Source organism: Acinetobacter rudis (assembly GCF_000829675.1).
GTDB lineage: Bacteria > Pseudomonadota > Gammaproteobacteria > Pseudomonadales > Moraxellaceae > Acinetobacter > Acinetobacter rudis.
Window position 1 is genome coordinate 1 of the sequence record NZ_BBRX01000030.1, and the last position, 57671, is coordinate 57671.

Consider the following 57671-nt stretch of genomic DNA (forward strand, 5'->3'; position numbering starts at 1 on the left):
AGTCCGTGCAATATTGAAAGCACCGCCCCAACCGGTATCGATATCAACCAACAAAGGTGTATCAACACGTTCAGTAATACGGCGTACATCTTCAAGCACGTTGTCTAAGCTGGTCATACCAAGGTCTGGTAAGCCATAAGAGTAATTTGCAACACCTGCACCTGAAACATAAATCGCTTTATAGCCAACTTGTTTTGCCATCATGGCTGCATAGGCATTTACAGTTCCAATAATCTGTAATGGCTTTTCGATTTCTAATGCTTGTCTAAATCTTAGACCTGCAGACGCTTGTTCTGTCATAATTCCTTTCCACAGTCTTACTCTATTAATAGAGTTTCGAGTATAGCTATAAAACTATGCACTTTTACAGTTCATTGGCTAAAACTTTAGCATAATGAATCCACTCAATTGACTCATTATCTGATCAAACACAGATGCTTAGATATAAGCCTGAAATTCCTTGACATGTTTGATATAATGCTCTCTATATTTTTATTTTCACTGTGTTATGGCAATTAGTTTAGATCAAATGGTGATTTCGAACTGCGACTTTCCTCTGACTCGTCGCGGTCATGAACGACGCTTGGCGCTATTACTCAGTGCGAATACTTTATTCCTTGAACGCGGTTATGATGCGGTGTCATTAGATGATATCGTCAATCATGCTGGTGGCTCTAAGACCTCGATTTATAAGTACTTTGGTAGTAAAGAAGGTTTATTTATTGCCATTTGTGATTATCGTCGTGCTATGTTCTTTCAAGATATTTGTCCCGCCTTTGAGCAAAGTAAGAATGACCTACGTGATTATTTAATTCAGAATTTAAATAATTTTTATATTCATTTACTTGACCCTGAAAATGCTGCATTTATTCGCTTGATTGTCGAACGAACTCAAGCTACTCCTGAGTTTGCACTCTATATTCACGAACAAGGGCCAAAGCATATTCAAGCGACGATCGCCAAAGTATTAGAAAATGCACATAATCAAAAAATCTTGTATTGCCCCAAACCTTTATTTTCCGCTCAAATATATATTGGAATCATTCGTCATTTAGAATGGAAAACAATTATGGGAATCGAGATTAAAAAAACAGATGCTGAAATAAATGAATATTTTGAATATAGCGTAGACCGTTTTCTCGATGGACACCAAAGAGTTTAAAATTTTGCACAGCAAACATAATCTATAGTATATTGATCGATTATCCTTTTTAACTTCCTACAAACCAACAATAGTGTGTTGGCTTTTTTGTTTTTGGCTGGCACTTATTATTGTGGAGTAACCATGGCTCTCAGACATTTTCTTACTTTAGCTGATTTAAACACTGACGAACTAAATCAAGTTATTCAACGTGCATTAGAATTGAAAAAAATGCAACATCAACACCAAGTTTATCAGCCCTTCGTTGGCAAAGTAATGGGAATGATTTTTGAAAAATCGAGCACACGAACACGTGTTTCATTTGAAGCAGGTATGACCCAATTTGGCGGCAGTGCGATTTTTCTTTCATCACGCGATACTCAACTTGGTCGCGGTGAACCGATTGAAGATTCTGCACGTGTAATTTCGAGTATGTTAGACATTGTCATGATTCGTACTTTCGGACATGAAATCGTTGAGCGTTTCGCCGAAAACTCAAGCGTACCTGTCATCAATGCATTAACCGATGATCACCATCCATGCCAACTACTTGCGGATATTCAAACATTTGTTGAACATCGTGGATCAATCAAAGGCAAAACAGTTGCATGGATTGGTGATGGCAATAATATGTGTAATTCATATATTGAAGCAGCACATATGTGGGGTTTTAAACTTAAAATCGCTTCACCTAAAGGTTATGAGCCGAAAGAGAAATTCTTAGCCCCATTTAGCCACTGTGTTGAATTGGTTGATAGTGCTGAAGCTGCTGCAACTCAAGCTGACCTGATTGTGACCGACGTCTGGGCAAGTATGGGCCAAGAAGAAGAACAAAAAATACGTGAAAAAGCTTTTGCAGACTATCAAGTTAATGAAAAACTTGTTGAATTTGCAAATCCTGACTGTTTGTTTATGCACTGCTTACCTGCGCATCGAGGTGAGGAGATTTCAGAAAACATGCTCACGCATAAGAGTTCAGTAGTATGGGATGAAGCTGAAAACCGATTACATGCACAAAAAGCGTTGGTTGAGTTTTTAATTAATGAAAATTTAAAAGCGAATTAATCTGTAGTTAGAATCAAATCAAGATAAAAGGTTTTGTCATGACAAAGCCTTTTATCATTTTATAAACCTTTTCTATAACCCACTCAAGCATAGTGGTTTATGTAAGACAAATAGATTTAGATGATATTTATCGAATACTCAAGCTATAGCGAAATTCAGAGCACAAAATATAAACACATAGCGTATATATCTAGAAGATAACTTATATTCGCTCTAGTTTAGATATTGTTAATTATATTTTCTAATAAGACGTGTTTTAAATAAAATATTTATCCCATTATATCCAACACGCTTATTTAACGAAGAATATCCAAATAAATAAAATCGCAATAGCCAGAATATTTTCAGCAGCTTTCAATTATATTTAAAGTTACAATAATGCGTGGTGTGGCCCACCTGAATTGCTCAATTACCGTAAGAGAATACCGATGCTTTTAAGCCAATTTCAATATAAACAATGGTCAGATCAACGTATGCTAAATGCAATCCAGCAAATTGATCAGGGTAAATTTGCTGAACAGTATGCATTTATCTGTCAGCAACTCAATCATATGCTTATTATTGAGGATCTATTTCGAGCACGTCTAAAACAACAAAAACAACCCCATCCAAAAACCAATAGTGAAATCGTGCCAGATTTTAAGCAATTAGCACTTCGACTCACCCACTCAGACGAAGATTATCTAGACTATGTACAACAGATCCAATGCCAGCAGTTAGAGCAATTCATTGATTTTACTTTCACTGATCAGCAAAAAGGCTCAATGCAAATTCAAGAGATTTTATTTCATATTATTAATCATGGGAGCTACCACCGTGGATCTATTGCCCGTGCTTTAGACCAAGCTGGTGTCACCCATCCAGCAGATAGCTACACCATGTTTTTACATGTCACACAGCATCAGCGTCGTGAAGGCTTAGCGGGTTAGGCATATTGCTTCGCCCTTCTTCACTAACGTATTAAACCATTGGGCTGTAAAATAATCATTGCGGCCCCAGTCACTACGACCAGCCCCCCGATCAAATCCCAACGGCTTAGGCTTATTTGATCGACATACTTCAACCATAGCAATGCAGTGCATACATATATGCCACCATATGCAGCATAGATTCGTCCAGATGCAGCTGGATGCAATGTTAATAACCACACAAATACCGCAAGACTAAGTATTGTAGGTAACCATAACCAATGGCTACGCCCCTGATTTAAGATTAAATAAGGAAAATAACAACCCAGTATTTCTGCAATAGCCGTCAGAAAAAATAAAACAAAAGTCGTCAATACATTGGACATCAATATTTCCCATATTTCAGTAAACAAAAAATAACCCGTAAATAATTCACGGGTTATCGTCAAACAATTTCACGGGTCATTATGCGGGTTCAGCAGCTTGATCTTCAAAAACCTCAAGTTTCAAACCTACAGATTGCCCATTTTCAGTTTTCACTGAAACTGCAACATTACCACCATGATCAGCCAATTCACCAAACAAAATCATTTCAGCTAATGGCTTTTTCAAATGTTCTTGAATGAGACGCTGCATAGGACGTGCACCCATGTAACGATCGTAGCCATTTTCAGCTAGCCAATCACGAGCAGATTGATCAACATCCAATACCACTTTCTTGTCATCAAGCTGTGCCTGTAATTCAGTTAAGAATTTATCTACCACGGACTCGATCACAGACATTGGCAATGCTTTAAACTGAATAGTTGCATCTAAACGGTTACGGAATTCTGGTGAAAAAGCACGCTTCATCGCTTCTTGGTTATCTTTACTGTTATCTTGCTCTGTAAAGCCAATACTACTGCGTGAAATACTTTCAGCACCAATATTGGTAGTTAATACGATAATGACATTTCTAAAATCAGATTTTCGGCCATTATTATCTGTTAATGAACCATGATCCATTACTTGCAATAACAAGTTAAATACATCTGGATGTGCTTTTTCAATTTCATCAAGTAATAGAACACAGTGCGGATTTTTATGAATCATATCCGTTAACAGGCCACCTTGATCAAAACCTACATAGCCTGGAGGAGCACCAATGAGTCTAGAAACTGCATGGCGTTCCATGTATTCAGACATATCAAAACGTACTAGTTCTACACCAAGTAATTTTGCCAATTGTTTAGTAACTTCAGTTTTACCCACCCCTGTTGGGCCAGCAAAAACAAAGCTCCCCACAGGTTTATCTGGTGCTTTTAAACCAGCACGTGATAACTTAATTGCCGAAGACAACGCCGTAATTGCTTCATCTTGACCGAAGACTACACGTTTTAAATCACGCTCTAAATTGCTTAATACAGTTTTATCATCATTCGATACTGTTTTAGGTGGAATACGTGCAATTTTAGAAACAATATCTTCAATATTTTCAACTGAAATCACACGGTTTTCCGCATCAGTTTTCAAACGACGTTGTGCACCAGCCTCATCAATGACATCAATTGCCTTATCTGGTAAGAAACGATCATTGATAAATTTAGCTGATAATTCAACTGCTGATACCAAAGCCTGATCGTCATATTCCACATGATGAAATTCTTCAAACTTAGATTTCAAACCACGTAAAATATCAATAGTTTCAGAAATCGATGGTTCATTGACATCAATTTTTTGGAAACGACGCGAAAGTGCATGATCTTTTTCAAAAACTTGACGGTATTCTTGGAAAGTCGTTGAACCAATGCAACGTAAGCTACCATTTGCCAAGGCAGGTTTAATCAAATTTGAAGCATCCATCGTACTGCCCATGCTGGAACCAGCACCGATAATCATATGGATTTCATCAATAAATAAAACTGCATCTGGCTTTTTCTTTAAAGTATTTAACAGCTGCTTTAAACGTTTTTCAAAGTCGCCACGATATTTCGTACCTGCAACCAATGCACCAATATCTAAACTATAAATCTCAGTACTCGCGAGCGGTTTTGGTGCTTTACCATTGACAATCAGCCAAGCTAAACCTTCAGCAATCGAAGTTTTACCAACACCAGGATCACCCACCAATAATGGATTGTTTTTACGTCGACGACATAAAATTTGTGCAGCACGTTCTATTTCTTTTTCTCGACCAATTAAAGGGTCTGTTTTGCCTTTTTGTGCTTCATGATTGAGATTTAAAGTATATAACTCTAATGGACCAGCATTTGCTGAGGTACTAATATCCGAGTCCACCTCATCGGCTTCTTCTTCTACTGGAATCTCATCTTTACGGGCACCATGAGATAAGTATTGAGTTAAAGTTAATCGATTGATTTGATGACGTTTTAATAAATATATAGCAAATGAATCACGTTCAGAGTACATCGCAACCAATACATCAGCACCTTCAACAGTACGGTCGCTACCACTCGACTGAACATGGAATATTGCGCGTTGCAAAATTCTATCAAAACTTTCGGTCGGATGTGGTGCTTGCTCACTGTTTTCTGAAAGCTTGGGTGTATGTTGCTCAACATACTCTTCTAGCTCTTTACGAAGACTCACAATCTCAGCACCGCATGCTTTCAATGTATTCACAGCGGAATCATTATCGAGCAATGCTAATAGCAGATGTTCAACGGTGAGAAACTCATGTCGCTTTTGACGAGCCATGCTTACAGCCAAACGCAAAGACACCTCTAATTGACGACTAAGCATGCTAACCCCCTATTCTTTTGGCTCGATCTGACAAAGTAATGGGTAACCTTGGGAACGAGAATAATTATTAACGATATTTGCTTTAGTTTCCGCAATGTCTCGCGGATAAACACCAGCGATACCTTTTCCTTCGTAATGTACTGTTAGCATCACTTGAGTAGCTTGGTCAAGATTTAAAGCAAAGTATTGTTGTAAAATTTCAATTACAAAATCCATTGGCGTATAGTCATCATTAAGTAACACAACCACATAAAGTGGTGGCAACTTTAATTGAGGAGGTGCCGTCTTGACCGCAACATCACCCTCTGACTCGTCAAATTCTGACGGATCATGTGCTACTGGCATGATTTCTGGATGAATATGCCAGTCGACATAACCTGATTGATTAAATGAATTTTTCACTTCACCTAAACAAATTTGACGTTTAATTCCGCTCATATCACTAAAATTCTTTGCTTACTGGACATTGGCTTCTGCTTGCGGAATTTCCGAAGCAAAGCTCGCTAAATTTTCTACTGCTTTACCACGTTGCCAACTAAAGCGTTTAATCACTGATGTTGGGCCACTTAAACGAACTTCAATAAATTGTGGAGTAAATCCTTTAGGCATCGTCCAACGACCTGTTAAACGTGCATAATCATCAAAATTGAAACTTTTATTTTCAAGTGGAATCAATAGCACTTCAGCACCATTGATCAAACGTAGTTCCACACTACCTGTTGCACGGCGATGATTTGGGCTAACTTGTAACAAGTCTAACTGATACTCAAACGCATTTTCTGGAAGCGATTTGATTGCAAGGTTTTGCACAGATAAACTCAACCCACCCCGTTCTCTGAGTACTTCACGATAAATTGATGTTAAACCATCCAACTGAGACTTTTCAGCCTTCAATTTATTCATGCCGGCATAAAGCTCATTGGAGTTTTCCACTGCAACATCACGTTCCTGCACAGCGGTATTCAAATTTTTATTAAGCGCATCTAAATTATTTTTTTGCTTTTGTACCACATCGACCAACTGTTGTGCATCAGCATCATAACCAACCACAGTCAGCCCTTGGCGATGTCCTACTGTATAACCTAAAATCAGACTACCTAGCGACAATACTACAGCTGAAATAATCAAAGGTGTATAACTCTGCTTCAACGATTGCTTAAGCTTACTCGTTGTTTCTGGGACATTATGTTCTTTGTTGTCTTGCATTGTCGTCTCTAGTAATGTTTGGGTTCAAACAGCTTTCTCAGTTTCAATTAAGAAAGCTGTGTCATATCTAAGTTATTTAAGGTAAAAGACCAATACCCTGCAGACCTGCATCTTCAGAGAAATTAAACATTAAATTCATATTCTGTATGGCTTGTCCTGCTGCCCCCTTAACCAAATTATCTTGTGCAACTAAAACAATCAACTTATTTGCTTGAATTTGATGTAAAGCGATACGTAATTGGTTTGCGCCGCGGACACTACGTGTTTCAGGAGAGCTCCCCGCTGGCATAACATCAACAAAATGTTCACCCTGATAAAAATCTTGGTAAAGTTTTTGTAAATCAACCGCTTTAGCATGCTCTGTTAAATCAACATAAATGGTACTGAGCATACCACGAATCATCGGCACCAAATGTGGAACAAAAATTAAGGATTCAAAATTAGCCTGATGTGCAGAAATATGACCAAGTGCTTCGACAATTTCAGGATGGTGGCGATGACCTGCAACCCCATAAGCCTTAAAGTTATCTGCATTTTCAGAGTAGATCATCCCCAAACTCGCTTTACGCCCTGCACCTGAAACACCAGATTTAGCATCGATAATAATACTTTCAGGTTTCAGTAATAATTCACTTGCTTGCAGAAGCGGCGCCAAACCAAGCTGTACAGTTGTTGGATAACAACCAGGGTTACCAATGACCTGTGCTTGTTTGATTTTTTCGCGATTAAGTTCACAAAGCCCATACACTGATTGTTTTAATATCTCTGGGCAAGCATGTTCTAAACCATACCATTTCTCAAACTGTTCAAGATCCTGCAAACGAAAATCAGCTGCAAGATCAATCACTTTTGTACCAGCACTTAATAAATCTGCGGCATGATTCATCGCCACACCATGCGGTGTAGCAAAGAAGACAACATCACACTTCTGCAATGCTTCTATTTTTAAATCAGAAAATTCAAGATCAGTATGACCACGTAGGCTCGGGAACATCTCATCAACACGACGACCCGCTTCAGTTCTAGATGTCAGAATTTTTACATTGACATTAGGGTGACGCAGTAAAAGACGCAATAATTCAACGCCTGTATACCCTGTTCCACCAACGATACCCACTGTAATCACAATGCTAACCCCATTAAAAGTTGAGATAAAATAACGCTGTAGTATGACAGGAACTGAGCATTTGCAAAACAGTTTTGCCGTGAGGTTATGAAATTTTTAACAATAATTTGAGTTACACCGCTTTACTCGTGATGATTTACAATTTTGCCGAATAATGCCACCAATATGGAAGTGCAATAGTTTTTAACATTTTTCGATGTTGTTTGTAATTTATATCAAATTTTTCAACCTCAGACCAAAATGCTGGGCTATGGTCGAAATGACGTGTATGGGCCAACTCATGAATACATACATAACGTACCACTGCTTGAGGATACAGCACCAAAGCAGCATTGAGCATAATATCGTGCTGACTACTACAACTACCCCAACGCGTTTTTGGATGACGAATATTACATTTTGCAAATGGGATTACGTGCTCTTGAGCAAGATGGCTTAAGTATTTTGGTAATTTATGTTTGGCGTAAGACAATATAAAGGTTTTCAGTCCAATTTCTGCCTGCGTTTGATCAACACGTAACATGTTATGTTCAGGCAAATAAATGAACAAATCTTTTTGAGCCACATATTCAATGTCTATGGCGATGTTGTGATCAAAAAGTTGAATCTGCTGTGGCAATGTTTGTGATTGTACTTGTGTAGAGTCATATTGTTTCTGCCAAGTTTCGACCAACCAAGACTCAGACTGTTTTAAAAAATTTTCAATTTGCTGTCGACCACAGCGTAAAGGCACAGTCAATCGGATCGAATCGGTATAAACACGCAAGCGCAAATGTTTTGCCCTTGCATGTCGAACAATTTGTATTTCAGGTAGGTCCTGACAAATGCTCATTGGGTTTGAGTTCTCACTGAATTAGATGGCTACACGCTCTTCAATGCCTTGACTCGTTGCAACAATCGCAATATCGGCTTTATTGATCGCAAAAATCCCATTGGTGACCACACCAGGGATGTCGTTGATATTTCGTTCAAGTTCGAGAGCATTTAAAATATTGAGATTATAAACATCTAATATCACATTTCCGTTATCTGTCACCACTCCTTCACGATAAACAGGGTCACCGCCCATAGCCACTATTTTACGTGCTACCGCAGAGCGTGCCATAGGAATCACTTCAATTGGTAACGGGAAATCATGACCAAGTTGCTCCACCCATTTTGAATCATCAACGATACACACAAATTTCTTAGCAATAGAGGCAACAATTTTTTCACGAGTTAATGCTGCGCCACCACCTTTGATCATATGTAAATGACGGTCGATTTCATCGGCACCATCAACATACGCGTCAAGTCCACCGACATGATTCATATCTACAACTTCAATGCCGAGTTTTTTCAAACGCTGCGCAGTTGCTTCAGAACTTGCAACTGCCGCCTCAAGTTGTAACTGGGGCAAGAGTTCGATTAAAAAATTAACAGTACTCCCCGTACCGACCCCCAAGATTCCCCCTTTAGGTAAGTGTTTCAAAGCAGCCTCAGCAGCTGCTTGTTTCTTTTCATCTTGGGTAGCGTATAGACTCATGACTTTACTCATTAATATTCGTTGATTTTGTGATTTTCGCATAAATTTAAGGCGACAAATCACAAGGGTTTGTTACAATAGCCGCCTATTTTAAACTGTTAGATGGAAAATTAACATGCTGTCTCGTTTGGTTCGACAAATATTACAGGCAACAGTCTATGACGTTGCAATCGAAACCCCACTCGAAGCAGCGCCACGAATTAGTGAAAGACTACACAATGACATTCGTTTTAAACGTGAAGATTTGCAACCGGTCTTTTCCTTCAAGCTACGCGGTGCCTATAACCGTATTAGTCAACTAGAGAAATCACAATTACAACGTGGCGTTATCACTGCTTCAGCTGGTAACCATGCCCAAGGCGTGGCTTTATCGGGTCAAAAACTCGGTATTCGCGCAATTATTGTGATGCCTAAAACAACGCCTGATATTAAAATTCAAGCGGTAAAACGTTTAGGTGGTGAAGTTGTACTCTATGGCGATGCTTTTGATGCTGCAAATAAATATGCAATTCAACGAGCCGAAGAAGAAGGACTCACCTTTATTCCGCCTTATGACGATGAACTGGTCATGGCTGGACAAGGTACTATTGCCAATGAAATTTTACGTCAATGGCGAGATGTCGATTATGTTTTTGTTGCTGTTGGTGGTGGGGGTCTAATTGCTGGTGTCGCAGCTTACCTAGGTGATGTCGCCCCACATGTCAAAATTATTCCAGTTGAATACGATGAGTCTGCCTGCCTCAAAGCAGCATTTGAGCAAAATAAACGCGTCATTTTACCTCAGGTAGGTTTATTTGCTGATGGTACTGCTGTTGCTCAAATCGGTGAAAAACCATTTGAAGTCATTCAACTATTAAAATCAGATCAATCCGGCCCTATCGTCGAACGTGATGTGGTCTTAGTTAATACTGATGAGATTTGTGCTGCAATCAAAGACACCTTCGATGAAAACCGCAGCATTGTTGAGCCATCAGGTGCAATGGCACTTGCTGGCATTAAAAAATATGTAGAACAACATCAGTTAAAAGGCAAGAACATTGTTTCGATTATTTGCGGCGCAAATATGAACTTTGACCGCTTACGTTATATCGCAGAGCGTACAGAGCTTGGTGAACAACGTGAAGCCATTTTTGCTGTCACTATACCTGAGCAAAAAGGTGCATTCTTGGCATTCTGCCGTAGCCTGCAAGGCCGTAATATTACCGAATTCAACTACCGTGCTTCTCCTTCTGAATTGGCGCAGGTATTTGTAGGGATCAGCCTAAAAGGTGGTGAAAAAGAGCGTCATGAAATTCATGAAATACTCAAAGCACAATATGACGTTGACGATCTTTCCGATGACGAAGTTGCGAAGTTACATATACGCTATCTAATTGGTGGACATGCAAATATTGAAAACGAGCGCTTGTTCCGGGTTGAGTTTCCTGAGCGCCCTGGTGCCTTACTGAATTTCTTAGAACACCTTGGACCATCTCACAATATCACTTTGTTCCACTATCGTAATCATGGTGCTGCTGAAGGTCGTGTTTTAGTTGGTGTTGAAGATAATGACACTACAGATGCGCAAGAAAAGAATGACAACATTCCTTATCCGTATGAGGAAATCACCCACAACTTAGGCTATCAGCGCTTCTTAAAATAAGTCGTTAAGTCAAAGTCTAAAGCCAGTGTCTTGCGTAATGCGAACATTGGCTGTTTCATTTTAAGAATGAACTTTAAATAAATTTAATATTTTTTACATCACTTGGCTTAATCCCCATCAGTTTTCTACACGTGCTAGATAAATGTGAAGGGCTATCAAACCCATGCTTCATCGCTGCAGCGGTTATGCTCCCTCCTGAGGCAACTTCAGTTAGCGCCAACATCAGTTGATTAAACAAAAAATATTGTTTAACTGTCCCTCCAGTGGTTTGACTAAACAAGTGAGAAAAGCGGCTAGTGGACAAATTAAGATCAGCATGAATATGTGACCAGTTAATTTTATTGTCCATGAATAATACGTCATGCTTCAACTGCATCAACCGCATAATGCGTTTATCTAAGGGGGGATGTTCGAGCTGACATAAATGGGTAGGTAATGACTGTTTTAAAACCTGCCACAACTTCAAATACTCTGCTTTATTTTCTAAATCTCGACACGCCGTATACAACTGATCAAGTTGTGCTTCATCAAATGATAAACTCAAATATGATGTGGACTGCTGTTTTAAAAATGCATTTATACAAATACCTAAAGTTGACATACGGTTAAGCAATACCAGCCAATACGGTGATTGAATTTTTAGCTCATGTAGACAGTGGCTTTGAATCATCATCGCCTGTACCCCAATACGTTGCCCCTGCACAACAGCTTGTATTGGTGTGTGTTTCTGCAAAGAAATAACAATATGTATGGCGCTATGGCGATGACTTTGAGCAAGTAACTGTGTTCCTATCATCGAGCAGTGTTCTTCAGCTACAAATACTTTTGTTTGAAATGAATCCATTGAACGACTACACCCTTATCTCCTTTGCCATCAAGATTAACGCTTAGCTGAAATTGCAGCAACAATCCGCTGTGCATCATCAGCAACGCCCATAATCAATGCTGAAGCACGATTTCTTTGCCAAGGTCTACCGATATAAAATAAGTTTTTGATATTGGATACACCTTCGTGATGAATAAAGGCACCTTGTTCGGTTAGCGCATGTTTAATCTGCAACCATGACGAATCATCTTGATATCCAATAGTCCAAATCACAGCATTAATTTGATGTTGCTGCTGATCAAGAAATATAGCGGTGCTGTCATGGGCCGCAACTAAACGTGGTACCAACTGTACTCCAAGTTGTTGTAAATCAGATAGACTGCGCTCTCGATTTGGAAAAGGATCACGTTTACGCATCAATCGACCGAGAAATGAAGTGGGAGATGCGCGTAAAAGATGCAGTTTTTTCAACCACCACCAAATTGATTTGCCCAATATCCGCTCTGGAAATAACTTCCTTTTTTTACCCGTTGCCAATAAAACAGCATAATTATTTTGCCGCATAAGGACGGCAATATCTCGCCCAGATGCACCATCACCGACCACCAATACTCGACTATTTTCAGGTAAATGCTGACCAGTCGCGATACTTTCAGCAGTAAAGTGTAATACAGAGTCATTAAATTGTTGGGCAACTTCAGCAATTATAGGCTGCTGAAATGCACCTGTCGCCACAATCACATGGCTTGCTTGAATCTCCTGTTGATCCTTGAACTGCGCAATATAAGCCCCTGACTCTAATTGAGTTAAAGATTGTACTTTACAACCAAGTCTTATAGGAAAGTTCATTTTATTTGCATAAGATTCTAAATAATCTACGAACTGATCTTTGCTCGCATAATCATTGGGACGTCCCGCAAGTGCCAGACCTGGTAGTGCGCTATATTGGTTTGGTGTAAATAGCGTTAAAGATGCATAGCGATTACGCCAACTGTTTCCTATTCGATCAGTCTCATCAACTATCACAAAATTAATATTTTGCTGCTGTAGATAATATGCTGCTGCCAAACCTGCCTGACCTGCGCCAATAATAAGCACAAATGTTGAATTTACCTTGAGCATGGACTCGACCTAAAACTTCCCAAACCAGCATATTAAGCAATTTATTGTTAAAAACTTTCAAAAAAACGCTATTCTTCGAATAATAAATCCAAACTTTTCTACGGATAAAACTCAAATAACTATTTGATTTCATATAAATATAATCTCAGTCATTTGAGAATCATATTGACATTTAACCATCATATTTTCACTGCAAAAACAGTCAATAAAATGCAAAAATTACTCATAAATTTGTATAGTAAACCACTGATCAGCTATACGTTCAGGCACATAATAAGCCTATGAAATTAAATCAATATACTGAATAATAAAGACTATTTTTAATTTTATACAACAATGGCTGCCAAAGCATAACAATCAAGCAGCTAGGATTGCAAAATTCACATTTCACTACACAAATAACCTATAATCGCGGCAGAAATGTTACAGAGCGTAATTTTCATTTTGTGTTTGAATCGTTCTCTAGGAAAAAATTGAGCCTACACAGAATAAACATTACACCCAAACATATTAAGGACGGGTACATGAATCATTTTAACCCCACACTAATTACATTTATTTTCTATATTATTGCCATGGTTGCTATTGGTCTTTATGCCTATAAAGCAACCAATAACTTTTCAGACTATATTTTAGGTGGCCGTAGTTTAGGAAGTGTAGTTACAGCACTTTCAGCTGGCGCCTCAGATATGAGCGGTTGGCTTTTAATGGGTTTACCAGGCGCAATCTATTTAAGTGGTCTCTCTGAGGCTTGGATTGCAATTGGCTTAATCCTCGGCGCTTGGATGAACTGGCTTTTAGTTGCTGGTCGTTTACGCGTACATACTGAATTTCAAAATAATGCCCTCACCTTGCCAGATTACTTTACAGGTCGTTTCTCTGATCGAAGAAAAGTACTGCGTATTATTTCAGCATTGGTGATCCTTGTATTTTTTGCAATCTACTGTGCTTCGGGCATGGTTGCTGGTGCGCGCTTATTTGAAAGCATTTTTGGTTGGTCGTATACCACGGCGTTATGGATTAGTGCTTTAGCCACTATTAGTTATGTTTGTATTGGTGGTTTCTTAGCCATCAGTTGGACAGATACGTTCCAAGCAGGCCTAATGATTTTCGCCTTATTGCTAACGCCCATCTTTGCTTATCTTGCAATTGATACCAATGCACAAAGTTTTACACAGATATTAGAAACAGCACGCCCACATGCCATGAATATGATTTCAGGTGTCAGTGGTGCGGTGATTATCTCATCGCTAGCATGGGGCTTAGGCTATTTTGGTCAACCTCATATTTTAGTGCGTTTTATGGCTGCTGACTCAGTTAAAGTGATTCCTGCTGCACGACGTATTGGAATGACTTGGATGACTTTATGTCTAACTGGTGCAGTTGGTGCTGGTTTTATTGGTATTGCATACTTCCAACAACACCCTGAGCTTGCCAGTATTGTACAGAGCAACCCTGAAACGGTATTTATGGAGCTGACTAAGCTGTTATTTAATCCTTGGATTGTGGGGATTATTCTTGCTGCAATTTTAGCTGCGGTTATGAGTACTTTGAGTTGTCAGCTTTTGGTCTGTTCAACCACACTCACTGAAGACCTATACAAGGGGTTCTTCCGCAAGAATGCGTCACAGCAAGAGCTGGTTTGGGTTGGCCGTATGATGGTTTTAGCCATTGCACTCTTGGCGATTATTTTAGCCAGTAATCCTGAAAGCAAGGTATTAGGTCTGGTCGCTTATGCTTGGGCAGGTTTTGGTGCTGCCTTTGGTCCATTGATCATCATGTCATTATTCTGGCGCCGTATGACACGTAATGGTGCATTAGCAGGTATTATTGTCGGTGCACTGACTGTAATTGTGTGGAAAAATACCATGGCTGACTGGGGAATCTATGAGATTTTACCTGGCTTTGTTCTTTCAATGATCAGTATTGTCGTCGTGAGTTTATTCGGTCGTCAACCAGATCAAGAAACTTTAGATCGTTTCGATCAGGCTGATCAAAGCTACCATGCACAAATTAGAGAAATGAAACAATAATAATCATTGCTTCATTTCACTTAAACACCATCCAAAATAAAAATGATGAGCTAGTATGTAAATACTAGCTTTTTTTTACTTTGCTTTTTAAATCAAGTCGACTGGATTCTTTAATCACTTCCATCACAGGATAACTTCGTGTTTCTCTTATCCCTGGTAATTGCCAAAGAACCTGTCCAGATATTCTTCGAAACTCTTCCATATTTTGACACCGGATTTTCACCAAGAAATCGAAACCACCACTCACCATATGACACTCAATAATCTCAGGATAGGTCAGCACTGCTTTTGAAAACTCATCTAAAGCATTGGGGGTTGTTTTGTCTAATGAGATTTCAACAAAAACTACAAAACTTTTATCCAATAGTTCTGGATTAAGTTTAGCCTCATAACCTAATATATATCCCTCTCGATCTAACTTCTGTACCCTAGAGAGCACAGCTGTCGCTGATAGATTAACTAACTCAGCCAACTTAATATTTGAAATCCGACCATCATTTTGCAATAACTCTAACAGTTTGATATCAATACGATCCAGAGTAATCATCCTTAAACACTCACTTTCACACAATTAATCACTATATAATGTAAAAATTATAGTCTGTTATTCGCTATTTTTTCTGTAATTATTAATAAAAATTTAAACGCACAACAATATCGTATTAAAAGCAGGATGACTAAAGATGGACAGTTTACAATCGCAAGCGCGCTCTAATGATACTCACGGTTATATTTCGACCTTTAGAAATCAAAGCCCTCTACAACTGGCCATTCATCATGCTGGCAGCATCACAGAAAGTGAATGCGTAAAGTACCTGCTGACTCAATATGATATTTGCACTGAAACACGCCAACGAGTCACCGAATTAGCGCTTAAACTCTCACAGCACTTACGCGATAGAGAAAATAGCGCTGCAAAAGTGGATATCATTCAAGGGCTGTTACAGGAGTTTTCTTTATCTTCTGATGAAGGTATTGCGCTCATGTGTTTGGCTGAAGCCTTGTTACGGATACCCGATCAAGCCACTCGAGATGAACTGATCCGTGACAAAATCAATCAAGGCAACTGGAAACAACACCTTGGCAATAGCAAATTAGTCTTTGTCAACGCAGCAGCATGGGGATTGATGCTAACAGGCAAACTCATGCAACCTCGATCCCAGTCCTTATCTGGCCTGCTAACACAAATCATTGAACGCTGTGGACGTGGCATCATTCGTAAAGCTGTTCACACAGCGATTGAAATGATGGGCGAACAATTTGTCATGGGCGAAACGATTGAAGAGGCATTACACAATGCTAAACGACTTGAGCAACAAGGCTTTCGCTATTCTTATGATATGTTGGGTGAGGCGGCTTTAACTGAGCAAGATGCTCAACGATATTATCAAGATTATGTCCATGCAATTCACTGTATTGGTCAAGCCACTCAAGATTTAGACGTTTATGCAGGTGCAGGGATTTCAATTAAGCTCTCCGCCTTACACCCTCGTTATCAACGTGCTCAGGTTGAGCGGGTACAACAAGAACTATATCCTCGGATTTTGGAATTGGCCTGCTTAGCCAAACAATACAATATTGGGCTCAATATTGATGCTGAAGAAACTGAACGCCTCGAAATTTCACTGAACTTACTTGAACGTCTATGTTTTGAACCTGCTTTAGAACAATGGCAAGGTATAGGCTTTGTATTACAAGCTTATCAAAAACGTGGCCATGCTGTGGTTGACTATGTCATTGATCTTGCCAAACGCAGTAAGCGACGTCTAATGATTCGCTTGGTCAAAGGTGCTTATTGGGACAGTGAAGTAAAAAAAGCGCAAATTGATGGTTTATCTGGTTTCCCTGTATTTACTCAAAAAGCGCATACCGATCTGTCCTATATTATTTGTGCAAAAAAACTATTAATGGCAACAGAACACATTTACCCGCAATTTGCCACGCATAACGCCCATACGCTTGCAACAGTTTATACTTTAGCCGCCTCCAATCAACCCTATACACATGGCCAGTATGAACTACAGTGCTTACACGGCATGGGTGAGCCTTTATATGAACAAGTCGTTGGCTCAATTGAACAGAACAAACTGGGGATTCCTTGTCGAATCTATGCTCCTGTAGGCAGCCATAAAACCCTTTTAGCATATTTAGTTAGACGCTTGCTTGAAAATGGAGCCAATACCTCTTTTGTCCATCGCATCAATGACAAAACAATTCAACTCAGTGAGCTCATTACGGATCCACATGACGATATTTTAAATCACACTGAAAAAGGTGCTGATCCTGGGCAAGTCCACCGTAATATTACGCTTCCACCACAGTTATATGGTGCATTACGTGTGAATGCTTTAGGTTTTGACCTAGATGATGAACACAATCTAGCTGAGCTTGATCGAGTGGCGATACAGCTAAAAAACAAAAAATGGCATGCAGGACCCATGGGTGAACAACTTGAAGCTATTCATTGTACACAGCACGTTGAGATCCTTAATCCGGCAAACCATCTAGATTGTGTAGGTACTGTACAACTGGCACATGCTGATCATGTAGAACAAGCCCTCATCAACGCCTGCACAATACAGCACACATGGGCCAACTGGTCTCGCCATGATCGTGGTATGTGTTTGTTACGTGCTGCCGATCTGCTCAGCGATCAGCTCACAGAACTTTTGGTACTCTTGTCACGTGAAAGTGGCAAAACCTATAGCAATGCCCTTGCTGAAGTTAGAGAAGCCATTGATTTCATGCGCTATTATGCAGCGCAAATACAAAATCTCACGACAGATACACAGATCGAGCCACTTGGTCCTGTGCTCTGTATTAGCCCATGGAATTTTCCATTGGCGATTTTCTTAGGTCAAATCAGTGCCTCGTTACTCGCTGGAAATACCGTAATCGCCAAACCTGCTGAGCAAACGCCTTTGGTTGCCGCATTTGCTATCCAGTGTTTATGGCAAGCTGGTGTACCACAGACAGTCATACAAATGTTACCTGGAGCAGGTGAAATCGTTGCAGCCCAACTCAGTGCAGACCCACGTATCCAAGCTATTCTGTTTACAGGTTCAACTGCTGTAGCGAAACTTTTACAACAAACACTAGCACAGCGAGTCAGTCAACATGCTCAACCCGTCACATTAGTCGCGGAAACCGCTGGACAAAATGCGATGATTGTTGACTCTTCAGCACTCAACGAACAAGCGGTGACTGACATTATTCAATCCGCTTTTGACAGTGCTGGGCAACGTTGTTCTGCATTACGTTTACTCTGTGTACAACAAGACAATGCCCATACATTACTAGAAATGCTCAAAGGCGCAATGCAGCAATTAAGTTTAGGTCAACCCTCTCATTTAAATACCGATATCGGTCCAGTTATCGATATTGAAGCACAGCAAAATATTCTCAACCACATTGAAAAGCTGAGAAAAAAAGGCTGCCCTGTCTATCAATGCCCAGAACACCTCTTACAACAACCCGATCACGGTACTTTCGTTGCACCGACCTTGATTGAGCTTTCTACACTAGATGAATTGCAAGAAGAAATTTTTGGCCCTGTCTTACATGTAATTTACTTTAAACAAGGACAAATCAAGAGCTTAGTTGAGGAAATTAATGCCAAAGGTTATGGCCTGACGATGGGGCTGCATAGCCGCCTTGAGCAGCATATCGATTGTGTCAAACAATATGCGAAGGTCGGTAATCTTTATATCAATCGTAACATGGTGGGTGCCGTTGTCGGTGTACAACCCTTTGGCGGTGAAGGCTTATCAGGCACAGGACCTAAGGCAGGTGGGCCACTTTACCTGTATCGCCTCATGCACCACTGTAGTCATAAGCAGTTAAGTCCACCTTTTGCTACCTACAACACACAGCAGCAGGATCACCCTTCATCAGCTGTCATACAATTATATCAACAGTGGGTATCTCAGTACTTCCCTTCGCTTCAGTTAGCTGAACATGCACCGATTGATGCTGCGCAAGTACTGCAACTGATTGGACCTACAGGTGAGTCAAATACATATCAAATGATCGCACGTACACGAATTTTATGTATAGCGAATCAAGAAGAAGATCTCATTCAACAGTTTGCGGTGGTGCTGAACTTAGGCAGTCAAGTCGTGATCAGTGAGCAGCATCAAATGGCTATGCGCTTAACTCAATTGATGCCACCTGCTCTTGCTGCGTATTTCCATAAAATTACGCAACTACAATCAGGTGATTTTGATCTCGCCCTGCATCATGGTAATACGGATGCTTTACTGGTATTACAACAAGATATTGCTCAGCATCAAGGCCCAATGATCAACATCGTTCATCTAAAATCAGGTGATTATGCTATACCTATAGAGCGTTTAATGCTTGAGCGTGTTGTCAGTAACAATACAGCAGCAGCTGGCGGCAATGCCAGTTTAATGAGCATGTCAGATTTCTAATCTATGATTTTCAGTTAAGTGTTTTATTTTTAAATATCCAGATCTGTTCAAACCTTTGGACAGATCTGTTTCGAAACATTCAGGTTGAGTCCATCTGCTGCCATTAAGATTTTACTTTCATCTCTACAAGCCGCTCATTTCTAATCCCTTAATAATTGTTTTCTAAATCTGATTTTTTAAAATAATAATGAACTTTTGCGATGCAAAACGTATGATAGGATGAATTAAACTGCTCGATCTATATTTTGTAGGGATTTTTAATGGCATTATTTGCTGTGATTGGCTTAGGAAGCTTTGGTGCCACTGTTGCACTTGAATTGATTCATCTAAATCATGATGTGATTGGCATTGACAGCATTAAGAAAAATGTGGAGAACATTGCAGATCAGTTAACGCATTCCGTGATTGCTGATGCCACTGATGAACATGTGCTACATGAGCTGAATATTCAAAACTGTGATGCTGTGGTTGTCGCAATTGGTGAAGATTTAGAAGCCAGTATCTTATGCGTACTCCACCTTAAAAATATGGGAGTGAAAAAGATTATGGTCAAAGCCAAGTCAAAATCACACCATATGATTTTGTCACAGCTCGGCATTGATCAAATTGTCCACCCTGAAGAAGACATGGGGATCCGTATTGCCCAATCCCTAAGTTATCCAATGGTTCGACGTTATATGGCACTAAATAATGAGCATTATATTGTTAAAATCGAAATAGCAAAAAACTTACAGGGTACCCAATATCAAAACATTATTGACAATAGTGAAGAAACTGAATTTAAAGTATTGCTGTTACAACGCGGTTCTCATGTGATCTATGACATTGCACCAGGCACGATTTTACAAGAAAAAGATATTTTAATTGTAGAAGGTCCTGTCGAGGTACTGCGCCGATTATCCCAACGTTTCCTTAAATCCTATGAAATTCATAAATAAAAAACGCAAGAGCGTCAACTTAAGCCCACCGAGCCTGCTCGCGTTGGGTTTTTTAAGTTTTATTATTATGGGGACCATCCTACTTCGATTACCCATTTCACATCATGGTCAAATCGGCTGGATTGAAGCATTTTTTACTGCCACCTCTGCTGTCACGATCACAGGTCTATCTGTTGTCACTGTGGGCGATGCATATACCTTATTTGGTAAAGCTGTCGTGATGTTATTAATACAATGTGGTGGTTTAGGTTTTATGACCTTTGCTATTTTGGCGGTCATGAGTTTATCGCCCAAAAGCGGGCTAAAACAGCAGATCATGGCACAAGAAACCATCGGTCAAACCAGTTTATACCGGGTGTCATTCACCATTAAGGGGGTATTTTTATATTCTATCTTTTTTGAATCCATTGGTACGATTATTTTAACCCTCGCTTGGGTTGAAGATTATGGTTTTAAACAAGCCTTGATGCATGCGATGTTTTATAGCGTTTCCGCCTTTAACAATGGTGGTTTCTCATTATTTTCAGATAGTGTAATGAGTTTTTCAGGCCAATATCTGGTGACTTTAACCATTAGTTTGCTTTACATCTTGGGTGGTATTGGCTTCTTGGTCTTAATGGATATTAAACGCGCACAACGCTGGAAGAAGCTGAGTCCCAACAGTAAATTAGTGCTAAGTACAATTGCTGGACTCAATCTATTTGCTTTTATTACCATCTGGATTTTAGAAGCCAATAATCCATTGACTTTAGCGCCAATGCATTTTGGTGATCAAATGGTCAATGCTTGGTTTCATGCAACGGTGCCACGTTCTTCAGGCTTTAATAGCTTAGATGTTGCCAGTATGAGCAACCCTTCTATATTAATTACCATGCTGTTGATGTTTATTGGTGGTGGTTCGTTAAGTACTGCTGGTGGTATTAAGGTCGGGACTTTTATTATCGTCGTACTCAGCGTGATTAGCTTTTTGCGTCGTTCTGATGAACTCACAGTATTTAATTATTCAGTTCCACGGCAGATTGTCTTTAAGGCAATGGCTGTTATTTCAATCAACTGTATGATTATTTTTATTGGTTTTTTTAGCTTGCTGATCTTTGAACCCAAACAACAATTTTTAGATTTACTGTTTGAAAGTATCTCCGCTGGATGTACGGTTGGTTTATCTCGTGGGATTACAGGAGATTTACAGCCCATTAGTTTAGTCATCTTATGTATGCTGATGTTTGCAGGACGTTTGGGCCCTCTCACGCTGGCCTACTTAATCGCAACACCTAAAAAGAGCCGAGTCTCACATCCATCTACAGAAATACAGGTGGGTTAAACAAATAAACCCGCTTTGATTAATGCTCAAAGCGGGTTATTCATTGCAAAAGCAACATTACAATGCCATTGCCATTCATGACTAGGGAAATATCAAGATGGCAGCAATATAATGCATACTATAATGAAAGCAAAAAATTCAATTGTCGCTGTCATTTTCTGCCATTTTCTTATCTTTTCGAGAAAAATTGATTCTTCTGAGTTATAAAAAAATAAATCTAACAACATAGATAATTATGAATCAGCTTTCCAAACATCTTCATAGTCATCTTGATCAATCATAAAACGAAAGCCTTCTTCGAGCGCCAGATATGGCATGACATCTGGAAAAATTTCAAGTAATTGTGTGATGGTCACGATCTCAAATAAGTTTTCTTCGCCTTCGTCAAGTTCACCACCATAGATATACCAAGCTACTTTCGAACCTGCTTCAACTTTTTTACGAATTCCAACAATGGGCTCTCGATCTAAAGTCTGTACAGCTATTGCAACCTCATCGTCAGCATTCACCTTTATATAGGCAGAATCAAACTCTTCACACAATAATTTCTGCTCTTCAATAAATTCTTGCATATTTGTTGCCTTAATCACATTAATCTTAAACCCCAATGGGCCAATTATAGTGTGATTAATCTGACAATGATATTGCAATAAAACATCGAGTTTATCGAGCTCAACCAGATATTTTTACATTGCTAAAACACAAGGTTGAGCACTATGGTCAATTGACTTTATACCGATCATCCCCTCAAATCACTCTACGCTACTGAAAAAGCCAATATACGCACTGTACAACTTTGCAGCTATCTCATGATCTGGCCTGTAAGCAAGAGCATCTGGATATATTCGCTAGAACAACATCTTAAATATTGATTTGGCTGAGCAAACATTTAAACCAGTCAACTCTTGACAGTCACTCACTGTACTGCAAGATCAGCTAAAGGGAAAAAGCATCACAAAAAATCATATAGGTGAAAGTGAGCTTTAAAAATCAACTAATTGTTTTTATTTAGTTTTTAATTAATATTCAGCTAATTTCAACAAATTCAACCCCAGATTATAGCAAGATAAGCCTATACAAAACATAAACCTGTTGGTCAATATACACGCAGCAACTGCTGTAAATTTTCGTTATGCTATATTCGATTTTGATCATGCCTCTAGGCCAATTAGATTGGTATTGCTAAGAAATTGGACAAATCAATTTCAATGCTTCATTGTGATCAATCATGCAAGTTGCACCCCGCCTGTAGTGCATGATTCAAAACCTAGAGCGACAGATTTAAATAAAAAAAATGACCCTTAAAGTTTTTTATTTTTGTCATTTTTTAACATTGCCAATTCCTTGCAAAATTTACAATATAGCGCTGTATGTTGCTGGCTGTTTTCTACAATGATAAGAACAATCTAAATCATCTATGTAGTAAATCATGCCTTAAATCACAAACTTTGCACTGAACGAGCAGAATATTTTGCAACTTTCAACATTGGAGCAGACTAAATGAGTTCAACAATTTTGGTCATACATGGACCAAATTTAAACTTACTCGGAAAGCGCGAACCAGAGGTTTATGGACATTTGACACTTGCTGATATTAACCAGCAACTTGTAGAAAATGCCCAGAGCAAAAATATTCAACTTGACACATTTCAAAGCAATTGGGAAGGCGCAATTGTTGACCGTATACATCAAGCCCAAACGCAGGGTGTACAGTTTATTATCATCAATCCCGCAGCATTTACCCATACTTCTGTCGCGATCCGTGATGCTTTACTCGGTGTAGCGATACCATTTATTGAAGTCCATTTGTCCAATGTACATGCACGCGAGACTTTTAGACATCACTCTTATTTATCTGACAAAGCAATTGGCGTGATTTGTGGCTTAGGTGATCGTGGATATCACTATGCTCTTGATCATGCAATTCAATTTATTCAACCAATTACCCTATCATAATTTAGGAACACGAACCCATGGATATTCGCAAAATCAAAAAACTGATTGATTTGATGATTGAATCTGATCTTCAAGGTATTGAAGTCAAAGAGGGTGACCAATCAATTGCGTTAACTCGTCGTAATCCTGTGGTTGCTGGTGTTGCGGCTGTGCCTGCACCTGTAAGCGAAGCACCTAAAGCAAAAGCAACTGCACGTGGTGCAGTCGAAGAATCACCTATGGTTGGCGTGTTCTATTCAGCACCAAGTCCAGGCGAAGCACCATTTGTAAATGTAGGTCAAACAGTTACTGCGGGTGAAACTTTAGGTATCGTTGAGGCCATGAAAATCATGAACCCAATCGAAGCAACTCAAAGTGGTGTAATTGAAGAAATCTTGGTAAAAAATGGTGATGTTGTTCAGTTTGGACAACCTTTATTCCGCTATCGCGCATAAATCCTCGGGGAATGAACATGTTGCAAAAAGTTCTCATTGCCAACCGAGGTGAAATCGCCTTACGAATTACCCGTGCTTGTAAAACCTTAGGCATCAAAACTGTAGGTATTTACTCAGACGCGGATAAAGACTTAATGCACTTACGCTTCGTTGACGAAGCTGTGTGTATCGGCCCTGGCGCAAGTAGTGAAAGTTATTTAAATATTCCTGCGATTATTACAGCAGCTGAGATTACTGGTGCTGATGCAATTCACCCAGGTTACGGCTTCTTATCTGAAAATGCTGAATTTGCAGAGATCGTAGAAAGTTCAGGCTTTATCTTTATTGGTCCACGCCCAGAACATATCCGTTTAATGGGAAACAAGGTTTCTGCCATTACCGCGATGCGTAAAGCTGGCGTACCGACTGTACCAGGATCTGCGCATGCAGTTACTGTACACAATGCACTCGCCGAAGCCAAAGAAATTGGTTTCCCACTGATTGTCAAAGCTGCATCTGGTGGTGGTGGTCGTGGTATGCGTATTGTTGAACGTGTAGATACCCTACTCGAATCTGTACAGGCAGCACAGCGTGATGCAGAGATGTGGTTTGGTGACGATACCGTTTATATGGAACGTTTCCTTCAAAAACCACGTCATGTTGAAATTCAAGTTTTAGGTGATGGTAATGGCCACGCGATTCATCTTTATGATCGTGACTGCTCATTACAACGTCGTCATCAAAAAGTGCTAGAAGAAGCTCCAGCACCTAATTTACCAGAACAAGCGCGTGCAGACATTTTAGAAGCTTGCGTAAATGCTTGTAAATTAATGCAATATCGCGGTGCGGGTACCTTTGAGTTCTTATTTGAAGATGAAGAGTTTTTCTTTATTGAAATGAACACACGTGTTCAGGTTGAGCACCCAGTGACTGAAATGGTTACAGGTATCGATATTATTGAGCAACAACTGCTTATTGCTGCTGGTTTAGGTTTAAATCTACAACAAGAAGACATTCACGTTCTTGGTCATGCCATTGAGTGCCGTATTAATGCGGAAGACCCAACCACCTTCTTACCTTCTCCAGGTAAAATTGAGCATTTCTATGCACCAGGTGGCGCAGGTATCCGTTTAGACTCGCATATTTATTCGGGCTATTCGATTCCACCTTATTATGACTCAATGATTGCTAAACTGATTGCACATGGTAAAGATCGTAAAACATCTATTGCGCGTATGAAGCAAGCATTAGATGAAATGATCTTAAGCGGTGTTAAAAGTAATATTCCATTGCACAAGGATTTAATCTTAGAAGATCCGCAATTTTGTGAAAAAGCAATGGACATTCACTATCTTGAGAAACACTTGCTACAACAGCTATCAGGTGCAACAGCAGAAGCTTAAGTCTTGTTTTTACTCAGGCCTAGCATTAACCCAGTCCATTTGACTGGGTTTTTTAATTGTAAAATAAAAACTTTTCACTCAAGCGTCTGACAATTGAATTGAAATATAAAGCAGATATCGTATTATTTTGCTAAGTTCTTAATTTATTAAATGACATGCTATTAAATTCAAAAATAATGATCAAACTCTTGCTGACATTAACAGCAGTCTCAATGAGTGCTTGTCAAGTCGTCAACGTCAAGAATCAGGCCTATAATGTCACCATCGCTAATGAACGCGATAGCATTTTGACACGTAATAAAATGAGTGAAGCCAGTCTCAATGTCTTGTCAATGACAGGGGGTGAGGCTAAACAATGTATTAATAATCCAAGTGTGTGCGTAGAAAGTTTAGAAAAAACACCACAGATATTAGATGAGCAATTGCTTTCAGCTGCCAGTGAAATCTACCTGAGTCGAGCCAAAGAACTCGAAGCAACAGTAGATTGTAAAGCCAATATCTCTAAGATTATCAAAGATGAAAAGAAACAAGAGCAAGTCGATGCGCATAACGAATGTCTAGAACAACAATTAAAAATGCTTGATAAAAGTATTCGTTATAGCTATGCCTATTTATTTAAAACCAAACGTATTCCCCAAGAGCGTTTGTTTGACAACCGACAAGTACAGATTCGAGATTTTTACAATCAGGCCTTAGCCAAGATGATTACTGTTTATACCTTACGTTATAAACACGAAAAACTTGGGCATAAAATTAAAATTGCGAATAGTACCTATCATATTAACTATCAGGACTATCCACGATTAGAAAACCAAGAAGTACAGAACTTCTTAGCCAGTTATAATATGAACTTCTCAGGCCTGCGCAGTATTAACCGCCGTGATGGTTTCGGTGCCGAATTTGTGGCCATTTTACCTGAGAAAGAAAAACAACAAGAGGATAAATACATTATTGATCCTCTGAACTATCAATACAAAAATGGTATCAATCCCAATATTCACCACAGTACATATTTACCTGTAACTGTTGCAGCATTACCTAAGACAGCCAATGCAACGCTAGAGCAAGTTGTTCATGATGCTGAGTTTGAAATTAAAGCCTATGATCCTTACAACCTTGATCACTTAAATATCGCAGGCAAAAAATACCCATTGGCTGCTAACTTTTCCGCCCCATATGGTCTTTGGTTAGCGCAGAATAATCTAGGTGCTGCGGCATATCTCAGTTTAATTAACCGTGATAATCACTTAAACATGCCACATATCTATATGTTGGAACCTTACAACCCGAACAAAAAGGTCATCGTTCTGATCCACGGTCTAGCCAGTAGCCCCGAGGGTTGGATTCGCTTAACCAATGATATTATGGGTGATGATGTTTTACGTGAGCACTATCAAGTTTGGCAAGTATTCTATTCGACAAACGCACCTATCTTAGAAAGTCGCTTCCAAATTTCAGCTTTGATTCAACAGACCTTTAATACTTTAGATCCAAACGCTCCTGCCGCGAAAGATGCAGTCTTAATTGGGCATAGTATGGGAGGAATTATTGCACGTTTATTGGTAAGCAATCAGGATGTTACGAAGGAAGCACTGCAAATTTTTAACTTTAATGAGTTAAAGAAATTAAACAGTAACCCTATTTTTGTACAACGTCTGCAATTTAAACCAATTGCCAATATCGATCGTGCAATCTTCTTGGCAAGTCCACATCGAGGTACACCATTTGCCAACCGATGGTTTACTAAACTCGCACGTCGCGTCATCCAGCTTCCTGTCGCTTTTGTTGGTGCGCTTGGTGAAGCATTAGATGGTAAAGATGAAGACTATACTGAACTACTCATGACACAAATCAAAGATGGTGCGCTACAAAATGGCCCAAGTGATTTAAGTCAAAACTCTCGTTTTACCAAACTCACCAAAGATGTGATGCCGATTGCACAAATGAAATATCATTCAATTATTGGTAATAATACCAATAGTACAGATCCCAATGTGATGACTGATGGTGTCGTGCCTTATACAAGTGCGCATTTAGATGGTGCAATTTCAGAAAAAATTATTAAGGGTGGTCACTCGATCCAAGAGACTCCAGAAGCAGTCTTAGAACTTCGCCGTATACTCAGACTGCATCTTGTACAACTAGGAATCTATAAACAACCTTAAGCAAAACACTCATAAAAAAAGCTTAAACCTATTTGGGTTTAAGCTTTTTTTTATGTCCGCATCTCAATCAGATGATTCACTGCTATGCGGGTTATTTTTACGATAAGCAATTGAAGACATCACAGCCCAAGCAATTAAAGCAATACCGATCAATCCTGTTACCACTTCAGGAACATGTGCCCCTGTCCCACTTGCAATCATAATTAAAGCTAATGCACCAATTGCATAATGTGCGCCATGCTCTAAATAAATATAAGCATCCAAAGTCCCCTTATCGACGAGGTAAATAGTCATTGAACGCACAAACATCGCACCAATTGCTAGCCCCAACATAATAATGACAACATCACTGGTAATTGCAAAAGCACCAATAACACCATCAAAACTAAATGATGCATCTAATACTTCTAAATAAATAAATCCACCAATACCTGCTTTAACAACAGTGCCTGTCACATTACCTGATGATTGTTCTTCATCATGTGAACCACCTTCAAGGACATGACCAAGAACTTGTACACCAACGTAAACGACAATCCCCCAAATACCGGCCATGGTCACTGCAAGTCGCGTTTGCTCTTCAACATTGGCTGCCATAATCAATAATGAAATTAACGATATAAAAACAGAAATTGCTGGAATACCTGCCATTTTTGCAAAACGTGCTTCAAGATGCTGGAACCAGTGTGTATCTTTTTCATCATCAAAAATAAAGTTTAAGAAAACCAGAAGTAAGAACATTCCACCAAAGGCAGCAATTTCAGGATGGTGTGCCATCAACTTTTCAGAATATTTAATTGGATCATTTAAAGCGAGTTGTGCAACCTCAATCATGCCCATATCTGCAGTAACAGCAACAATTAACAATGGGAAAATCAAACGCATACCGAACACGGCGACAATAATCCCCACCGTCAAGAACAAGGTACGCCAAAACTTATCCCAATGTTTTAATACCGAAGCATTGACTACAGCATTGTCAAAAGAGAGTGAAATTTCCATGACTGCTAATATTGCTGTAATCGCAAGTGCCTTGAACATTGCTGACAGACCCGCATTGACCCCATGCGTGAGTCCCCAGTAAGCGGACAAGACTAAACAGACAATTGTAAAAAATATCGAAAAACGAAAATGTTTCATAGAGAGCTCGAAGCCTTAATGTTTTATAAATGAATCAATTTCTCCCCAAGTTAAACGGCACCCTGTACCTGAGTACAAGATCTGCTACTTAGTGAAATTTCATACCTGCATATTATCAATCTGCCCTTTAAAGGCATAGTAACAATGACAGAAAGTTTGCCTTACAGATCAAGAAAAATTCAAACAATTAGATTTTAGTCTTATTGGCGATCAATCTCGTATTGAATAAACTCACTTTCAGAGAAACTTGCGATCTATAGATTAGTTTTTATAAACAAATTTTCCAAGTTACAAACATCAACCTAATGACTCTATTTTGAAACAATGTGATATATATCAAATTTACACACTATAAACTTAAGCTTGTGATAGTTTTAAAAAATCTTTTTTAATCATATTGTTAAATTAAACTTTACACATAGAAACATTTTTCTAATTGTTATTATTTTGTAAATATTTTAATTATGCCTTTGATTTTAAAATCATAGGTAAGACATTGAGTAAGTTTTTAAAGTATTTTCTGATCAGCATAGTCGTTATTGCGATTATTGCTCTTCTCTTTTTATTTCGTCCAATCAGTAGTAAAAAAATAAATACCACTGCTGATGAAGCAGTTGTAGATGTAGTGCTCATCGGTGGGGGCATCATGAGTGCTACCCTCGGTACCTACCTAAATGAACTTGAACCTAGCTGGAAAATCCAGATGTTTGAGCGCCTTGACCATGTAGCTCAAGAAAGTTCCAATGGTCTTAACAATGCAGGTACAGGCCATTCTGGTTTTATGGAAATGAACTACACCAGCATTAAAGATGGCAAGATGGACATCAGTAAAGCAGTTAAAACAGCTTCTCAATTTGAAATCACTAAACAATTTTGGGCATACCAAGTTAAGAATGGTGTTTTAGGTCAACCAAGTAGCTTTATTAACCCAGTTCCACATATTGCTTTTGTTTGGGGAGACAACGTTAACTTCCTTAAACAACGTCATCAGGCCATGATACAAAATCCACTATTTAGTGCTATGAAGTATTCTGATAATCCTGAAGAAATTAAACAGTGGGCACCATTAGTCATGGAAGGCCGTGATCCTAAACAGAAAGTTGCTGCGACCCGTATGGAAGTAGGTTCTGACGTTGATTATGGCGCGATTACCACACAATTGGTGGGTCACTTAAGTAAACAACCAGAGTTCAAACTCAATACTTCTTCAGAAGTTACTGGCATCAGTCAAAATGATGATAAAACTTGGACTGTCACTTATAAAAACCTTAAAACCAATGTAGAAAGCCATATCAAAACACGCTTTGTATTTGTTGGTGCTGGTGGTGCAACAATCCGTTTATTACAAATGACTGGTTTGGAAGAAACTAAACAATATGCAGGCTTCCCGATTGGCGGTATCTTCTTGATGACTGATAATCCAGAAGTAACTAAAAAGCATACTGTGAAAGCTTATGGCCGTGCAGAACTTGGCGCACCTCCAATGTCTGTACCACATATTGATACCCGTTATATTGATGGTAAAAAATATGTATTGTTTGGTCCATTTGCAACTTATTCAAATAAGTTCTTAAAAAATGGTTCTCAATTTGATCTGATGGACTCAACCAATAAAAACAATGTCATTCCTATGGCTAAAATTGGTTTAGAGAACATGGACCTCGTTAACTATCTGGTTAAACAAGTCATGATGTCTCCTCAAGATCAATTTAATGAACTTAAAAAGTATTATCCTGATGCTAAGTTTGACGACTGGAAAATTAACCAAGGTGGTCAACGTGTTCAGATTATCAAACAAGAGCCTGGCCAAGCTGCGAAATTACAGTTTGGTACTGAAATCTTTATCTCTAAAGATAAAAGTGTTACAGGTTTGTTAGGTGCTTCACCAGGCGCATCTACTTCACCGTACATTATGTTGGATTTACTTGAAAAAACTTTCCCTGAACAAGTAAAAGGTCAGTGGAATGCTAAACTGCATGAAATTATTAAATCTTACCAACAAGATTTAAGTCAAGATGCTGTACTTCTTGATCAAGTTCGTCAGTACACAAGTACCACTTTAGGTTTGCATTACACCCCTGTAAAAGCTGCAAATGATGCTCAGTTTAAACAACAAGCGGCTCAATAATGCTAACTTGTGTTTAATCTAAAAAACCTGAAACAAAAAAGATGAGCTTAGGCTCATCTTTTTTTATTGGTTACTTGATTTCGTTTATTTCGCTGGAGCTCTACCCCATATGAGTGTCCCAACGACTAATACGCTTAAGTTTAGTAATAGCCCAATTAAACCAATATTCACACTATAAAAATCCCATTGCATAATATATGCACTGATGGAAAATATTTCACCAACCAGAATACCCGCAATGACCAAATCTCGACGTATAGGCCATTGATAGATCGCAATTAATACCCCTAAAAAGAGCTGAGTCACACCATAATAAGCAGTTTTCAACATATCAATCATCAGGCCAGGTGAATATAAGGCCATTAAAATAGACAAAACCAGATATACGACAATAACCAACTTTGCACTAAGTTTCTGCTTGTCTTCTGCCACATTCGGAATAACATTTCGAACAAACATCGGACCTATAGCCAAGCAAATTGCAGCCAACACTACAAGGCCAGCTAAAGATGCACCAGCAGCAATCACCCCCAGCAACCAATCAGGTAATAATAGCTGCGCGACTGCCAAAAATGCCTGATTAGGATGATCTAAAACCAAGTCATGTGCCAAAGCATAATAAGCGACGATAATAATAAATGGATACATCAACATATAAAGTGGCATTGCGATTTGAGATCGTCGTATTGCACTAACACTTTTAGCAGTGAAAAAACTTTGAAAAGCATGAGGAAAGATATAAAAACCCAACGCTTGAAACACGATAGTTGTCATAGTGAAAATTAATTGTGATGAACTCATCTGATGATTAATTTTCTCAATGCTCAAACTAAATAAGTCAGCTACGCCTACATGTACAGTCACAGCTAAACCAGCTAAAACAATCGCCAACAGCATAATGATATCTTTGAGTACAGAGATATAAGCAGAACCGCGAATACCTGAAATACTAATATAAGCAAATGCCAAACCAGCCGAAATCAGTATTAAGACAACAGGATCAAAACTCCAGCCTAAACTTTGCAAAATAACGACCAGACCCGTAAATTGAATCTGACCGACAGGAATTAAAAAAATAATCGTAATTAAAGCGACTAAAACCTCTAAAGTTCGACTCTTAAAATAACCACGGAATACATCTGGCATAGTCATCGCTTGGTAACGTTGCCCTGCCTGCCATATTTTAGGACCAATGATATAACCGATTGGATACGCAAGGAGGATATATCCTAAAAACCAAATACCATAGGTAGGACCATTCGCATAAATTCCACCTGGAAAGCCCATAATCGTGCTGATGGTATACACTTCACCTGCGATTAAGAAAAAAATGAGTTTGGCACCGAATTGGTTGGAAGCTATAACAAAATCACGAGCTGAATCATCTTTTTTCTGCTGTTTAGAGCGAATCGCTAAAAATAAAGAAAAAAGAATGATGCCAAAAAAAACTACACTACCCATCAAACGACTCCTTATGCCTCATCTTCATTGCGGTCAAAAACATACCAGCAAATCCAAAGACATAATGTCGTTAAGATAAACCAGAGAAACATCCACGCATAAATCAAGGGCATCCCCAGTACACTGATGTTTAACTTATTGATGATAGGCAATGCCCCGACAACACCCAGTATTGGAACACCAATTACCAAGAGCAATCTGAGTCCTTGTTTATTTTTCTGAGTCAACGCAAAAGCACTCCATTTTAGACTTAGGCTATTTTAGTCTTTATCAATTAAGAATAAAGCCCAAATTTAAGCTGAAAATACTATTGGAATATGTTTTAATACACGCAGTTTGAGATGAGCCTCATACAGTATGTGCCTCAGATGCACATACGACTAGCCCCTAACCATGGGGCTTTTTATTGTTCTAAATAAGCAGTTTAAAATTAATTGGCGTAATTTTGGCGTAAAAATGAGCCTCTTAACCACTTTGACTAAAATATACGCACCATCTATACCGTGTTATAAGTAAAAATCGCAGGTCATAGAAAAGTTTTTAAATCGGACAGGTGATTCACCGTATATTGAATATCCAGCATAAGATCTGTTTTCAACTGATGGGGATTATACCAACAGGTATCTAATCCATAATTGCCCGCACCTTTCATATCCGCTTCTAGACTATCACCTACAAACAAAATTTCTTGCTTTGCAAAACCACTTCGATTTAAACATGTTTCAAAAAATCGAAAATCAGGCTTCTCAAAACCTATCTCGTTTGAAATAAATAAACCTGAAAATCTAGGCAATAAATGAGCACGTTCTAATCGTGACTTCTGCATTTCAAAAAAGCTATTCGAAGCTGCAAACACACTATATTTACCACTCAAATAATCAATTATTTCCAAAGCACCATCGACTAAGACATGTTCCATCGCTAAATTGTCTTGAAAAGTATTGCTCACATAGTTGTAGTTTTGCTCAATCTGTAATGATGTAAACAGTTGCTTAAAGCGTAAATCGACAACATCCTGAACAGAGATCTCCCCTCTTTTTTGCTGCTCCCATAAAATGTTATTAATTTTTAAAAACAACTCATAGTAAGCTTTGTTTTTTTCTAGATTAAACTGATCCATGGTTTTGTCGAATGCAGACTGACAAGCATGATTAAAATCAAGTAAAGTATCATCAATATCTATGAATATTGCTTTATACATCCATCACCCGTGTTGCAAAACTCGAAGACACAATAATATAGTTGATAAACAACTTTTATTCAAAACGATATGTTTACTTAAAAGATTCAACTGCAACAATAATTCAAGCAACTATAATAAGGTCACCCAAGCATATTTATGCTTACATTATAAGCAACAAAAATTGCCTTGGTTCTATACCTTGACAAAAAATCGAGTGATAGTATTTTAAATTCCAAATAATGAAGTGAAGTCAGCTATGAGTGAAATTTCATCCTTAACGCCAATTATTGGTGTTGGCGTTATGTTATTTGATACATCAGAGAAAATATTGCTTGGCTTACGCGTTAAAGCTGGAGAAGAAACCTCATGGTGTTTTCCAGGAGGAAAGATTGAAGCGAACGAAAGCTTAGAACAATCAGCAGCTCGAGAGTTCCATGAAGAAACAGGTTTAAAATTAAATGCGTCCAATATCAAAGCTTTCACGTTATTGATCGATCAAGCATCACCCCGTATTAATACAACTATAGGCCTATCCACTAAATTATCTGATGACCATTTAAAAGATCATATTAGAGTTACAGAGCCTGAAATTTTTGAAAAATGGGCTTGGTTTGATTTATCAGAATTACCAGCAAACTTATTTCCAGCCTCTGAGGCAATGCTCAATGTCTGGAAAACTGAAAAACTAAGGCATAGTTGGATTTCTTACCCTATTCACAATAAAGAATGAATCTATTTCAACTAGAATTTGACTAAAGCTCAGCTACGATCAAATGATGTTCTTTACATTAATTTTAGACAGCCTAGCGTTATCAAGGATGTCTAAAATTAATGCCCATATGTTTAGGCAACATACTGGCTCATTATCAATGAATGATTGCCTCTGAAGCAACGAAATCAACCAAATCCATTTGACCGAGCTTAATCTCAGTTAAATATTTCTGAATCGTCGCACCCAAGTACTGCTGATCTTCAACTGTTAAAGGCATCAACTGTAATTGCTGCTCCAAGTGTTGTTGTAATTCAATTTCATTATGTTGACCACTCTTTAAAAAATAGAAATACCCCAATACTGCCCCTTTTAATAAGTGAGAAAAACTCAAACCATTATTCAAATTATAAACAACAGATGCAAAAACTCGCTCATTGGCTTGTAACTTGCGTAAGGGATCGCGACCAACACGTTCACATGGGTCTTTATAGGCGGATTGGCACATATTTAAAAAACTTTGCGCTAGACGATCTAACTCTTTTGCACGACTAGGCATTTGTTGAGATAGTCCCAGTTTGACCTCATACACTAATCGATCTACAAATTGTTCAATACGAATATCTCCCATTGCAATACCCATCGTTGCATGTCCCAATAACGCTGCATACCATGCAGCCATCGCATGAATACCATTCCACAAACGATTTTTGATCGTCTGAATATCTTCAATCTGATTCACTAAAACCATCTGGCGCATTTTACGTAATACAGGACTGTTATTTTCCACATAAATTGGCATATCCGTTTCTGCATGAAATAAAATCAAATCCACCTGCTGTAAAGCATGACTAGACAGAAGTTCTCTTTGCATTTCTTCAATATAAGCAGCAGCCTCAACTTCTTGGGCTGAGCTTAATCCTGTTGCATCTTCAAGATTGATATGGGTATTTTCATCAGTTAACTGAGATTTTTTTAAAAAATTATATTTGATTAGAAGTTGACGATATAAGTTTTGATCACTCAATCTTGAGACCATTCGATTGATCACAGTATCGCAGAAATAATTTTGTTCTAAGATTTGATCTACGTTGTCTTTATCTGTTAATTGCATTAGTGCATTGCGAATTTTTTTCAGAAATAAGTGCTTCGCCCCAACCTTATTTAAAATAATCATGATAGTTAAAGGCTCTGCAACCTGTTCACCTTGGGCAATATAGCGTGCATAAAGACCTTGTGCGATGGTTTCTGACTCTGTATCTAGCGCATTTTCAGGTAAGCAAATCGCAAGTAAGGTTGATTCAATGTACATATTTTGCATTTGCTTAATGTTTTCTGAATCAATAATATGAATATTTTCAATACGCTCATCATAAGAAAGTTGGCCATAACGAATACTATATGCTCCGAATGAATTCACAGCAGAACGATATAGAGGGTTACGTGTCGAGGCATAAATTTGTTTTGGACGCGTGTAACCATCCCAATGTGATAATACTTGAGCAATATACCCTCCACCGATCGCACCAAAGCCGTGTATCCCTACACTAAGCTGATTTAGCGTTTGTGGAAAAGCAGATTCAATGCTGGGCATTTCTAAGTCGGCAGTATATGGATCAATCCATTCCAAACAGTCATACATACTTTCAAAATAATAATTCGCATGACTTAACATGCTTTGATTCGGAGTTTTAATATCTTTAAGCAAAATACATATACCACCTGCGTCATATGCAGAACGAATACCATTTTCAGAATCTTCAAACATTAGACAGTCATTTGGTTTTAAATTTATTTTTTTTGCTGCACGAATAAAAATTTCAGGATGAGGCTTGCCTTGTTCAACTTCATCACCACAAACCAGAACGTCAAAAAATTTATAGACATTCGCATTGATTAAATATTCTTCTGCAATGGCACGACGACTAGATGTCGCAACAGCCATACGTAAACCTGACTTACGTAATCGCTCCAAAACCTGCAATAAACCTTTCTTAATCGGTACACCAAACTCACGTACTGTTTCTAATTCCAGTTCATCTGCACGTTTTCGAATCGCACTATAAGGAATATCTTCTGCATATTCTTGTTGTGCCAGCCTATGCGCACTACTTGCACTTAATCCTAAGCATGCCATCAAATATGAGTCTGAAAATTCAATTCCGATCATTTCAAGAGATGCTTGTTTTAGTGTTTGAAACCGAAGTCTTTCAGTATCAAACATCGTCCCATCCATATCAAAAATTGCACCATAAACGATATTATCTTTAAAATTTATCATTAAAAATCCACAAGTTTTGTTTTCTATCAGTCTATACAAAAATATAAAAAGAAAAGGCTTCGTTAACTCATGAAACACAATTGGTCAATTTTTGAACTACAAATAGCTATTTGAGTTATTTTTTGTTTTTTTTAATAATTAAATGTAGAGATTGCGTAAACACAGTTCTGACTTACCTTATTTTAGTTTTCAAATTTAAGTATCAAAGCCAAGAGATTTTAAAAGGTTAAGGCTATCCACAGCGACTTAACCTTTTAGTCATCCCAATAACTCAAGCAATTAGAACTTGTATTTTAGCCCGAGGTTATAGTTACGCCCTTCACCCCATGTATATGTGCTATACCAGCTAAAAATCGTGTAGTATTTTTTATCCAGTAAGTTATTTACATTAAAGCTAAATGAAAGTTGATCATTCAATGTGTAATTTGCCATAGCATCGACTAACCAGTAGTCAGAAACCTCATGCTTAATGTCTTTTGAGTAAAGAGGATTACTCACATCTCCCCATGTTTTATCTTGCCAACGCACACCACCACCAAGAGTTAAACCTTCAATCCATTGATTTGGTTTATAGCTGGTATATAAAGTAAACTCATTTTCAGGATTGAGAGTAGATACTTTTTCTCCCTGATTTTTTGATATACGATGGTTAAATCCAGCATGTAAATTCCAATCTGGTAGAATTTCACCTGTGACCTCAATTTCATAACCTTTGGTTTTAACACCTTGAATTGCTTTATAAGCAACATCACCAGAGGCAGTTTTTTCACCACTTTCTACAGCAAAATTATCTTGCAACAACTGGAAGTAAGCCAAACTGGCATTTAAACGTCCATCATAAAATTCACCTTTAATACCAAGCTCGTAGTTACGACCTTCTTGTGGGTCTAGCGTCTTTTCATTAATATCTTTCGCAGTTTGTGGTTTAAAAATCGTGCTATAACTTGTATATAATGCAAAGTTATCATTTAAATCGTAGGTCATCCCCAAATAAGGCACAAAGATGCCCGATTTATCAACATCAGGTGTTTTATAATTTGCTACACGTCCACCTAAAATCACTTTTAAATCATCTGTTATATTCAATCGAGCAGTTGCATATAGACCATTTTGTTTAGTGACTTCAGTGGTACTTTTCATTGGAGACCACTGTGGCTCTGGAACATTTCCTTGCCAGTGATAATAATCATTTATCGCATCAGGATATCCTGCCTCACTATCATAACTGGTGTTTTTCCATTTACTTTCAGAAATGCTGCTCCCTAAAACCAAATCGTGTGTGCGACCAAACAATTGAAAAGGCCCTGTTGCATATACATCGGCAGCATTACTCACCGTTTTGCCAACATAACGACCCAACCACATTGAAGCACCAGTACCATCATCGGGATTAGGATGACCTCCTGCAACTGAACCCAATGCATTGTCATAACCATTAATTTGATGATTGAGCTGTAGTTTCACTAACCACTCATTGTCAAACTTATGTTCAAGCGTTGAGAAAACTGTACGCGTATATTGCTCCCACTTGCTCCATTGAGCACTATTGTTATAGCCCCGAGGCATTTTATTAAACTCGCCTTTGGCATTATAAATTGGGATTCCTCCCCAAGTAGATCCTTTGGGATTATTATCTTGATAATCTGCACCCACGGTTAATAATGTGCGATCGGTAAGATCAGCTTCTATTACGCCATAAAATGCTGGTGTTTTTCGCTCATAGCGATCCAATTGGGATTCTTTATATTGATACGAAGCAACACCACGTGCACGTATGCTTCCATCCTCATTTAATGCTCCACCAACATCAAGATCTGCACGGTACTTATTCCAAGAGCCTACACCAGCGGAAAAACTTCCTTGAAAGTCCTTGGTCGGTTTTTTACGAATTAAGTTAATGGTTGCCCCCGGATCACCCACTCCTGTCAGTAAACCTGTGGCCCCTTTTAAAATCTCAATTCGATCATAAAACGCCATATCACTTAAAGTATTACCTGCGGCAAATCTTGAATCATAGCTCATAGGTATACCATCATATTGGAAGTTTTGAATCGCAAAACCCCGCGCATAGTATTCAGTTCTCTCACTGTCATATGTAACGATACTCACACCAGGATTATGATTCATTACATCATCAATCGAGGTCAGATTAAAATCATCCATTTCTTGTCGAGTCACAACACTAATCGTCTGTGGTGTTTCTTTGGGTGACAAGACTAAACGCGTTGCTGTCGCAATTTTTCCTGGGGTATAAGAACCTGAATTTTCTGTAATTTCACCTAACTGGTTTGCTGTCATCACAATCGTGGGTAAAACTACTCGATTGGTTTCATCACCCTGCGCTGATTTTACAGTTTCTACTGCTAAATCTTTAACCTCATTTTTCTTAACAACAAACCAAGTACCCTCTGGGTTTTTTAAAATGGTTAAAGATGTATTTTTGAGTAACTCAGCAAAACCCTGTTCAATCCCATATCGACCATTTAAACCATGGCTGCTCAACCCTTGTGTAAGAGCAGGATCAAATGATAATGAAATACCAGACTGTACTGCAAAAGTAGATAATGCTGTTCCCAATGAACCTGCATTTACATGATACTGTTGAGCGTGTTGTTCAGCATGCCCTACAGCACTAGAAGCAATACAGATACCAAACATTACACTGCGAATAGCAAGAACTAAATTCGTTGTTGCATTTCGTTTCAACATTTTTTTCTTGTTCATAGGTGACCCATCAAAGTAGAAAAATTAAATCCTTCATACATAAAGACGGTTCACCTCAGAAAAAGTGTCATATTTTTTTAAACTCATCGGGATAAAATCACAGACTCACTTCACTTCAACTTAAGATTCTGTAATTCTAGATATTGTTCCTTGATGAAATATCAGTTGCCACTCCCCTAATGCATTTAAAATCCAATGTGAAGAACGTAAAGTGGGTATAGGATTTTTGGCCATTTGTGTTTTATAAATTAAAATCACACTACTCTGAGTTACATTCATCAGTTGATAATCATACCCATGATATTCAACGACATCGTCTTCGCTTAACAAAGCAGCTATCACTTCTGATCTACTGACTAAATCTCCCGACTTTGTTATCTCGTGAAAATCTTGATGTAACACTTTATCCAACCAAACAGAATCATTCCTCTGTGCAGAATATGTATGTAAACTCAATTCTAATGCGATGATCCTATCGATGAATTGCATTGTTTCAAATCCTCCTTAAAGTAAAACATGTCTATCTAATTAAAAATATTCACGGTGTTCATCGTTCTAAAAACCACACCAATCTTTCTATTTTTACTACTTATTTGTTGAATTTACTACAATACAATAGCCAACAATGAGAAATTAAATGCGGAGAAAAATAATGTTTGATATGCGTTTAGCTGCAGATCGTGGTGTTGCAAATCATGGTTGGTTAAAATCACACCATACATTTTCATTTGCCAACTACTGGGACCCTAAACAAGTCGGTTTTTCTGATTTGCTGGTAATAAATGATGATACAGTTGCTCCTGCAAAAGGTTTTGGCACACATCCACATCGTAATATGGAAATTATTTCTTATGTATTAGATGGTGCGCTTGAACACAAAGACTCTATGGGAACTGGCTCAGTAATTATTCCAGGTGATATTCAATTAATGAGCGCAGGCAGTGGTATCGCGCACAGTGAATTTAATCACTCCCATCATGAACAAGTCCACTTTCTACAAATTTGGGTTGTACCCAATGAAGTGAATACTGCATCTAGTTATCAGCAAGTCCATATTCACCCTGATGATAAACGGGGCAAACTACACCTGATGATTTCTGCTCAGGGTGGTGAAAAAACATTGGCAATCAAACAAGACATTAATATCTATGCTGGTTTATTTGATGGTGAAGAGACTACAGAATATACCATGCCAGAGCATCGCTATACCTATGTTCATGTTGCTAGGGGCAGTATAGAAATTAATGGAAAAATCTTTCATGCAGGTGATGCTGCACGTATCCGTGAAGCTGGAAAACTCAGTTTAACTCATGCAAGCAATGCTGAAGTTTTGATTTTTGACATGCGCCCAATCGAAACCCCGAGCATGTAACATCACCCTAAAGCCAATATGCCTCAACTGTACTGGTTGAGGCATATTTATTTATCTAGAGGTAAGAATTTTAAAACAATCAATGACTGGCATAATTTTATAGCAATACTTTAAAACTAACCCTTAAAACACGCTATTCAAACATTGCTTTAAGCTTTATGATGAGTACTAGATTTACTCAATTTTTTATATCTAAAACATTGCCACTGAATGGATATCGTATTGCTAAAAAGATTATCCATTTATTTTGTTGGAGCTCGTCCTCAATGTCTGATCGCAGTACCAAACAAACAATATTGATGGTCACTACCTTTACCATTTCCCCATTATTTTCCACGTTTATTGTGGCACTTATCGTAGGTTTATTTAGTTATCAAGCATATAGTTTTAGCGATGTTGCCTATATGATTGTGCGATTTTCGCTATTAGGTCTAACTTTATACTTTTTACCCGCAACGCTGATTGGTATTATTTTTAACAAGCAGTTCATGCCACAAGATAAAAGTCATACTTATAAGATATTTTGGATGAGTGTTATTGGCTTTGTGATTTCTGCGTTATGGGCAACGCTTTTTGCATATTTCTATGTTGCAAACCTAAGCTCTGAGTTTTCGACTTATATCAGCATTATTCTGTTGCTTGGTGCTGTTGGGGGGTTAAGTGCGGGCTTTGTTACAGCGCTCCTGCTTAAATTTTTACTTCATCCAGTCAAATAAAGTGCTGGGTAAATCCACCTTATTTATTCATTTGTCATCGTTGGTGAGTCATTCATATTTGTGCTCACTTCACGATGATCCAGCAATTGATGTTCAAACATCTTAAATAACATTTCTGCTGCAACTGACTTCTCTTGTAGCCATATATCTTCAGGTTTGGTTCTAAACCAAATACTCTCAACTTCTCTAAAACTTAAGTGACAGTACAGATCTTTAGTTGTTCTAAAGTCATAGTTTTGGGTGATCTTGATTTGATCCCGCTCATAAATACATTGATAAGCCAGCTTAATGCCAATATGGGATACATCTGTTAACGTTGAATAATTCGACATATTATCAGCCAAATGACCAATATATATGTTTTTGGTTTTCATAATCACCATAACAGGAAGTTTTTTACTAGAAACGTAGCGCAGCTTATTTAGAAAAACATCACGTTCCATAAAATCAAAAAGCGTATCTAAATCAACTTTTGTTGCAGAAACTATATTTTTACGATTCAGAATCACCTGATATTTAAGATGGTCGCTGTTTTGATCCTTTAAATAATCTGTGGTAATCACAAGTTCCATGGTTTCTTTTTGTCGATAACCGCTATACATCGGACAAAAGATAAACTCAGTTTGACCATATAAAAATCGTTCAAAGATTTTTCGATCAGGATATACGGTGCCTACATAGACTTTTTTATCGTCCATGCTCAACATCACAATTTTATTTTTAAAATCACTTTCAGTAAGAAAAGCTGAATCATTTAACAACTTATCCAATGGCGTAGTTAAGGTCATTGCATAAATTTTATTAATGTTATTGACCCGATCTATTCCACGCAGCAAAATATAATTTTTAAGCCATACAAACAATAAGCAAAAAACTAATGCATGACAAAAACTTAGTACCCATAAGATTTTAAGATCAGGAAAAAAGCTTATATTTTCAATAACATTTATATCTTGATGATATTCAATTAATGAAAATTTAAACAATATGAGGAAAGTAAAAACAAAGCCAATGGAGAAAAAAATAAAGCCTGTAATTGCACTTTTATAATATAAATGATGTGCAGGAATTTCTGATGTTGAATATTTGGTGACTAAATTGCGATTTTGATAAATATAACCAATAACAATGACGCTAAGAGCAAATAATAATCCATTCATTAACTTCAATCATTAGTCATTTGAAGGTTTTCAATTAAACGTGCTTCACGCTTACGTGCTAATTCAAGTTGCACTAAACGCATCGTCTCAGCAACTACTTTTTCGGGATCAGCATCTTCACGGATATATTTACAATTGTCCGTTTGGTCCAACAACTTTTTACGAATCTGACGTTCTGTTGAAAAGAATAGCATCATCGTCTCCAGTCAAAACTAGATGTAGTTGCCTGCATTATACCACTCAAAATCTAAAAACAATGATTTCGCAGTTCTTTTTTACAACTCTTTATAAAAGTGAGCGCTACATCTTACGGTTCACCCTATCTTAAAATAAGTTAAGTGTGAAAATTAAAACAAAAAAATCCTGCTCGAAAGCAGGATTTTTCATACTTTACTCAGACCATCAATTAAGACAATTGAGCAGCAGCGATTTTCTTAGTGTCAACGTCAGCAGCTGCATCAGTATAATCACTCATTTTATCGAAGCTTAAGTATTGATAGATGTCAGCTGACATGCTGTCAATTTGAGCTGCATATTCTTGATATTCAGCAGGTGTTGGTAATTTACCTAACACAGCTGCAACAGATGCAAGCTCAGCAGAAGCTAAGTAAACGTTAGCGCCTTGACCTAAACGGTTCGGGAAGTTACGTGTAGAAGTAGATACACAAGTCGTATTTGGAGCAACACGTGCTTGGTTACCCATGCAAAGTGAACAACCTGGCATTTCAGTACGTGCGCCTGCTTTACCATAGATGTTATAGAAACCTTCTTCCATCAATTGACGCTCATCCATACGTGTTGGTGGAGCCAACCATAGACGAGTAGACAATGAACCACCTGGTACTTTATCAAGTAACTTACCAGCTGCACGGAAGTGACCAATGTTAGTCATACAAGAACCAACGAATACTTCGTCAATTTTCACGCCTTGAACGTCAGAAAGCAATTTAGCATCATCTGGGTCATTCGGGCAGCAAAGAACAGGTTCTTTGATGTCAGCAAGATCGATTTCATACACTTTAGTGTATTCAGCATCAGCATCAGCTTTGAGCAAGCTTGGATCCGCTAACCATTTTTCCATATTCTCAACACGGCGTGCCATAGTACGTGCATCGCCATAACCTTGAGAAATCATCCACTTCAACATTGTGATGTTAGATTGTAGGTATTCAGCAACTTTCTCTTCAGAAAGAGTGATTGAACAACCAGCAGCAGAACGCTCAGCAGAAGCATCAGAAAGTTCAAATGCTTGTTCAACTGTTAGGTCAGTTTCCATTTCAGTCAAGTCGATCTCTAAGATACGACCAGAGAAGATGTTTTTCTTACCTTTTTTCTCAACAGTTAAATCACCAGCTTGGATTGCATAGTAAGGAATAGCATGTACTAGATCACGTAGAGTGATACCAGGCTGCATTTTACCTTTGAATTTCACCAATACTGATTCAGGCATATCAAGTGGCATAACACCAGTTGCAGCAGCAAATGCTACGAGACCAGAACCTGCAGGGAAAGAAATACCAATTGGGAAACGAGTATGTGAGTCACCACCAGTACCAACTGTATCTGGAAGAAGCATACGGTTTAACCAAGAGTGAATAATACCGTCACCTGGACGTAGAGACACACCACCACGGTTCATAATGAAGTCTGGTAGGCTGTGTTGCATTTGTACGTCAACTGGTTTTGGATATGCAGCTGTGTGACAGAAAGATTGCATAACAAGATCAGCAGAGAAACCTAAGCAAGCTAAGTCTTTCAATTCGTCACGAGTCATTGGACCTGTAGTATCTTGCGAACCTACAGTTGTCATTTTAGGTTCACAGTAAGTGCCTGGGCGTACGCCTTGACCTTCTGGAAGACCACATGCACGACCAACCATTTTCTGAGCTTGAGTAAAGCCTTTACCAGAGTTTTCTGGTTGAACTGGTGTACGGAACAATGTAGATGGAGCAAGACCAAGAGTCTCACGCGCTTTAGCTGTTAAACCACGACCAATGATCAAGTTAATACGACCACCAGCACGTACTTCGTCTAGAAGTACTGGAGTTTTCAAGTCAGCTTCAGCAATTTGAGCGCCGTCTTTAAATGCAGTAACTTTTGCAGCAGCATGATCAATTTTAAGAGTAACTTCGTCACCCATGTTCATGTTGTTGACATCGATTTCTACAGGTAAAGCACCCGCATCTTCCATTGTATTAAAGAAGATCGGAGCAATCTTAGAACCTAAGCATACACCGCCATCTTTTTTGTTCGGAATGTGAGCAATTTCGTCACCAAAGAACCAAAGAACTGAGTTAGTTGCAGATTTACGAGAAGAACCTGTACCAACTACATCACCAACGTAAGCAACTTGGTTGCCTTTAGCAACAAGTTCTTTAATTTGGTTTAATGGACCAACTTCACCTGGTTTTTCAGGGTTGATACCATCACGTTCGTTTTTCAACATTGCGTTCGCATGTAACGGAATGTCTGGACGGCTCCATGCATCTTGAGCTGGAGACAAGTCATCAGTATTTGTCTCGCCAGTCACTTTAAATACAGTAAGTTTGATTTCTTCTGGAACGTCTTTACGTGAAGTAAACCATTCAGCGTCAGCCCAAGACTGCATTACTGCTTGTGCATTAGCATTACCCGCTTTTGCTTTTTCAGCAACATCATGGAACGCATCAAATACAAGTAAAGTTTTCTTCAATGCTTCAGCCGCAAGACTAGAAAGCTCTGCATCGTCAAGCAATTCAACCAAAGGAGCGACGTTATAACCACCTAACATCGTACCCAATAAGTAAACTGCACGCTCTTTAGAGATTAAAGGCGAAGTCGCTTGACCTTTTGCAAGCGCAGCTAAGAAAGCAGCTTTTACATATGCAGCTTGGTCAACACCTGCTGGTACACGGTTTTCAAGCAAATCTACCAAGAATGCTTCTTCACCAGCTGGAGGATTTTTTAACAATTCAACGAGGTCAGCAGTTTGAGCATCATCAAGTGGTTTCGGCGGGACTCCGAGTGCGGCACGTTCTTCAACGTGTTGGCGGTAAGCTTGTAGCACGATGTTATTCCTCTTTTTTTAAAAAATTATCCATGAGTTCCTGCTTTGTAAGCTTCATAGATAATATGGACGTGTAAATACTACTAAAAATCAATGCAAAAGTTAATCCAGACAGCGTGTTTATTCGTGATGATCATTATTTCATAAATAAATGGACACCGTGTAACAGCTCACTGCATATCTATAGCTAATTCATTGGATTATATACCCTTTTAGAGTATTTCCTTCACTTAATATGACATCAACAGAAAAAATGGCGTTTTAAAACACCACTTTAGTTTAATATGCTTACAATCTAACTGCCGAATTATTCAACACCGATGCAATTTTTATGATCTAAATAGTGTTGTAGGCGTTCTCGATTACCTTGAAACTTCACTTGCATTTCATCTTCATGCAGCATGATATGAGCTGCACTGAGAAACGAGATTTTCACTTGGTAAATTTGCGCACTCTCGTCTATTAATTGTTGTATATATACTCGATCACCCACACTGAGTACATAGTGGCTGCCAGCAATCACTGCAACGTGGCCCTCCTCCTCAACCAATAAGTCTGCGTTATGTACATAAGCGATGACATCCATGACAACACCTCAGTTTTTTTATTTTGACGATTTATTATTCAATATTTAGATTTGTTTTGCTATATTTTTCATATGTATTATTTAAAACAAAACGGCTGAAACTTTACATTCCAGCCGTCATCTACCGAATAAAATCTAATTATTAGAATGGCTTATAGTCTGGCATTTTATTTGGATCATGTGGTGTGTTAACACAAATCTCATAGGCCTGCTGTTTAAATTGATCACGCACTTTTTCTTTGTCTGCCTTTAGCTGGTCAGCAGGAAAGGCGTATATAGTCTCTACCTGTTGAAGCACAAAACCTTTCGTGGTTTGATCTGTAAGTTTATTTGCGTAATCCAGTGCTTCTTGTTTGGTAATACCATTTTGACGATCTAAAGCGATAGTACGTGCAGCATTACCAATACTAGTACAATAACCTTTCCACTTTTCTTCAGGCGTCGCTGGTTTCTTTTCAGCACAAGCACTTAAACCGAGCGCCACTGTTAAGATCACAAATAACTGTTTCATATAAATCCTCCGCTAGGCGCTATAATACTTAAACTTTACCGTTTTAACAGCTAAATCTTTATCAATGAGAAGACATGAATTTAAACGACTAAAAAACGGTTGAAACCATCATCATTTCATCAATTGATATATTTTTAATTAGATTATTTAACTATTTAAAACTATAAACAGATCATTTTCAGTTGCTTTATACATCCTGAAAAACCACAGTACAAATTCAACAATTAACAAGCAAACAAAATTTCAAATGCTTTGCGCGGCAACAATAAATGCATGTACGAATGGGGAAATTTGATTTTTATCTTTCACAGCCAGTGCTATTGAACGTTTAACATGGGGCGATAGCGGCAATTTAACCACGTGAGGATAATGCTTAAGTAAATGATGGTCCAAAGCTAAATCAGCGACAATAGAAACCCCCATTTGATTATTGACCATATGGATGATACTTAAAATTTGGGAAAAATGCCCTTTGATCTGCGGGTTAATACTTGCCTGCTGAAACAGTGCATGAATATATTGTTGACTACCTGCTGCAGTCATTAAAAAGGGAAATTGTGCTAACTGCTCTAAAGTCACATGTGTTTTTTTAGACAGTACATGGTCCTTGTGAACAAGCGCTACAAAAGTGTCTTCAATAAGCGGGTAATAATCGAAGCGCTCTTCTGGTAAAACCACAAAACCAATATCAATCTTACGCTCAACAATCCACTGTGCTATTTGTTTATCACTTCCCTCTTCAATCATAATCTCTACTGATGGATATTGGCGGCTAAACTTTTCTAAAATCATCGGTAATAAAACATTTGAAGAAGAAGCACCGAATGAGCCAATAATGATTTTTCCAGTTTTAAGATCATGTATATCAGCTATTTTTTGTTTCAACGCAACTGCACTATTTAAAATCTCTTTAGCATAAACTGCGAGTTCATAACCTATAGCTGTGAGTTCAACTTCATTATTATTTCGATAGAACAACTGTACTTGCCACTGCTGCTCTAATACCTTCAAGGCGTGAGAAATTGCTGACTGGGAAACATCCAATTGCTTTGCAGTTAAAGTAAAACTTTTTAATTCAGCTAAACGCGCAAAAACCTCTAATTGAACTAAAGTCATTACTTTTCGCCATGAGTAAATGCTCATTTTATCATGAGTAGCCATGAGCTGTAATATTTAAATATTCTCAATTGATCGCCAATATATATGTTACGCCAACTCAATCGTTATCTCGATTTTACGATTTATTTAAAATTAATCTGCGTCGCCTTACTCTGGGGTGGAACCTTTATCGCAGGGCGAATGATTGCTTCAGAAATTCCAGCACCCATTGCGGCTCTAATTCGCTTTCTAATAGCATCATTACTTTTACTTGGTTTGATGTTTTGCTATGAAGGCTCAATTGCTAAACTCAATCTTTACCAATTAGCAATTACAGCTGTTATGGGATTAACAGGTGTTACGCTTTACAATTTGTCATTCTTTGCGGCACTTGCCCAGATGCCAGCGAGTCGAACTGCGCTATTTGTAAGCCTGACCCCTGTGTTGACGCTAATCGCAGCCCGAATCTTTTTTAAAGAAAAACTCAGCTATTTTAATTATTGTGGTGCCATGCTTGCTTTGTTAGGGACCTTCATTGTGATTACTCAAGGACATTTATTTACTCAAATAGATCAGTCTTTTGGTCAGGGTGAATGGATGATGCTCACCGCTATATTCAGTTGGGTGATTTATACCTTATTTGCAAAATTGGTCCATACAAATTCTGCTCTCACTACCATTACATATTCAACCATATGGGGAACCTTTTTTTTATTCATTTATACCTTAATTCAATTCAAATCCATTCCACAGTTAAACTTTGGTTTAAACATTTGGCTCGCTCTATTTTATTTGGGTAGTCTGGCCACTGTATTGGCTTTCATTTGGTACGCACAAGGAATTGAAAAAATTGGAGCTGCTCGTACAATTATTTTTAATTATCTCGTGCCTTTATTTGCTCTCATACTTTCATACTTCATCTTAGATGAACAAATTAGCACATCAATGTATATGGGTGGAGCATTAAGTTTTATTGGCATCTTAATGACCAATAAGAAAAGAGCACCCAACTAAGACTTAAAGCGTATAAGTATAATTATTTTAAATTCTTGATTGAAACAGCGCTTACTATAGTTGGTGCCTGTTTTACAAGAAATAATAAAATCTCAATCTATAACCTATTCATTTAATAAAATAAAAAAGGAACCGAAGTCCCTTTTACTACAATCTAAAAACTATGATTTATAAAGTTTATTTACTCGCAGGTATTTCCAATTCATCATTTTTAGCCAGTACTACAGAAGTTAAAATAGGTATGGCAAGAATAAATGGAACTGCAAAAATCCACATAACTACTGTACTTTCCCCAGCTGTTGAAAGTTCAATTCCAACCGTTGCGACGATTAGAACCAAAAGTAGTACAGCAGCAAATCGAATAGCAAAACTTTTAGGCATGTTTTTATAACTCCGGTAGGATCTAAATAATACTCTTCATTATTTAATTGAGCATTTTTAGCTGACTGTTACCAAGACAAATATCACGTTGTTATTTGGCTATCAATGCTAAGCTTTAATCAGTAAAGCTTAACGATTGAATTGCTATAACTTCATTGAATCCTCTAAAAATATGTCATATCCAGAAGCAACAGTCAAATGATCAATTTAATTTTAACTCATTAATTTAAATACAACTTATGACAGGCTAAGTCCCAAAGTGCATTAACTTGAATTAATCTGATGAAGAGCTGCTATCACAAGATGAACTGTCACTACTTTGCGTATCACATGATGAGTAACTGTCTTGGCTTGATGAAACATCTTGATCACCATTCATTACATGCCAAGGCATACTATTGTACCGATCCTCCGATGCTGTTGCCTGTTGGTCAATTATCTTTAGACGCTTGGTATAGATCGCTGTAGACAACAAGACAGAGCCAATAATAACCACGCTTCCAAAAAGCACACCAAGTATCCATAAAACCACTTCAAAACCTTCCATTTGTAAATTCACCATTGGCGTAATGCATATCGATTTATTTTTTAATTGGAACTTCAAAGCAATATTTAACCTAATTTCCAAAGCAATTTATGTGCATTATAAGTAAAGTTATATGATGAACTCATTCAAAAGAGCCTCAAATCAGCCTCTGTTTAGACATGAAAAAAGCAGCAGTGAATAAGCGCCTTATCAATTAAAATTTCAATTTTTTTCTAATGATAACTCAGCTTTTTCATACTCATTTTCTGCTATGCTGCAAAGGCTAAGGTGTTGCTTTTTTAAAGTTCGATATAATATTTAAAAAAGTTTTGACTATCACCTTAACTATTTAAATTTATTAGATTTAAATTAGATACTTCGATTTTATGCAATAGCTATCAGGATTAAATACATGCTGCAATGGTTTGAGAAGCGAGTTGATCCCTATCCAAGCAAAGACCTTAACACCCCCTTACCACGAACATTTTTTGCTTTTGTCTGGCAATCAGCAACTGGGGTGAAACCTTATTTGTTGTTATTGGTGTTACTTACCGCTGCTGCTGCCAGCTTTGAAGCACTTTTTTTTGCCAAAATTGGACAATTGGTTGACTGGTTAAGCCAATCTCAACCTGAAACTTTTTTAAGCTCACATCGTGAAAATCTCATCATTCTAGCTGGATTTTTATTGGCGAATATTCTCTTTGCCAGTGCACAATCAATTATTCGTCATCAAATTTTATATAGCAGTTTTCCAATGCGTATTCGTTGGCGATTACACAATTTGCTCTTGTTACAAAGTGTAGAGTTTTTCCATCAAGATTTTGCTGGACGTTTATCTGCCAAGGTCATGCAAACCTCACTTGCTGTGAGAGAGTTTTGGCTTATTTTAGGCGATATGCTGACTTATGTACTGATCTATTTTATTACCATCAGCGTAGTACTCAGCGCTATTTCACCCATCTTATTGTTACCTCTCCTGCTCTGGTTGGTATTATTTATTGCATCAGCTTTATTTTTCATTCCACGCTTAGGTCGTATTTCTGCAAAGCAAGCAGATGCACGTGCTGTTATGACAGGCCGAGTGACTGATGCCTATACCAATATTCAGACCGTCAAACTCTTTGCACATGCTGGACGAGAAAGCCAATATGCGAAAGAGTCTATGCAATTGTTTATGCACACTGTTTATAAACAAATGCGTTTGGGAACATTATTTGAGATCAGCACCAACTTACTTACTATTGTGCTTTTCTTTGGCGTACTGGGTACAGCTGTTTATCTTTGGTTAAATGGTCAGGCTGCTCTTGGTGTGATTGCTGCAACCACTGCAATGATCCTCAAACTCAACAGTATGGCTGAGTTCATCATGTGGCAAACTTCTTCTTTATTTGAAAATATTGGAACAATTCAAGATGGTATGAAAACCATGAGTAAGCCCATTAATATTCAAGATAAAGCAGATGCTAAAGAACTAAATGTAAATCATGGAGCAATCAAATTTGACCAAGTGAGTTTTGCTTACCACGATGGACAAAAAAATATAGTTGACCACCTTAGTCTCGACATCAAAGCTGGTGAGAAAATTGGTATTGTTGGCCGTTCTGGTGCAGGAAAATCCACACTCATCCAATTGTTGTTGCATTTTCATGAGTTAAATCATGGCAGTATCAGTATAGATGGGCAAAATATTGCTGATGTCACTCAAGATAGTTTGCGTAAAAACATCGCATTAGTCACCCAAGATACCTCTTTATTACATCGTTCTGTGGCCGAAAACATCAAATATGGTCGTCCAGAAGCCAGTGATCAAGAGATGTATGAGGCTGCGAAGAAAGCGGAAGCAGATGATTTCATTCATACACTTAGTGACTTACGTGGTAAAACAGGTTATGAAGCCTATGTTGGTGAGCGTGGTGTAAAACTGTCTGGTGGTCAACGCCAACGTATTGCAATTGCTCGTGTTTTCCTTAAAGATGCACCTATCTTAATTTTAGATGAGGCAACTAGCGCACTTGATTCTGAAGTTGAAGCAGCAATCCAATCCAGCTTAAATCAGCTGATGTCAGGTAAAACGGTGATTGCTATTGCACATCGTCTTTCAACCATTGCTGAAATGGATCGCCTGATTATTTTGGATCAGGGCCGAATTGCCGAGCAAGGTACGCATGAAGAGCTACTGGCACAGGATGGTATTTATGCCAAACTATGGAAACGTCAGACAGGTGGCTTTATTGTAGAACAAGATCAGCCAAGTAAAGATTTAGACTAAGCACCTGCTTTCAGGTTGCTTTTTTATGTTGTAAACAGCAAACAAAGGAATTGGACATGTTGTACTTAGAAGACCTCAAAGTGGGTGATCGTTTTCAAAGCCAAAACTATGAAATGACCTTAGAGGAAATTAAAAGTTTTGCAGGAAAATATGACCCACAGGTCTTTCATATGGATGAAGATGCAGCTGAAGAACATCCTATTTTTCAAGGTATTGCTGCTAGTGGTTGGCATACTTCAGCCGTGACAATGCGTCTCTGGACTGAATGTCTACCTATTGCTCATGGTTTAATCGGCTCCGAAACCAGTTTACGTTGGCCAAAACCTACACGCCCTGGTGATTTTATTCATGTCGATGTAGAAATTGTAGCCATTCACCCATCCAAATCTAAAAGTGATCGGGGGATCGTAACTTACATCACACAGGCTAAAAATCAACATGGTGATGTACTGCTCATTTCAACAACAAAGGTTGTAGTATTTAAAAAAGAATTTAAACTCTGTCAGGACAGGACTGTTTGACAATATTTTTAGTTGTGTTTGTCATACTATGACAATATGTAACCCAAGATAAGTCAAATTCAAATCGATCGAGTAAGCAAGGCAGATAAACATGGTGGCAAACCGTCAAGATCAAGGAATACCAGGCGTCTATGGACTGCTCTTATTAGATGTCGTTTCGCGTTGGGGATATAACGCTGAAACTTTATTTGCGCCATTTAATTTTGATAGTGAAACTTTAGCAGATCCGAATTATCGCATCCCTGCACCTATCGCCAATGAACTCATGAAGTATGCATTGAAACTTACGGGTGAAAGTAGTTTAGGCTACCAACTCGGCGCACAAATGCGTATTTCGATTCATGGTTTTATTGGCTATGCGATTATGACGGCAGAAAATATTACAGAAGCTTTAGTTTTAGCGAACCGCTTTATATTGTTGCGCATGCCATTTTTGCAGTTATATTTTTCTACTTTTGAAGAAAATGCCACTTTACAATTACAGTGTGAAATTACACTGGAACCACTGCGCACTGAAATCGTTCTGGCTTTAACCTTTGGGATCGTCACCATGGGCAAGGCACTAACAGGCATGAATGATCTACAATTTAGTATGGACTTTGATTTTCCACAACCACAAGGTTTTGAGAAATATCTTAAAATCATGCCAGATTCTGTTTTGCGCTTTGATCAACCTCACCTAATTTCAAGTTTTGATAAAAAATACTTAGGATTAAAGATGGTCAATGCCGACCCAATCGCCAGTCAAATCGCCATTAACCAATGCGAGGCTGAACTCTCAGCGATGGGAGAACGTCGCCGTTTAGCAATGCGTGTCCGTGATATTTTGACTCACTCAGAACAACACTATTTAAATATTGAAAGCGTTGCTAGCCATTTGCACATGTCTGATCGTACGCTCAAACGCCAATTGGCAGCAGAAGGAACATCTTTTTCCAATTTGGTTGATGAAGTACGTTACCGTCATGCCACTTCACTATTGTCACGAACTGACTATAGCTTGGAACAAATAGCAGATGAACTTGGCTATTCAGATGTCGCAAATTTTAGTCGCGCATTTAAACGCTGGAGTGGTCGTAGTCCAAGCAGTTGGCGTAAAGACCCCTATTTATAAGCTTTTTTTTCATTAAAAATCACTGTATAACTGATGCGCTGTTAAGAACAGCCTCAAAGTTTTACCAGACCACACGGTGTCAAGGAGTCAACAATGAATCACCCTGCAACTTTAAAATATGCAGCTACTCATGAATGGGTCAAAATTGAAAATGATTTAGTCATTACCGGTATTACTGATCATGCACAAGATGCTTTAGGTGATTTAGTTTATGTCGAATTACCGGAAGTTGGCCGTGAAGTTACTGCTGGAGAAGCCGTTGCAGTATTAGAATCCGTCAAAACTGCATCAGACATTCATGCGCCAGTGAGCGGTGTCATTGTTGCTGTAAATGAAGCTTTGGAAGATGATCCAGATTTTATCAATGACGCTCCCTATGACAAGGGCTGGATTTATAAAATTAAAGCCAATGATCTAGCAGATGTTGAAAAACTACTCAGTAATGAAGAATACGAAAAAGGAATTTAATCGATAAATGGCCATGCACAGTTAAATCTTATCTTTTGCTGTGCTTGGAGTACTTCCTGATTTCATTTTTTTGGAAGATATTAGCCATAAAAATGGCATTAACTAATGCAAAGTTGCAAAAGTAAAATCATGTTTTCAATTAATGATCATACCGACATGCGTGCAGGATTTAAAAGTTTAAATATTGACACGACTAAAATTAAATATTCAGTGGGTAATTCTGGTACTGGGCGTGCTTAAAAACAGGAACTCATCATTACTAATTACTGAGTCAGCATGTTTATAGATTTATAAATCTTTATAAATCGGTTTTTAGCGCTTTTGAAGTGATTCAGCATAAATGAATCGTGCTTGATTTAAATAGCGCTAAAATCGCTTTAAATCGGCGGAAGCACTTCCGACTGCTTAAATCATTTTTAATCGATCAATATGATGCAAAATCCACTCAGTATTTTTGCATCATGTCTAAAAAAAATCCCTCTTTTAAAAAGCAAGATTTGTCCGCACTCTAAGCCAATCAAACAGCCGAAGTGACATGGTTAACCAATCAATGGCAAGAACATCCTATAGTGGGTATGACGCCACAGCAGCTGCATCACCTTTTGACGAATTCTGAACTAGGCAACTTGCAGATCCAAGCCGATCTATTTTGTGATATGAAAGAGCGCAATGGTCATATCTTTAGTGAAATGGATAAGCGAAAAAAAGATGTTAATGATCTTTTATGGATGGCCAATCCCCCGAAGAATGCTAATGAGGCTGAACGCAGAATCGCTGAAGAAGTCACTGAGTGGATTGATGAAATCGAAGATCTTGAAATGTTCTTATTCGACTGTATAAACGCCTAGGATACGCAACGAGAAATTTAGGTAATTATCTCGTCGCGCATCTGCTTTATTCATTCAATAATTTAAGTAATGTAAAAAACAATAAACTCTACACTTTACTTGAATAACTATAATTTAAAGAAAAATCTGATGAATTCATAAGCTAGGTAAAACAGCAAATCATTAACTTAATAATGAGTATATTATATTTAATCCAGAGCTACTCTTGGTCACCAATATCAACAATTCATCTTCATATAATTCGTTTGATATTAGAAATTACCTATTTAAAAAGGCCCGCTATTCGGACCTTTCTATGCAACATTTCTTTGACTTAATCAGCAGAAATATCTTCAAATAATACTGAAGATAAATATCGTTCTCCGCTATCTGGTAGAATTACCACAATATTTTTACCTGCATTTTCAGGACGTGCTGCCAATTGAGCAGCGGCTGCTAGTGCAGCTCCACTTGAAATACCGACTAAAATACCTTCTTGTTTGGCGGTGTTACGTGCCCAAGTCAAAGCATCTTCACCAGGAATTGCAATTACTTCATCAACCAAATCCAAGTCTAAGTTTTTAGGAATAAAGTTCGCACCAATTCCTTGGATTTTATGTGGGCCAGGTGTCAAATCTTCACCACGGCGATGTTGAGTAATAATTGCAGACTCTGCTGGTTCTACAGCGACTGAATAAAGTTGTTGCTGTTTTTCTTGCTTAAAGTAACGAGAGATACCACTGATCGTACCACCTGTACCTACACCAGCGACCAAAATATCCACCTTACCACCTGTTGCTTTCCAGATTTCAGGGCCTGTTGTAGCCGCATGAATCGCAGGGTTTGCAGGGTTTTCAAACTGTTGTGGTAAATAGTAGAGTTCTGGTTGCTCATCGACTAAACGCTGAGCCTCATCAATAGCCCCTTTCATACCTTTAGCTGGATCTGTCAAGACGAGATGAGCACCTAAAGCCTTTAACACTTTACGACGTTCAATACTCATACTTGAAGGCATAGTCAACGTAATAGGATAGCCTTTTGCAGCTGCTACAAATGCCAAAGCAATACCGGTATTACCACTCGTTGGCTCAACAATATGCATACCCGCTTTAAGTAAACCCTTTGCCTCTGCATCTGCAACTAATGCTGCACCAACACGGCATTTTACTGAAAAAGCAGGGTTACGACTTTCCACTTTTGCCAATACTGTTGCAGCAGATTGAATTACACGGTTTATACGAATCAGTGGTGTATTACCAATAGCTTCAGCATTGTTACTGTATACAGCGATACCATTATTTTCTGTTTGTGGAAATTGCGGATCAGTTGACATAGTCTTTCCTTGAAACACATATAGAATGCTTTCATCATAGCTTTTTTTCTGCATTAGATCTTAATTTTAATACATAAACTAATATTTATTATTCATATTCATTCAACATGCAAGCCTGAGTTATATAATTTATTTTTGAGCAAAAATACCTGCATAATTGATGACTTGACTATACTGCTGTGGTTGATGAAAGCCCGCTTGTTGATAGAGTTCCAACATCTCTTCAATTGATATTAAATGAAAGTCACCCGCTAAGCGCTCAAGCATCTTTTCTGCCTGTTGCTCTGCTAAGCCTGTAAGCTGCGCTAGGCTTTTTAATACTTGTCCCTGCTTAGGATATTGAAGTTGCATCAAGTCATAGCTTAGACAAATTCCGCCAGATTTTAAACTGCCTGCGATATCTTGAAAAAAGCCTAATTTATGTTGTAAAGGAACAAAATGTGATACCAAAATAGCCAATGCTGCATCAAACTGTTCTGGCATTTCTGTTAGCACATGACTATCAGCCAAAATAAAACGAACTTGTTCATCAAGTTTTAATTGTTTTATATACTGCTCTGCTTGTTTCAACATATTCGGTGCTGGATCTATCGCACAAAATTTCCAACGTGGAAATTGTTGTGCCAGATAAGCCAACTCATACCCTGTACCGCAGCCCACCACTACAACTTCAGCGCTTTCTGGTAATAAGTTTGCCAACATAGCATGTACTTGCAAATGGATCAGCTCATAACCAGGAATGAGTTTACGGATATGTTGATCATAACTTTCTACGACACGAGGATCATTAAAATCTTTTGCCATCTGTATCACTCTTTAAATTAAATCTTTCTCACAAGAAAACTGATAAACATCTGCTATGTACACTCAGCAAGAGCGCATCAAGTTCAAATGATTACCAATGAAACATACCTTAGTTTTTAAAGGTCAAATTCACAGAGATTTTTGTGATCAAGAGACAACCTCACAGTCGTTCTTGATCACAGTCACAACGTCTTGCCAGCATTAATCATCACTAAAGTGCGACTAGCAATACATAAACGATATTTTGCTCTAGTCTATTTTAAGCGTGTTAGCTAAAGGCATTGACCAAATTCAACTCCTGACACATATGTTCGCGCAATTTAAATTTCTGCGC

The 57671-nt window shown here is 38.2% G+C and carries 51 protein-coding genes and 1 pseudogene (1 of these 52 running past the window's edge); 22 read left to right on the forward strand and 30 right to left on the reverse strand.

Features of this window, described 5'->3' with window-relative positions; translation table 11 throughout:
• On the reverse strand, positions 1 to 300 hold a 300-nt coding region (locus tag Aru01_RS08830; protein ID WP_171248545.1), incomplete at its 3' end, for an isocitrate lyase/phosphoenolpyruvate mutase family protein.
• 208 nt (positions 301 to 508) lie between these two features.
• On the opposite strand from Aru01_RS08830, the gene Aru01_RS08835 reads away from it, so the two are divergent.
• From Aru01_RS08835 to Aru01_RS08845, 3 genes are all read left to right on the forward strand, one after another.
• Complete coding sequence (locus tag Aru01_RS08835; protein ID WP_016656412.1) at positions 509 to 1162, forward strand: TetR/AcrR family transcriptional regulator; 654 nt, start codon at positions 509 to 511, stop codon at positions 1160 to 1162.
• A 123-nt stretch (positions 1163 to 1285) separates the two neighbouring features.
• Positions 1286 to 2206, forward strand: a complete 921-nt coding sequence (gene argF, locus Aru01_RS08840; RefSeq protein WP_016656413.1) for an ornithine carbamoyltransferase — start codon at positions 1286 to 1288, stop codon at positions 2204 to 2206.
• Positions 2207 to 2634: 428 nt separating this feature from the next.
• Entirely contained in the window at positions 2635 to 3135 is a 501-nt protein-coding gene (locus Aru01_RS08845) for a DinB family protein (protein ID WP_016656414.1), read from the forward strand.
• A 23-nt stretch (positions 3136 to 3158) separates the two neighbouring features.
• On the opposite strand, the gene Aru01_RS08850 is transcribed toward Aru01_RS08845, so the two are convergent.
• From Aru01_RS08850 to rpiA, 7 genes are all read right to left on the reverse strand, one after another.
• Positions 3159 to 3500, reverse strand: a complete 342-nt coding sequence (locus Aru01_RS08850; RefSeq protein WP_016656415.1) for a YnfA family protein — start codon at positions 3498 to 3500, stop codon at positions 3159 to 3161.
• Positions 3501 to 3579: 79 nt separating this feature from the next.
• Positions 3580 to 5856 (reverse strand): ATP-dependent Clp protease ATP-binding subunit ClpA, encoded by a 2277-nt coding sequence (gene clpA, locus Aru01_RS08855; protein WP_016656416.1) that lies wholly within the window; start codon positions 5854 to 5856, stop codon positions 3580 to 3582.
• Between the two features lie 9 nt (positions 5857 to 5865).
• Positions 5866 to 6294 (reverse strand): ATP-dependent Clp protease adapter ClpS, encoded by a 429-nt coding sequence (clpS, locus tag Aru01_RS08860; protein WP_016656417.1) that lies wholly within the window; start codon positions 6292 to 6294, stop codon positions 5866 to 5868.
• 18 nt (positions 6295 to 6312) lie between these two features.
• Positions 6313 to 7062 (reverse strand): DUF6776 family protein, encoded by a 750-nt coding sequence (locus tag Aru01_RS08865; protein WP_016656418.1) that lies wholly within the window; start codon positions 7060 to 7062, stop codon positions 6313 to 6315.
• Between the two features lie 76 nt (positions 7063 to 7138).
• Positions 7139 to 8188 (reverse strand): N-acetyl-gamma-glutamyl-phosphate reductase, encoded by a 1050-nt coding sequence (gene argC / locus Aru01_RS08870; RefSeq protein WP_016656419.1) that lies wholly within the window; start codon positions 8186 to 8188, stop codon positions 7139 to 7141.
• A 136-nt stretch (positions 8189 to 8324) separates the two neighbouring features.
• Positions 8325 to 9020, reverse strand: coding sequence for a M48 family metallopeptidase (locus Aru01_RS08875; RefSeq protein ID WP_016656420.1), 696 nt, complete (start codon positions 9018 to 9020; stop codon positions 8325 to 8327).
• Between the two features lie 21 nt (positions 9021 to 9041).
• A complete protein-coding gene (rpiA, locus tag Aru01_RS08880; RefSeq protein ID WP_016656421.1) occupies positions 9042 to 9713 on the reverse strand; it encodes a ribose-5-phosphate isomerase RpiA in 672 nt (223 codons plus the stop codon).
• Between the two features lie 115 nt (positions 9714 to 9828).
• Between rpiA and ilvA the strand changes: the two genes are divergently transcribed.
• Positions 9829 to 11355, forward strand: a complete 1527-nt coding sequence (gene ilvA / locus Aru01_RS08885; protein WP_016656422.1) for a threonine ammonia-lyase, biosynthetic — start codon at positions 9829 to 9831, stop codon at positions 11353 to 11355.
• A 73-nt stretch (positions 11356 to 11428) separates the two neighbouring features.
• Here ilvA and Aru01_RS08890 read toward each other — a convergent pair whose 3' ends face one another.
• Complete coding sequence (locus Aru01_RS08890; RefSeq protein ID WP_016656423.1) at positions 11429 to 12199, reverse strand: helix-turn-helix domain-containing protein; 771 nt, start codon at positions 12197 to 12199, stop codon at positions 11429 to 11431.
• A 36-nt stretch (positions 12200 to 12235) separates the two neighbouring features.
• Positions 12236 to 13303, reverse strand: coding sequence for a flavin-containing monooxygenase (locus Aru01_RS08895; RefSeq protein WP_016656424.1), 1068 nt, complete (start codon positions 13301 to 13303; stop codon positions 12236 to 12238).
• 524 nt (positions 13304 to 13827) lie between these two features.
• Between Aru01_RS08895 and putP the strand changes: the two genes are divergently transcribed.
• Positions 13828 to 15336 (forward strand): sodium/proline symporter PutP, encoded by a 1509-nt coding sequence (putP, locus tag Aru01_RS08900; RefSeq protein WP_016656425.1) that lies wholly within the window; start codon positions 13828 to 13830, stop codon positions 15334 to 15336.
• Between the two features lie 64 nt (positions 15337 to 15400).
• On the opposite strand, the gene Aru01_RS08905 is transcribed toward putP, so the two are convergent.
• Positions 15401 to 15883 carry an Lrp/AsnC ligand binding domain-containing protein gene (locus Aru01_RS08905; RefSeq protein ID WP_016656426.1) on the reverse strand — a complete coding sequence of 161 codons (483 nt, stop codon included), beginning with the start codon at positions 15881 to 15883 and terminating at the stop codon, positions 15401 to 15403.
• A 136-nt stretch (positions 15884 to 16019) separates the two neighbouring features.
• On the opposite strand from Aru01_RS08905, the gene putA reads away from it, so the two are divergent.
• The 3 genes from putA (at position 16020) to Aru01_RS08920 (ending at position 22028) form a co-directional block, all read left to right on the forward strand.
• Positions 16020 to 19769, forward strand: a complete 3750-nt coding sequence (gene putA, locus Aru01_RS08910; protein WP_016656427.1) for a bifunctional proline dehydrogenase/L-glutamate gamma-semialdehyde dehydrogenase PutA — start codon at positions 16020 to 16022, stop codon at positions 19767 to 19769.
• A gap of 260 nt (positions 19770 to 20029) precedes the next feature.
• Positions 20030 to 20707: a potassium channel family protein gene (locus Aru01_RS08915; protein ID WP_016656428.1), complete on the forward strand. Its 678-nt coding sequence runs from the start codon at positions 20030 to 20032 to the stop codon at positions 20705 to 20707.
• Positions 20691 to 22028 carry a TrkH family potassium uptake protein gene (locus Aru01_RS08920; RefSeq protein WP_016656429.1) on the forward strand — a complete coding sequence of 446 codons (1338 nt, stop codon included), beginning with the start codon at positions 20691 to 20693 and terminating at the stop codon, positions 22026 to 22028. The genes Aru01_RS08915 and Aru01_RS08920 overlap by 17 nt, the downstream gene beginning before the upstream one ends.
• Before the next feature lie 233 nt (positions 22029 to 22261).
• Here the strand turns inward: Aru01_RS08920 and Aru01_RS08925 are convergent, their stop codons facing one another.
• On the reverse strand, positions 22262 to 22600 hold the full coding sequence (locus Aru01_RS08925) for an immunity protein Imm33 domain-containing protein (protein ID WP_016656430.1): 339 nt from the start codon (positions 22598 to 22600) through the stop codon (positions 22262 to 22264).
• Positions 22601 to 23528: 928 nt separating this feature from the next.
• Here Aru01_RS08925 and aroQ point away from each other — a divergent pair.
• From aroQ to Aru01_RS08945, 4 genes are all read left to right on the forward strand, one after another.
• Entirely contained in the window at positions 23529 to 23984 is a 456-nt protein-coding gene (gene aroQ / locus Aru01_RS08930; protein WP_016656431.1) for a type II 3-dehydroquinate dehydratase, read from the forward strand.
• A 17-nt stretch (positions 23985 to 24001) separates the two neighbouring features.
• Positions 24002 to 24418, forward strand: coding sequence for an acetyl-CoA carboxylase biotin carboxyl carrier protein (locus Aru01_RS08935; RefSeq protein ID WP_016656432.1), 417 nt, complete (start codon positions 24002 to 24004; stop codon positions 24416 to 24418).
• A 17-nt stretch (positions 24419 to 24435) separates the two neighbouring features.
• Entirely contained in the window at positions 24436 to 25800 is a 1365-nt protein-coding gene (gene accC / locus Aru01_RS08940; RefSeq protein ID WP_016656433.1) for an acetyl-CoA carboxylase biotin carboxylase subunit, read from the forward strand.
• Between the two features lie 155 nt (positions 25801 to 25955).
• Positions 25956 to 27965: an esterase/lipase family protein gene (locus Aru01_RS08945; RefSeq protein WP_040331216.1), complete on the forward strand. Its 2010-nt coding sequence runs from the start codon at positions 25956 to 25958 to the stop codon at positions 27963 to 27965.
• Positions 27966 to 28028: 63 nt separating this feature from the next.
• Here Aru01_RS08945 and Aru01_RS08950 read toward each other — a convergent pair whose 3' ends face one another.
• Positions 28029 to 29105, reverse strand: a complete 1077-nt coding sequence (locus Aru01_RS08950; protein WP_016656435.1) for a DUF475 domain-containing protein — start codon at positions 29103 to 29105, stop codon at positions 28029 to 28031.
• 496 nt (positions 29106 to 29601) lie between these two features.
• On the opposite strand from Aru01_RS08950, the gene mqo reads away from it, so the two are divergent.
• The gene (gene mqo, locus Aru01_RS08955; protein ID WP_016656436.1) at positions 29602 to 31233 is read left to right on the forward strand and encodes a malate dehydrogenase (quinone); all 1632 of its coding nucleotides are present in this window, start codon (positions 29602 to 29604) and stop codon (positions 31231 to 31233) included.
• Positions 31234 to 31317: 84 nt separating this feature from the next.
• Here mqo and Aru01_RS08960 read toward each other — a convergent pair whose 3' ends face one another.
• The 3 genes from Aru01_RS08960 to Aru01_RS08970 all read right to left on the reverse strand — a co-directional run bounded on the left by Aru01_RS08960 (position 31318) and on the right by Aru01_RS08970 (position 33895).
• Positions 31318 to 32694 (reverse strand): sodium:solute symporter family protein, encoded by a 1377-nt coding sequence (locus Aru01_RS08960; protein ID WP_016656437.1) that lies wholly within the window; start codon positions 32692 to 32694, stop codon positions 31318 to 31320.
• Between the two features lie 11 nt (positions 32695 to 32705).
• On the reverse strand, positions 32706 to 32921 hold the full coding sequence (locus Aru01_RS08965; protein ID WP_040331217.1) for a DUF3311 domain-containing protein: 216 nt from the start codon (positions 32919 to 32921) through the stop codon (positions 32706 to 32708).
• Between the two features lie 299 nt (positions 32922 to 33220).
• Positions 33221 to 33895: a YjjG family noncanonical pyrimidine nucleotidase gene (locus tag Aru01_RS08970; RefSeq protein ID WP_016656438.1), complete on the reverse strand. Its 675-nt coding sequence runs from the start codon at positions 33893 to 33895 to the stop codon at positions 33221 to 33223.
• Positions 33896 to 34133: 238 nt separating this feature from the next.
• Here Aru01_RS08970 and Aru01_RS08975 point away from each other — a divergent pair, with 238 nt between their 5' ends.
• A complete protein-coding gene (locus Aru01_RS08975; RefSeq protein ID WP_016656439.1) occupies positions 34134 to 34607 on the forward strand; it encodes a nucleotide triphosphate diphosphatase NUDT15 in 474 nt (157 codons plus the stop codon).
• Between the two features lie 136 nt (positions 34608 to 34743).
• Here the strand turns inward: Aru01_RS08975 and mtlD are convergent, their stop codons facing one another.
• The 3 genes from mtlD to Aru01_RS08990 all read right to left on the reverse strand — a co-directional run bounded on the left by mtlD (position 34744) and on the right by Aru01_RS08990 (position 40080).
• Complete coding sequence (mtlD, locus tag Aru01_RS08980) at positions 34744 to 36867, reverse strand: bifunctional mannitol-1-phosphate dehydrogenase/phosphatase (protein WP_016656440.1); 2124 nt, start codon at positions 36865 to 36867, stop codon at positions 34744 to 34746.
• A gap of 279 nt (positions 36868 to 37146) precedes the next feature.
• A complete protein-coding gene (locus tag Aru01_RS08985; protein WP_016656441.1) occupies positions 37147 to 39591 on the reverse strand; it encodes a TonB-dependent siderophore receptor in 2445 nt (814 codons plus the stop codon).
• 120 nt (positions 39592 to 39711) lie between these two features.
• Complete coding sequence (locus Aru01_RS08990) at positions 39712 to 40080, reverse strand: nuclear transport factor 2 family protein (RefSeq protein ID WP_016656442.1); 369 nt, start codon at positions 40078 to 40080, stop codon at positions 39712 to 39714.
• A gap of 163 nt (positions 40081 to 40243) precedes the next feature.
• Here Aru01_RS08990 and Aru01_RS08995 point away from each other — a divergent pair, with 163 nt between their 5' ends.
• Together Aru01_RS08995 and Aru01_RS09000 are read left to right on the forward strand one after the other, a co-directional pair.
• Positions 40244 to 40963, forward strand: coding sequence for a pirin family protein (locus tag Aru01_RS08995; protein WP_016656443.1), 720 nt, complete (start codon positions 40244 to 40246; stop codon positions 40961 to 40963).
• Positions 40964 to 41229: 266 nt separating this feature from the next.
• Positions 41230 to 41679 carry a hypothetical protein gene (locus tag Aru01_RS09000; RefSeq protein WP_016656444.1) on the forward strand — a complete coding sequence of 150 codons (450 nt, stop codon included), beginning with the start codon at positions 41230 to 41232 and terminating at the stop codon, positions 41677 to 41679.
• Positions 41680 to 41702: 23 nt separating this feature from the next.
• Here the strand turns inward: Aru01_RS09000 and Aru01_RS09005 are convergent, their stop codons facing one another.
• The 6 genes from Aru01_RS09005 to Aru01_RS09030 all read right to left on the reverse strand — a co-directional run bounded on the left by Aru01_RS09005 (position 41703) and on the right by Aru01_RS09030 (position 48098).
• Positions 41703 to 42839, reverse strand: coding sequence for a hypothetical protein (locus tag Aru01_RS09005; protein WP_016656445.1), 1137 nt, complete (start codon positions 42837 to 42839; stop codon positions 41703 to 41705).
• A gap of 5 nt (positions 42840 to 42844) precedes the next feature.
• Complete coding sequence (locus Aru01_RS09010; protein WP_016656446.1) at positions 42845 to 43033, reverse strand: hypothetical protein; 189 nt, start codon at positions 43031 to 43033, stop codon at positions 42845 to 42847.
• Between the two features lie 212 nt (positions 43034 to 43245).
• Positions 43246 to 45885 carry a bifunctional aconitate hydratase 2/2-methylisocitrate dehydratase gene (locus Aru01_RS09015; protein WP_016656447.1) on the reverse strand — a complete coding sequence of 880 codons (2640 nt, stop codon included), beginning with the start codon at positions 45883 to 45885 and terminating at the stop codon, positions 43246 to 43248.
• Positions 45886 to 46192: 307 nt separating this feature from the next.
• Complete coding sequence (locus Aru01_RS09020) at positions 46193 to 46471, reverse strand: hypothetical protein (protein ID WP_016656448.1); 279 nt, start codon at positions 46469 to 46471, stop codon at positions 46193 to 46195.
• Between the two features lie 142 nt (positions 46472 to 46613).
• Complete coding sequence (locus Aru01_RS09025; protein WP_016656449.1) at positions 46614 to 46982, reverse strand: hypothetical protein; 369 nt, start codon at positions 46980 to 46982, stop codon at positions 46614 to 46616.
• 243 nt (positions 46983 to 47225) lie between these two features.
• Positions 47226 to 48098 carry a LysR family transcriptional regulator gene (locus Aru01_RS09030; RefSeq protein WP_040331218.1) on the reverse strand — a complete coding sequence of 291 codons (873 nt, stop codon included), beginning with the start codon at positions 48096 to 48098 and terminating at the stop codon, positions 47226 to 47228.
• Positions 48099 to 48185: 87 nt separating this feature from the next.
• On the opposite strand from Aru01_RS09030, the gene Aru01_RS09035 reads away from it, so the two are divergent.
• Entirely contained in the window at positions 48186 to 49094 is a 909-nt protein-coding gene (locus tag Aru01_RS09035) for a DMT family transporter (RefSeq protein ID WP_016656451.1), read from the forward strand.
• A gap of 177 nt (positions 49095 to 49271) precedes the next feature.
• Here the strand turns inward: Aru01_RS09035 and Aru01_RS09040 are convergent, their stop codons facing one another.
• Positions 49272 to 49475 carry a hypothetical protein gene (locus Aru01_RS09040; protein ID WP_016656452.1) on the reverse strand — a complete coding sequence of 68 codons (204 nt, stop codon included), beginning with the start codon at positions 49473 to 49475 and terminating at the stop codon, positions 49272 to 49274.
• A gap of 274 nt (positions 49476 to 49749) precedes the next feature.
• Entirely contained in the window at positions 49750 to 50037 is a 288-nt protein-coding gene (locus Aru01_RS09045) for a hypothetical protein (protein ID WP_016656453.1), read from the reverse strand.
• Positions 50038 to 50413: 376 nt separating this feature from the next.
• On the opposite strand from Aru01_RS09045, the gene Aru01_RS09050 reads away from it, so the two are divergent.
• From Aru01_RS09050 to Aru01_RS09075, 5 genes and pseudogenes are all read left to right on the forward strand, one after another.
• Positions 50414 to 52270, forward strand: a complete 1857-nt coding sequence (locus Aru01_RS09050) for an ABC transporter ATP-binding protein (RefSeq protein ID WP_016656454.1) — start codon at positions 50414 to 50416, stop codon at positions 52268 to 52270.
• 56 nt (positions 52271 to 52326) lie between these two features.
• The gene (locus Aru01_RS09055) at positions 52327 to 52791 is read left to right on the forward strand and encodes a MaoC family dehydratase (protein WP_016656455.1); all 465 of its coding nucleotides are present in this window, start codon (positions 52327 to 52329) and stop codon (positions 52789 to 52791) included.
• Between the two features lie 91 nt (positions 52792 to 52882).
• Complete coding sequence (locus Aru01_RS09060) at positions 52883 to 53905, forward strand: AraC family transcriptional regulator (protein ID WP_016656456.1); 1023 nt, start codon at positions 52883 to 52885, stop codon at positions 53903 to 53905.
• A gap of 93 nt (positions 53906 to 53998) precedes the next feature.
• Positions 53999 to 54373, forward strand: coding sequence for a glycine cleavage system protein GcvH (gene gcvH, locus Aru01_RS09065; RefSeq protein WP_016656457.1), 375 nt, complete (start codon positions 53999 to 54001; stop codon positions 54371 to 54373).
• A 461-nt stretch (positions 54374 to 54834) separates the two neighbouring features.
• A pseudogene (locus tag Aru01_RS09075) lies at positions 54835 to 55218 on the forward strand (phage portal protein family protein); the annotation flags it as partial.
• Between the two features lie 316 nt (positions 55219 to 55534).
• On the opposite strand, the gene cysK reads toward Aru01_RS09075, so the two are convergent.
• From cysK to Aru01_RS09090, 3 genes are all read right to left on the reverse strand, one after another.
• Complete coding sequence (gene cysK / locus Aru01_RS09080) at positions 55535 to 56533, reverse strand: cysteine synthase A (protein WP_016656459.1); 999 nt, start codon at positions 56531 to 56533, stop codon at positions 55535 to 55537.
• Positions 56534 to 56662: 129 nt separating this feature from the next.
• Positions 56663 to 57337: a class I SAM-dependent methyltransferase gene (locus Aru01_RS09085; RefSeq protein ID WP_016656460.1), complete on the reverse strand. Its 675-nt coding sequence runs from the start codon at positions 57335 to 57337 to the stop codon at positions 56663 to 56665.
• 268 nt (positions 57338 to 57605) lie between these two features.
• Positions 57606 to 57671, reverse strand: the 3' portion of a protein-coding gene (locus Aru01_RS09090) for an AMP-binding protein (protein WP_016656461.1). 1626 nt of this gene lie beyond the right edge of the window; only the last 66 of its 1692 coding nucleotides appear in the window; its start codon lies beyond the right edge, outside the window — the gene reads right to left on this strand; it ends in the stop codon at positions 57606 to 57608.

Excerpts from the sequence above, each read along its gene's own strand:
- Aru01_RS08835 (WP_016656412.1), top strand. The coding sequence starts at position 509 with ATGGCAATTAGTTTAGATCAAATGGTGATTTCGAACTGCGACTTTCCT.
- argF (WP_016656413.1), top strand. The coding sequence starts at position 1,286 with ATGGCTCTCAGACATTTTCTTACTTTAGCTGATTTAAACACTGACGAA.
- Aru01_RS08845 (WP_016656414.1), top strand. The coding sequence starts at position 2,635 with ATGCTTTTAAGCCAATTTCAATATAAACAATGGTCAGATCAACGTATG.
- Aru01_RS08850 (WP_016656415.1), bottom strand. The coding sequence starts at position 3,500 with ATGTCCAATGTATTGACGACTTTTGTTTTATTTTTTCTGACGGCTATT.
- clpA (WP_016656416.1), bottom strand. The coding sequence starts at position 5,856 with ATGCTTAGTCGTCAATTAGAGGTGTCTTTGCGTTTGGCTGTAAGCATG.
- clpS (WP_016656417.1), bottom strand. The coding sequence starts at position 6,294 with ATGAGCGGAATTAAACGTCAAATTTGTTTAGGTGAAGTGAAAAATTCA.
- Aru01_RS08865 (WP_016656418.1), bottom strand. The coding sequence starts at position 7,062 with ATGCAAGACAACAAAGAACATAATGTCCCAGAAACAACGAGTAAGCTT.
- Aru01_RS08875 (WP_016656420.1), bottom strand. The coding sequence starts at position 9,020 with ATGAGCATTTGTCAGGACCTACCTGAAATACAAATTGTTCGACATGCA.
- rpiA (WP_016656421.1), bottom strand. The coding sequence starts at position 9,713 with ATGAGTCTATACGCTACCCAAGATGAAAAGAAACAAGCAGCTGCTGAG.
- ilvA (WP_016656422.1), top strand. The coding sequence starts at position 9,829 with ATGCTGTCTCGTTTGGTTCGACAAATATTACAGGCAACAGTCTATGAC.
- Aru01_RS08890 (WP_016656423.1), bottom strand. The coding sequence starts at position 12,199 with ATGGATTCATTTCAAACAAAAGTATTTGTAGCTGAAGAACACTGCTCG.
- Aru01_RS08895 (WP_016656424.1), bottom strand. The coding sequence starts at position 13,303 with ATGCTCAAGGTAAATTCAACATTTGTGCTTATTATTGGCGCAGGTCAG.
- putP (WP_016656425.1), top strand. The coding sequence starts at position 13,828 with ATGAATCATTTTAACCCCACACTAATTACATTTATTTTCTATATTATT.
- Aru01_RS08905 (WP_016656426.1), bottom strand. The coding sequence starts at position 15,883 with ATGATTACTCTGGATCGTATTGATATCAAACTGTTAGAGTTATTGCAA.
- putA (WP_016656427.1), top strand. The coding sequence starts at position 16,020 with ATGGACAGTTTACAATCGCAAGCGCGCTCTAATGATACTCACGGTTAT.
- Aru01_RS08915 (WP_016656428.1), top strand. The coding sequence starts at position 20,030 with ATGGCATTATTTGCTGTGATTGGCTTAGGAAGCTTTGGTGCCACTGTT.
- Aru01_RS08920 (WP_016656429.1), top strand. The coding sequence starts at position 20,691 with ATGAAATTCATAAATAAAAAACGCAAGAGCGTCAACTTAAGCCCACCG.
- Aru01_RS08925 (WP_016656430.1), bottom strand. The coding sequence starts at position 22,600 with ATGCAAGAATTTATTGAAGAGCAGAAATTATTGTGTGAAGAGTTTGAT.
- aroQ (WP_016656431.1), top strand. The coding sequence starts at position 23,529 with ATGAGTTCAACAATTTTGGTCATACATGGACCAAATTTAAACTTACTC.
- Aru01_RS08935 (WP_016656432.1), top strand. The coding sequence starts at position 24,002 with ATGGATATTCGCAAAATCAAAAAACTGATTGATTTGATGATTGAATCT.
- accC (WP_016656433.1), top strand. The coding sequence starts at position 24,436 with ATGTTGCAAAAAGTTCTCATTGCCAACCGAGGTGAAATCGCCTTACGA.
- Aru01_RS08945 (WP_040331216.1), top strand. The coding sequence starts at position 25,956 with ATGCTATTAAATTCAAAAATAATGATCAAACTCTTGCTGACATTAACA.
- Aru01_RS08950 (WP_016656435.1), bottom strand. The coding sequence starts at position 29,105 with ATGAAACATTTTCGTTTTTCGATATTTTTTACAATTGTCTGTTTAGTC.
- Aru01_RS08960 (WP_016656437.1), bottom strand. The coding sequence starts at position 32,694 with ATGGGTAGTGTAGTTTTTTTTGGCATCATTCTTTTTTCTTTATTTTTA.
- Aru01_RS08970 (WP_016656438.1), bottom strand. The coding sequence starts at position 33,895 with ATGTATAAAGCAATATTCATAGATATTGATGATACTTTACTTGATTTT.
- Aru01_RS08975 (WP_016656439.1), top strand. The coding sequence starts at position 34,134 with ATGAGTGAAATTTCATCCTTAACGCCAATTATTGGTGTTGGCGTTATG.
- mtlD (WP_016656440.1), bottom strand. The coding sequence starts at position 36,867 with ATGATAAATTTTAAAGATAATATCGTTTATGGTGCAATTTTTGATATG.
- Aru01_RS08985 (WP_016656441.1), bottom strand. The coding sequence starts at position 39,591 with ATGAACAAGAAAAAAATGTTGAAACGAAATGCAACAACGAATTTAGTT.
- Aru01_RS08990 (WP_016656442.1), bottom strand. The coding sequence starts at position 40,080 with ATGCAATTCATCGATAGGATCATCGCATTAGAATTGAGTTTACATACA.
- Aru01_RS08995 (WP_016656443.1), top strand. The coding sequence starts at position 40,244 with ATGTTTGATATGCGTTTAGCTGCAGATCGTGGTGTTGCAAATCATGGT.
- Aru01_RS09000 (WP_016656444.1), top strand. The coding sequence starts at position 41,230 with ATGTCTGATCGCAGTACCAAACAAACAATATTGATGGTCACTACCTTT.
- Aru01_RS09005 (WP_016656445.1), bottom strand. The coding sequence starts at position 42,839 with ATGAATGGATTATTATTTGCTCTTAGCGTCATTGTTATTGGTTATATT.
- Aru01_RS09010 (WP_016656446.1), bottom strand. The coding sequence starts at position 43,033 with ATGCTATTCTTTTCAACAGAACGTCAGATTCGTAAAAAGTTGTTGGAC.
- Aru01_RS09020 (WP_016656448.1), bottom strand. The coding sequence starts at position 46,471 with ATGGATGTCATCGCTTATGTACATAACGCAGACTTATTGGTTGAGGAG.
- Aru01_RS09025 (WP_016656449.1), bottom strand. The coding sequence starts at position 46,982 with ATGAAACAGTTATTTGTGATCTTAACAGTGGCGCTCGGTTTAAGTGCT.
- Aru01_RS09030 (WP_040331218.1), bottom strand. The coding sequence starts at position 48,098 with ATGACTTTAGTTCAATTAGAGGTTTTTGCGCGTTTAGCTGAATTAAAA.
- Aru01_RS09035 (WP_016656451.1), top strand. The coding sequence starts at position 48,186 with ATGTTACGCCAACTCAATCGTTATCTCGATTTTACGATTTATTTAAAA.
- Aru01_RS09040 (WP_016656452.1), bottom strand. The coding sequence starts at position 49,475 with ATGCCTAAAAGTTTTGCTATTCGATTTGCTGCTGTACTACTTTTGGTT.
- Aru01_RS09045 (WP_016656453.1), bottom strand. The coding sequence starts at position 50,037 with ATGGTGAATTTACAAATGGAAGGTTTTGAAGTGGTTTTATGGATACTT.
- Aru01_RS09050 (WP_016656454.1), top strand. The coding sequence starts at position 50,414 with ATGCTGCAATGGTTTGAGAAGCGAGTTGATCCCTATCCAAGCAAAGAC.
- Aru01_RS09055 (WP_016656455.1), top strand. The coding sequence starts at position 52,327 with ATGTTGTACTTAGAAGACCTCAAAGTGGGTGATCGTTTTCAAAGCCAA.
- Aru01_RS09060 (WP_016656456.1), top strand. The coding sequence starts at position 52,883 with ATGGTGGCAAACCGTCAAGATCAAGGAATACCAGGCGTCTATGGACTG.
- gcvH (WP_016656457.1), top strand. The coding sequence starts at position 53,999 with ATGAATCACCCTGCAACTTTAAAATATGCAGCTACTCATGAATGGGTC.
- cysK (WP_016656459.1), bottom strand. The coding sequence starts at position 56,533 with ATGTCAACTGATCCGCAATTTCCACAAACAGAAAATAATGGTATCGCT.
- Aru01_RS09085 (WP_016656460.1), bottom strand. The coding sequence starts at position 57,337 with ATGGCAAAAGATTTTAATGATCCTCGTGTCGTAGAAAGTTATGATCAA.